Origin of the sequence: Mesorhizobium sp. CA16, assembly GCF_020165175.1 — a bacterium.
Classification (GTDB): domain Bacteria; phylum Pseudomonadota; class Alphaproteobacteria; order Rhizobiales; family Rhizobiaceae; genus Mesorhizobium.
Genome location: NZ_JAIUHP010000018.1, coordinates 55,829 through 112,482 on the forward strand (window position 1 = coordinate 55,829; position 56,654 = coordinate 112,482).

The 56,654-nt window shown below is 63.5% G+C and carries 57 protein-coding genes (2 of these 57 running past the window's edge); 40 read left to right on the forward strand and 17 right to left on the reverse strand.

Annotation, left to right across the window (positions count from 1 at the left end):
- Together LB525_RS23110 and LB525_RS23115 are read left to right on the forward strand one after the other, a co-directional pair.
- Positions 1-1,039: the 3' portion of an NAD(P)H-hydrate dehydratase gene (locus tag LB525_RS23110; RefSeq protein WP_224547660.1), read on the forward strand. The gene continues 479 nt to the left of window position 1, outside the view; 1,039 of the gene's 1,518 nt are visible here — the last part of the coding sequence; its start codon lies beyond the left edge, outside the window; it ends in the stop codon at positions 1,037-1,039.
- Positions 1,036-3,036 carry a hypothetical protein gene (locus LB525_RS23115; protein ID WP_224547504.1) on the forward strand — a complete coding sequence of 667 codons (2,001 nt, stop codon included), beginning with the start codon at positions 1,036-1,038 and terminating at the stop codon, positions 3,034-3,036. The genes LB525_RS23110 and LB525_RS23115 overlap by 4 nt, the downstream gene beginning before the upstream one ends.
- 1 nt (position 3,037) lies before the next feature.
- On the opposite strand, the gene waaF is transcribed toward LB525_RS23115, so the two are convergent.
- From waaF to LB525_RS23130, 3 genes are read right to left on the reverse strand one after another with little or no spacing between them, the layout of a single operon-like run.
- A complete protein-coding gene (gene waaF, locus LB525_RS23120) occupies positions 3,038-4,057 on the reverse strand; it encodes a lipopolysaccharide heptosyltransferase II (protein WP_224547514.1) in 1,020 nt (339 codons plus the stop codon).
- A 60-nt stretch (positions 4,058-4,117) separates the two neighbouring features.
- Entirely contained in the window at positions 4,118-5,059 is a 942-nt protein-coding gene (locus tag LB525_RS23125; RefSeq protein WP_224547516.1) for a glycosyltransferase, read from the reverse strand.
- Between the two features lie 52 nt (positions 5,060-5,111).
- Entirely contained in the window at positions 5,112-6,644 is a 1,533-nt protein-coding gene (locus LB525_RS23130) for an acyl-CoA carboxylase subunit beta (RefSeq protein WP_140542881.1), read from the reverse strand.
- A gap of 394 nt (positions 6,645-7,038) precedes the next feature.
- Here LB525_RS23130 and LB525_RS23135 point away from each other — a divergent pair, with 394 nt between their 5' ends.
- A complete protein-coding gene (locus tag LB525_RS23135) occupies positions 7,039-8,478 on the forward strand; it encodes a DEAD/DEAH box helicase (RefSeq protein WP_224547518.1) in 1,440 nt (479 codons plus the stop codon).
- Positions 8,479-8,664: 186 nt separating this feature from the next.
- On the opposite strand, the gene LB525_RS23140 is transcribed toward LB525_RS23135, so the two are convergent.
- Positions 8,665-9,654 carry an alpha/beta hydrolase gene (locus LB525_RS23140; RefSeq protein ID WP_095765483.1) on the reverse strand — a complete coding sequence of 330 codons (990 nt, stop codon included), beginning with the start codon at positions 9,652-9,654 and terminating at the stop codon, positions 8,665-8,667.
- A 69-nt stretch (positions 9,655-9,723) separates the two neighbouring features.
- Positions 9,724-10,572 (reverse strand): SDR family oxidoreductase, encoded by an 849-nt coding sequence (locus tag LB525_RS23145; protein WP_224547520.1) that lies wholly within the window; start codon positions 10,570-10,572, stop codon positions 9,724-9,726.
- A gap of 191 nt (positions 10,573-10,763) precedes the next feature.
- Here LB525_RS23145 and LB525_RS23150 point away from each other — a divergent pair, with 191 nt between their 5' ends.
- The 5 genes from LB525_RS23150 (at position 10,764) to LB525_RS23170 (ending at position 14,617) form a co-directional block, all read left to right on the forward strand.
- Entirely contained in the window at positions 10,764-11,798 is a 1,035-nt protein-coding gene (locus LB525_RS23150) for a cysteine synthase A (RefSeq protein WP_224547522.1), read from the forward strand.
- Positions 11,798-12,541, forward strand: a complete 744-nt coding sequence (locus tag LB525_RS23155; RefSeq protein WP_224547662.1) for an alanyl-tRNA editing protein — start codon at positions 11,798-11,800, stop codon at positions 12,539-12,541. Before LB525_RS23150 ends, LB525_RS23155 begins: the two co-directional genes overlap by 1 nt.
- 90 nt (positions 12,542-12,631) lie before the next feature.
- The gene (gene sseA, locus LB525_RS23160; protein WP_224547524.1) at positions 12,632-13,483 is read left to right on the forward strand and encodes a 3-mercaptopyruvate sulfurtransferase; all 852 of its coding nucleotides are present in this window, start codon (positions 12,632-12,634) and stop codon (positions 13,481-13,483) included.
- Entirely contained in the window at positions 13,483-14,046 is a 564-nt protein-coding gene (locus tag LB525_RS23165; protein WP_224547665.1) for a GNAT family N-acetyltransferase, read from the forward strand. The genes sseA and LB525_RS23165 overlap by 1 nt, the downstream gene beginning before the upstream one ends.
- 103 nt (positions 14,047-14,149) lie before the next feature.
- Positions 14,150-14,617, forward strand: coding sequence for a DUF1203 domain-containing protein (locus LB525_RS23170; RefSeq protein ID WP_140700316.1), 468 nt, complete (start codon positions 14,150-14,152; stop codon positions 14,615-14,617).
- Positions 14,618-15,048: 431 nt separating this feature from the next.
- Here LB525_RS23170 and ald read toward each other — a convergent pair whose 3' ends face one another.
- Positions 15,049-16,164: an alanine dehydrogenase gene (gene ald, locus LB525_RS23175; RefSeq protein WP_224547534.1), complete on the reverse strand. Its 1,116-nt coding sequence runs from the start codon at positions 16,162-16,164 to the stop codon at positions 15,049-15,051.
- Positions 16,165-16,370: 206 nt separating this feature from the next.
- Here ald and LB525_RS23180 point away from each other — a divergent pair, with 206 nt between their 5' ends.
- Complete coding sequence (locus LB525_RS23180; RefSeq protein ID WP_040982960.1) at positions 16,371-16,844, forward strand: Lrp/AsnC family transcriptional regulator; 474 nt, start codon at positions 16,371-16,373, stop codon at positions 16,842-16,844.
- Here LB525_RS23180 and LB525_RS23185 read toward each other — a convergent pair.
- On the reverse strand, positions 16,841-17,500 hold the full coding sequence (locus tag LB525_RS23185) for a 5-formyltetrahydrofolate cyclo-ligase (protein WP_224547536.1): 660 nt from the start codon (positions 17,498-17,500) through the stop codon (positions 16,841-16,843). The genes LB525_RS23180 and LB525_RS23185 overlap by 4 nt on opposite strands.
- Before the next feature lie 173 nt (positions 17,501-17,673).
- Here LB525_RS23185 and LB525_RS23190 point away from each other — a divergent pair, with 173 nt between their 5' ends.
- From LB525_RS23190 to LB525_RS23260, 16 genes are all read left to right on the forward strand, one after another.
- Positions 17,674-18,939 carry an NAD(P)/FAD-dependent oxidoreductase gene (locus tag LB525_RS23190; RefSeq protein ID WP_224547538.1) on the forward strand — a complete coding sequence of 422 codons (1,266 nt, stop codon included), beginning with the start codon at positions 17,674-17,676 and terminating at the stop codon, positions 18,937-18,939.
- Positions 18,940-19,150: 211 nt separating this feature from the next.
- Positions 19,151-19,279, forward strand: a complete 129-nt coding sequence (locus tag LB525_RS28600) for a hypothetical protein (RefSeq protein ID WP_263492864.1) — start codon at positions 19,151-19,153, stop codon at positions 19,277-19,279.
- Between the two features lie 102 nt (positions 19,280-19,381).
- Positions 19,382-19,672 (forward strand): Dabb family protein, encoded by a 291-nt coding sequence (locus LB525_RS23195; protein WP_224547540.1) that lies wholly within the window; start codon positions 19,382-19,384, stop codon positions 19,670-19,672.
- 69 nt (positions 19,673-19,741) lie between these two features.
- On the forward strand, positions 19,742-20,614 hold the full coding sequence (locus LB525_RS23200) for a VOC family protein (protein WP_224547542.1): 873 nt from the start codon (positions 19,742-19,744) through the stop codon (positions 20,612-20,614).
- Complete coding sequence (kdsA, locus tag LB525_RS23205) at positions 20,611-21,456, forward strand: 3-deoxy-8-phosphooctulonate synthase (protein WP_224547545.1); 846 nt, start codon at positions 20,611-20,613, stop codon at positions 21,454-21,456. The genes LB525_RS23200 and kdsA overlap by 4 nt, the downstream gene beginning before the upstream one ends.
- 136 nt (positions 21,457-21,592) lie before the next feature.
- Positions 21,593-21,958: a PRC-barrel domain-containing protein gene (locus tag LB525_RS23210; protein WP_095765629.1), complete on the forward strand. Its 366-nt coding sequence runs from the start codon at positions 21,593-21,595 to the stop codon at positions 21,956-21,958.
- Positions 21,959-22,347: 389 nt separating this feature from the next.
- Positions 22,348-23,622, forward strand: coding sequence for a phosphopyruvate hydratase (gene eno / locus LB525_RS23215; RefSeq protein ID WP_140542896.1), 1,275 nt, complete (start codon positions 22,348-22,350; stop codon positions 23,620-23,622).
- Positions 23,623-23,778: 156 nt separating this feature from the next.
- On the forward strand, positions 23,779-24,102 hold the full coding sequence (locus tag LB525_RS23220) for an FtsB family cell division protein (RefSeq protein WP_095765470.1): 324 nt from the start codon (positions 23,779-23,781) through the stop codon (positions 24,100-24,102).
- Positions 24,103-24,276: 174 nt separating this feature from the next.
- Positions 24,277-25,314 carry a pyruvate dehydrogenase (acetyl-transferring) E1 component subunit alpha gene (pdhA, locus tag LB525_RS23225; RefSeq protein WP_095765469.1) on the forward strand — a complete coding sequence of 346 codons (1,038 nt, stop codon included), beginning with the start codon at positions 24,277-24,279 and terminating at the stop codon, positions 25,312-25,314.
- A gap of 15 nt (positions 25,315-25,329) precedes the next feature.
- Positions 25,330-26,724, forward strand: coding sequence for a pyruvate dehydrogenase complex E1 component subunit beta (locus LB525_RS23230; RefSeq protein ID WP_224547547.1), 1,395 nt, complete (start codon positions 25,330-25,332; stop codon positions 26,722-26,724).
- 18 nt (positions 26,725-26,742) lie between these two features.
- Positions 26,743-28,101, forward strand: coding sequence for a pyruvate dehydrogenase complex dihydrolipoamide acetyltransferase (locus tag LB525_RS23235; protein ID WP_224547548.1), 1,359 nt, complete (start codon positions 26,743-26,745; stop codon positions 28,099-28,101).
- A 130-nt stretch (positions 28,102-28,231) separates the two neighbouring features.
- Complete coding sequence (locus tag LB525_RS23240) at positions 28,232-28,870, forward strand: SGNH/GDSL hydrolase family protein (RefSeq protein ID WP_224547550.1); 639 nt, start codon at positions 28,232-28,234, stop codon at positions 28,868-28,870.
- 27 nt (positions 28,871-28,897) lie between these two features.
- Positions 28,898-30,364 carry a dihydrolipoyl dehydrogenase gene (gene lpdA, locus LB525_RS23245; RefSeq protein ID WP_224547552.1) on the forward strand — a complete coding sequence of 489 codons (1,467 nt, stop codon included), beginning with the start codon at positions 28,898-28,900 and terminating at the stop codon, positions 30,362-30,364.
- A 156-nt stretch (positions 30,365-30,520) separates the two neighbouring features.
- Positions 30,521-30,778 carry a GlsB/YeaQ/YmgE family stress response membrane protein gene (locus tag LB525_RS23250; RefSeq protein ID WP_095765464.1) on the forward strand — a complete coding sequence of 86 codons (258 nt, stop codon included), beginning with the start codon at positions 30,521-30,523 and terminating at the stop codon, positions 30,776-30,778.
- Positions 30,779-30,905: 127 nt separating this feature from the next.
- Positions 30,906-31,871 carry a lipoyl synthase gene (gene lipA, locus LB525_RS23255; protein ID WP_224547554.1) on the forward strand — a complete coding sequence of 322 codons (966 nt, stop codon included), beginning with the start codon at positions 30,906-30,908 and terminating at the stop codon, positions 31,869-31,871.
- 6 nt (positions 31,872-31,877) lie between these two features.
- The gene (locus tag LB525_RS23260) at positions 31,878-32,333 is read left to right on the forward strand and encodes a type II toxin-antitoxin system RatA family toxin (protein WP_224530153.1); all 456 of its coding nucleotides are present in this window, start codon (positions 31,878-31,880) and stop codon (positions 32,331-32,333) included.
- Here the strand turns inward: LB525_RS23260 and LB525_RS23265 are convergent.
- Together LB525_RS23265 and LB525_RS23270 are read right to left on the reverse strand one after the other, a co-directional pair.
- Entirely contained in the window at positions 32,330-32,818 is a 489-nt protein-coding gene (locus LB525_RS23265) for a CinA family protein (protein WP_224547556.1), read from the reverse strand. The two genes, LB525_RS23260 and LB525_RS23265, sit on opposite strands and share 4 nt — an antisense overlap.
- Positions 32,815-34,044 (reverse strand): bifunctional 2-C-methyl-D-erythritol 4-phosphate cytidylyltransferase/2-C-methyl-D-erythritol 2,4-cyclodiphosphate synthase, encoded by a 1,230-nt coding sequence (locus LB525_RS23270; protein ID WP_224547558.1) that lies wholly within the window; start codon positions 34,042-34,044, stop codon positions 32,815-32,817. Before LB525_RS23270 ends, LB525_RS23265 begins: the two co-directional genes overlap by 4 nt.
- Before the next feature lie 140 nt (positions 34,045-34,184).
- On the opposite strand from LB525_RS23270, the gene dusB reads away from it, so the two are divergent.
- The 8 genes from dusB (at position 34,185) to hflX (ending at position 44,293) form a co-directional block, all read left to right on the forward strand.
- Complete coding sequence (gene dusB, locus LB525_RS23275; RefSeq protein WP_224547560.1) at positions 34,185-35,213, forward strand: tRNA dihydrouridine synthase DusB; 1,029 nt, start codon at positions 34,185-34,187, stop codon at positions 35,211-35,213.
- On the forward strand, positions 35,210-36,352 hold the full coding sequence (locus LB525_RS23280) for a two-component system sensor histidine kinase NtrB (protein WP_224547562.1): 1,143 nt from the start codon (positions 35,210-35,212) through the stop codon (positions 36,350-36,352). Before dusB ends, LB525_RS23280 begins: the two co-directional genes overlap by 4 nt.
- A complete protein-coding gene (ntrC, locus tag LB525_RS23285; RefSeq protein WP_095765457.1) occupies positions 36,349-37,809 on the forward strand; it encodes a nitrogen regulation protein NR(I) in 1,461 nt (486 codons plus the stop codon). Before LB525_RS23280 ends, ntrC begins: the two co-directional genes overlap by 4 nt.
- A 121-nt stretch (positions 37,810-37,930) precedes the next feature.
- A complete protein-coding gene (locus LB525_RS23290) occupies positions 37,931-40,222 on the forward strand; it encodes a sensor histidine kinase NtrY-like (RefSeq protein ID WP_224547563.1) in 2,292 nt (763 codons plus the stop codon).
- On the forward strand, positions 40,212-41,573 hold the full coding sequence (locus LB525_RS23295; RefSeq protein ID WP_095765455.1) for a sigma-54-dependent transcriptional regulator: 1,362 nt from the start codon (positions 40,212-40,214) through the stop codon (positions 41,571-41,573). The genes LB525_RS23290 and LB525_RS23295 overlap by 11 nt, the downstream gene beginning before the upstream one ends.
- An 81-nt stretch (positions 41,574-41,654) precedes the next feature.
- Complete coding sequence (locus tag LB525_RS23300) at positions 41,655-42,518, forward strand: D-amino-acid transaminase (protein WP_140843390.1); 864 nt, start codon at positions 41,655-41,657, stop codon at positions 42,516-42,518.
- Positions 42,519-42,661: 143 nt separating this feature from the next.
- On the forward strand, positions 42,662-42,907 hold the full coding sequence (hfq, locus tag LB525_RS23305; protein WP_006202172.1) for an RNA chaperone Hfq: 246 nt from the start codon (positions 42,662-42,664) through the stop codon (positions 42,905-42,907).
- Entirely contained in the window at positions 42,908-44,293 is a 1,386-nt protein-coding gene (gene hflX / locus LB525_RS23310) for a GTPase HflX (RefSeq protein ID WP_224547566.1), read from the forward strand.
- An 8-nt stretch (positions 44,294-44,301) separates the two neighbouring features.
- Here hflX and mazG read toward each other — a convergent pair whose 3' ends face one another.
- Positions 44,302-45,126, reverse strand: a complete 825-nt coding sequence (gene mazG / locus LB525_RS23315) for a nucleoside triphosphate pyrophosphohydrolase (RefSeq protein WP_224547568.1) — start codon at positions 45,124-45,126, stop codon at positions 44,302-44,304.
- Between the two features lie 70 nt (positions 45,127-45,196).
- Positions 45,197-46,381: an aromatic amino acid transaminase gene (locus LB525_RS23320; protein ID WP_224547579.1), complete on the reverse strand. Its 1,185-nt coding sequence runs from the start codon at positions 46,379-46,381 to the stop codon at positions 45,197-45,199.
- Between the two features lie 133 nt (positions 46,382-46,514).
- On the opposite strand from LB525_RS23320, the gene LB525_RS23325 reads away from it, so the two are divergent.
- From LB525_RS23325 to LB525_RS23345, 5 genes are all read left to right on the forward strand, one after another.
- Entirely contained in the window at positions 46,515-47,048 is a 534-nt protein-coding gene (locus tag LB525_RS23325; protein ID WP_411971043.1) for a sigma-70 family RNA polymerase sigma factor, read from the forward strand.
- A complete protein-coding gene (locus LB525_RS23330; protein ID WP_224547591.1) occupies positions 47,045-47,818 on the forward strand; it encodes an anti-sigma factor family protein in 774 nt (257 codons plus the stop codon). The genes LB525_RS23325 and LB525_RS23330 overlap by 4 nt, the downstream gene beginning before the upstream one ends.
- A gap of 36 nt (positions 47,819-47,854) precedes the next feature.
- Positions 47,855-48,571: a Bax inhibitor-1/YccA family protein gene (locus LB525_RS23335; RefSeq protein WP_224547593.1), complete on the forward strand. Its 717-nt coding sequence runs from the start codon at positions 47,855-47,857 to the stop codon at positions 48,569-48,571.
- Between the two features lie 179 nt (positions 48,572-48,750).
- Positions 48,751-49,626 (forward strand): aldose 1-epimerase family protein, encoded by an 876-nt coding sequence (locus tag LB525_RS23340; RefSeq protein ID WP_224547595.1) that lies wholly within the window; start codon positions 48,751-48,753, stop codon positions 49,624-49,626.
- Between the two features lie 3 nt (positions 49,627-49,629).
- On the forward strand, positions 49,630-50,040 hold the full coding sequence (locus LB525_RS23345; protein ID WP_224547598.1) for a hypothetical protein: 411 nt from the start codon (positions 49,630-49,632) through the stop codon (positions 50,038-50,040).
- 16 nt (positions 50,041-50,056) lie between these two features.
- On the opposite strand, the gene LB525_RS23350 is transcribed toward LB525_RS23345, so the two are convergent.
- The gene (locus LB525_RS23350) at positions 50,057-50,971 is read right to left on the reverse strand and encodes an agmatinase (protein WP_224547600.1); all 915 of its coding nucleotides are present in this window, start codon (positions 50,969-50,971) and stop codon (positions 50,057-50,059) included.
- Between the two features lie 176 nt (positions 50,972-51,147).
- Between LB525_RS23350 and LB525_RS28605 the strand changes: the two genes are divergently transcribed.
- Together LB525_RS28605 and LB525_RS23355 are read left to right on the forward strand one after the other, a co-directional pair.
- Positions 51,148-51,276, forward strand: coding sequence for a hypothetical protein (locus tag LB525_RS28605; protein WP_263492866.1), 129 nt, complete (start codon positions 51,148-51,150; stop codon positions 51,274-51,276).
- Between the two features lie 47 nt (positions 51,277-51,323).
- Positions 51,324-51,641 (forward strand): hypothetical protein, encoded by a 318-nt coding sequence (locus tag LB525_RS23355; RefSeq protein ID WP_224547602.1) that lies wholly within the window; start codon positions 51,324-51,326, stop codon positions 51,639-51,641.
- 470 nt (positions 51,642-52,111) lie between these two features.
- Here the strand turns inward: LB525_RS23355 and LB525_RS23360 are convergent, their stop codons facing one another.
- The 5 genes from LB525_RS23360 to tmk all read right to left on the reverse strand — a co-directional run.
- Entirely contained in the window at positions 52,112-52,933 is an 822-nt protein-coding gene (locus tag LB525_RS23360; RefSeq protein WP_224547604.1) for an MBL fold metallo-hydrolase, read from the reverse strand.
- A gap of 3 nt (positions 52,934-52,936) precedes the next feature.
- Positions 52,937-53,731 (reverse strand): TatD family hydrolase, encoded by a 795-nt coding sequence (locus tag LB525_RS23365; RefSeq protein ID WP_224547606.1) that lies wholly within the window; start codon positions 53,729-53,731, stop codon positions 52,937-52,939.
- The gene (metG, locus tag LB525_RS23370) at positions 53,731-55,281 is read right to left on the reverse strand and encodes a methionine--tRNA ligase (RefSeq protein ID WP_224547607.1); all 1,551 of its coding nucleotides are present in this window, start codon (positions 55,279-55,281) and stop codon (positions 53,731-53,733) included. Before metG ends, LB525_RS23365 begins: the two co-directional genes overlap by 1 nt.
- A 127-nt stretch (positions 55,282-55,408) precedes the next feature.
- Complete coding sequence (locus tag LB525_RS23375; protein ID WP_224547610.1) at positions 55,409-56,464, reverse strand: DNA polymerase III subunit delta'; 1,056 nt, start codon at positions 56,462-56,464, stop codon at positions 55,409-55,411.
- Positions 56,461-56,654, reverse strand: the 3' portion of a protein-coding gene (gene tmk / locus LB525_RS23380; RefSeq protein ID WP_140636683.1) for a dTMP kinase. 481 nt of this gene lie beyond the right edge of the window; 194 of the gene's 675 nt are visible here — the last part of the coding sequence; the start codon falls outside the window, past its right edge — the gene reads right to left on this strand; it ends in the stop codon at positions 56,461-56,463. The genes LB525_RS23375 and tmk overlap by 4 nt, the downstream gene beginning before the upstream one ends.

Here is a 56,654-nt window from a genome sequence, read left to right on the forward strand (position 1 = left end):
AAGCGGTGAAATCCTCGGTTCGGCATTTGGCGCGGCTCTCACGGTGACCTTCGCACGAAAGAAGCCTGGGCATCTGCTGCTGCCTGGCCGCGAGCGATGCGGCGAGATCGTGTTGGCCGACATCGGCATTCGTGACGAGATCATCGACGAGGTCGCGCCGCGGGCCTTTGAGAACCGCCCCGGGCTCTGGATCGCAAGCTTTCCCGCGCCCGCCGTCGACACGCACAAATACAAGCGCGGTCATGCCAGCGTCTTTTCGGGCGGACCATCGGCGACGGGCGCGGCGCGCCTGTCGGCGCTTGCGGCCGCCAGAAGCGGAGCAGGGGCCGTCACCGTGCTCTCGCCCGCCAACGCCATGCAGGTCAACGCTGCGCATCTGACCTCGATCATGCTGCGCAAGGTCGACGCGATCGAGGATGTGCATGATCTTATCGGCGATCGCCGGCCGTCCGCCTTCGTTCTCGGCCCCGGCTTCGGCATCGGTGACAAGGCGCGCGATTTCGCGCTCGCCGTGCTCGCCAAAAACCGGCAGGACGGCGGCGTTGAGGGCCTCGTGCTCGACGCCGACGGCATCACCTCTTTCCGCAATGCGGCCTCGACGCTGTTCGAGGCGGCCGCCAGACCGGGCGCGCCGGCGTTGATCATGACGCCGCATGAGGGTGAGTTCGGCAGGTTGTTTGCCGACATTGCCGGCAACAAGGCCTTGTCGAAGCTGGCCAAGGCACGCGAAGCCGCGCAGCGCGCCAACGCCGTGATCGTCTACAAGGGCGCCGACAGCGTGATCGCCTCGCCGGAGGGCCGCGCCGCGATCAACAGCAATGGCGCGCCATGGCTCGCCACCGCCGGGTCGGGCGACGTGCTGGCGGGCATCATTGCCGGGCTTCTTGCGCAAGGCATGCCGGCCTTCGAAGCGGCTTGCGCCGCGGTCTGGATCCATGCCGAAGCCGGCAGCCGCTTTGGGCCGGGTTTGATCGCAGAAGACCTGCCTCTGGCCATGGTGCCGGTTCTTCGCGAACTGGCGCAGAGCGCTGTCCTATGAAGCGGCTGGGGCTGCTTGTTGCCGTCCTGGCCGCTTTCATTGCCCAGCCGGCGCGCGCCGCCGATCATCCGGTTGCCATCATCGACGACCCACGCGTGCTCGCCGCATTAGATGCCGGGGGATATGGCTTCGCCGACCTCTTCGGCGTCGACGGCAGCGACGATCTGAAATCCCTCTATGATGAGGCACCAGCCTATCACGCCATCGTCGACACAGTGGCCGGCGATGTCGCCGCGTTGCGCACCGAGATGAAGGCCGGCGGCCGCTCTCTCTACGAAGTGACCGACGGCAATGTCGGCCGCATCATCGACATGCGCTGGCTGAAGACGAATGCGGCGCGCTTCCGCCTTGTCGGCGTCGTCAACCGGCTCGACCGACGCGATTTCGCAACGCTTGGCAACGAGACGAGCTGCGGCGAGGTGCGGTTCGTTTATCGCCTGGCCTACAGCTTCAAGAAGAACGGCAAGCAACTGGCCTCGCGCCTGCCGTTCAACTTCAGCGCCATATACCGCGTCGCTCAAGATGCCGACGGCGGCTGTGTGGGCGCTGCTGGCCGCTGGACGCCGCAGCTCGACGAAACGGTCGATGCCGGCTGGTTAACCGGCGGGCCGCTCGACAAGACCTCGCTGTCCTTCAAGCAGCTCGAGCTCAACGCGCAGGTGGTGCGCTTTCCTTCGGGCCAGGAAACCGAGTTCGGCGGGCAGGCCGCTTACCTGATGCGCATCTTCAGCATCGATGGTTCGAGGGTCGGCGAGAAGCCGCTGGAAAATACACCGGACACGGCCAGGCTTGCGCAGGATGCGGCATTGAAAGCGCGGCTTGCCGACTATGTCCGCGCCAATGCCGCTGCGGTCGATCTCGGCGTCTATGAAATCCCAGATGAATTCCTCGCCCGAAAAGTCGTCTCCTGGTCGACCTTCGGCAGCGCAAGGCAAGCCAATCATCCGTTCACGCCGCTGTTCGACCCAAAGGAGTTCGCCGGGCTCGACTATTCGAAGTTTACCTTGGCGCGCACGCCGGACGCTTTGATCGAGCGGCTCGACAACGGCGCCTGCCAGGGTTGCCATCAGGCGGGCTCGACCGCCGGCTTCCATTTCATCGGTCTCGACGACGCCACGACCTCACCGCTCAACCGTATCGAAGTCGGCATCTCGCCGCATCTCCATGCCGAAATTGCGCGCCGCGAGGCGTGGCTCAAGGCGACGGCTGAAGCTAGGGAGCCCAATCGTTTTCGTCCGCTCTCCTTCGCACCGCCCGCCGTCTGGAAGGATGCGGGCGAGCCCGCCTATGCGCCGGCCGAAACGGCAATGCCATGCCTGATGCCGGATGACGCAAGCCGCTTCGGCGGCACCTGGCAATGCGGCGCCGGCACAGTCTGCACGCCGATCGCCACCGCTTCGGGGGTGAGAACCAAACTGGCGCAATGCCTGCTGCCCAAGGAGAGCCCTGCGATGTTTTCCGGCCATCCTTGCCTGACCGGCTCGATCGAGAGTAACAGCGCCCAGCCGTTCAACGATCGCTACAAGGTCACCGGCCAATTCGCTGCTTTCGCGCCGGCGATCTCGCGCACTGCCTATACCTGCCGCCCGCCAAAGATCGGCGTTCCGGGAGGCTTCGCGTATCGCGCTTGCGATGACAAGGATCGCGCCTTCTCCGCTTTCAAGCCCGGCAAGCCGATGCCGAGCGAGATCTGCGGCCTGGTCGGCGGCAAGAAGTTCGATATCTGCGTGGCCAGCAACAATTTCGACCAGTGTCTCGGCGGCTCGGTCAACCGCGGCAACCGCCCAGCCTGCTCGGCTGACCATTTCTGCCGCGAGGATTATATGTGCCAGTCGCTGCCGCCGGACACACCGGGCGCCGCCAGGGTCAAGGGCATCGGCTTCTGCTCGCCGACCTATTTCATCTTCCAGATGCGCATCGATAATCACGCCACGCCTTGGGCGACCACGGCGCGCGCGAGCATGGGCGCGGGTTTCGGAGTGGCAGCCGAGGAATAGGTCAGGTGAATTGCGGCGCGTTTTTTCGGATCGCCGCCGCAAGCGCCTCGCGAACCCTGTCCTCGGACACCGCGCGCGTGTTCTCCACCCAACCCGGCGTCGAAATCGGCGGCTCGAGAAAAATCACCTGTTCGTTCACCGGACCGTGCATATAGGCTCGGTTCAAGCCATATATGAGCACACAAGGGCCGCCCAGCGCCCCAGCAGCGTGGGAGATGCCGCCATCGACTCCGAGAAAAATGGTCGAGGCCGCGATCTGGCACATGGCTTCTGCAATATCGGGCGTCGAGGTGAAATCGAGCGCCTCGGGCAAACAAGTCCTGATTTCCGCCGCAGCCTGCCGCTCGCGCGGCCCACCGATCAGCCAGACCGACCAGCCGCGGGCAACATGGTCGCGCGCGATCGAGACGAAGCGCTCCATCGGCCATGAGCGCTTGTTGGCAAAGTCGGATGTGTAGAGGGCGATCGCCGGCTTCGCAGGGTCGATCCCGTTGCGCCGACGCCAACCGGCAAGCTCTTCGGCGGAAACAACCAGCTGCGGAGCCGGCAATGGTCCGTCCTCGGCAGGCCTTTTGCCGAGACGCGCGATTGCGCAAACCTGGTCTGCCACCCGCGTCTTGCGCGGGCCGAATGCAAGCATCGATTTCAGCCAACCGGCGGGCAGCCGGTTGACGATGCCGAACTGGAACTCGCGCGGATAGCCGATGCGCTCCGGTATTCCGGCCAGCCATGGCACCAGGCAAGCCTTGGTGCTGCTGGTGAGCATATAGGCCGCCTGGTAATTCTCCCGGCGGATTTCGCGTGCCAGACCAGCCCGCTCTTTCAGCCCTGGCTTCCAGTGCTTCTCGGCTATCCAGGCCTTGCGAACATGCGGCATCAGCCGCGCCAGCGGCGCGGCGACCCTTGAAGTGATGATGTCGATCGGCTGCCCCGGGAATCTCTCGGCGATGATCCGGATGGCCGAGTGGCAGCGGATGAAATCACCGATCGCCGGCAGGCAGAAGATCAGGATGGGGCGCAATGCGCGATACTCTTTCGATCCGGAACGGTCAGCGCTGCTAAGAAACACCTGCGTGATGTCTCACGGAAGCGCTTCGCCATCAAGAATACGGCGGTAGAGCTCGATATAGGCTTTTGCGGCCTTTTCGATCGGGAACCGGTCTGCCGCGGATTCGCGGCATCTTTGCGCCGGCAAACCGTCGATTTCACCGAAACCGCGCGCGAACTCCTCATCCGTGTCGAAGAAACGGCCGGTATCGGCATCGACGGTTTCGGGCAGCGCGCCGCGTGCCGTGGTCAAGACCGGCGTGCCGCACAGCATGGATTCGACCGGCGCGTTGCCGAAAGGCTCCTCCCAGGAAATCGGATTCAGAAAGGCTTTGGTCTCGCCCAGCAATCGCACCTTCGGTTCACCATCGACCATGCCGTGATAGCGGAAGCGCGGCGACAGGCTCTTGAAGAACACGCCCTCGCGTCGCGTCTTGCTGCGGCCAAGCAGCTTCCAGCGCGAGCCGCCGGCGATATCGAGCTTGAAATCGTACTTTTTCGCGAGGTCCACCGCCCAATTGAGGCCCTTTCCGGCCCGCGCGATGGCCGCCATGAAGAATAGATGGTCGTTCTTCGTCGCTGCCAGGCGATAGGCATCCACCGGAAAGCCGTTGTAGACGAAGGTCTTGCGGCCGTGCAGCTCGGCATGGCGGGCGCTGATGAAGCTCCAGTTCGGCTGCGGCCTGGGGTAATCCGGCAGATGGCCGCGCTCGGTATTGAGCGTCGGGAAGGGAACTTCGACCTTCCAGGCATGGAGATGGACGATGTCGGTATCCTTGGGAACAGCCGCGCGGCACTCGTCATTGGTCACCGCGTGGCGGACCTCGCACATCGGATGCGACGATCCCGGGCCGGCGATCAATGTCACCTGATGCCCCATCTTGACAATTTCCGTGGTCAGCCATTCGACCTGCCGCTGGATGCCGCCATAGCCTTTGCACGGAATAAGGCCCTGGGCCGCAAGTGTTATTCGCATTTCGTCTCCGCGCTCATGTTAGCGGTTGTCCCTTCGGCTGGCGGGAGGTCTTTCACAAAGGAATGTTGTCGTGCTTCTTCCAGGGGTTCTGCATGTCCTTGTTGCGCAGCATGCGCAACGCCCGCGCGACGCGACGCCGGGTCGAGTGTGGCATGATCACCTCGTCGACATAGCCGCGTTCGGCGGCGACGAAAGGCGACAGGAAGCGGTCCTCGTAAGTCTTTGTATGAGCGGCGATTTTCTCCGGATCGCCGATGTCCTTGCGATAGATGATCTCGACCGCGCCCCTGGCGCCCATCACCGCGATCTGCGCCGTCGGCCAGGCATAATTCATGTCGCCGCGCAGATGCTTCGAGGCCATCACGTCATAGGCGCCGCCATAGGCCTTGCGGGTGATGACGGTGATCTTCGGCACGGTCGCCTCGGCATAGGCGAAGAGCAGTTTGGCGCCATGCTTGATTAGCCCGCCATATTCCTGCGCGGTGCCCGGCAGGAAGCCTGGCACGTCGACGAAGGTGACGATGGGAATTGAAAAACAATCGCAGAAGCGCACGAAGCGCGCGGCCTTGCGGCTGGCGTCGGAATCGAGCACGCCGGCCAGCACCATCGGCTGGTTGGCGACGAAACCGACCGTGCGGCCCTCGACGCGGCCGAAGCCGGTGACGATGTTCTTGGCGAAACTCTGCTGGATCTCGAAGAAATCGCCTTCGTCCGCGACCTTCAGGATCAACTCCTTGATGTCGTAGGGCTTGTTGGCATTGTCAGGGATCAGCCGGTCGAGCGACAGGTCGTGGTCCGTTACCGACTGGTAGCACTCGATCTCGGGAATCTCGGCAGTGTTCGACGCCGGCAGAAGATCGACCAGCCGGCGCATCTGCAGCAGCGCCTCGACGTCATTGTCATAGGCGCCATCGGCGATGGAGGATTTGGTGGTGTGCACGCTTGCGCCGCCGAGGCTTTCCGCGGTCACCGTCTCGTTGGTGACGGTCTTCACCACGTCCGGTCCGGTGACGAACATGTAGGAGGTGTCGCGCACCATGAAGATGAAATCGGTCATGGCGGGCGAGTAGACGTCACCGCCGGCGCAGGGACCCATGATCAACGAAATCTGCGGAATGACGCCGGATGCCAGCACATTGCGCTGGAATATCTCGGCATAACCGCCAAGCGCCGCTACGCCTTCCTGGATACGTGCGCCGCCGGCGTCGTAGAGGCCGATGATCGGCGCGCGATTGCGCAGAGCCATCTCCTGGACTTTGATGACCTTCTCGGCATGCGCTTCCGACAGCGAGCCGCCGAACACGGTGAAATCCTTGGCGAAGATATAGACCGGGCGCCCATTGACCGTGCCCCAGCCGGTGACGACGCCATCGCCGGCGATCTTGGTCTTCTCCATGCCGAAATCGGTCGAACGATGCTCGACATACATGTCGAACTCTTCGAACGAGCCCTCGTCGAGGAAGATCTCGATACGCTCGCGCGCAGTGAGCTTGCCCTTCTTGTGCTGCGCCTCGATGCGGTCCTTGCCGCCGCCCATGCGGGCAATCTCGCGGCGACGCTCGAGTTCCTTCAGCACGTCTTTCATCGCTAGTCCTCAAAACCAATAGGTAATTTGTGGTAATCGCGCCGGCAGGGGAGCGCAAGAACCTCTGTTTTGCTGCGCCGCAACATGACGCCCTTGCATTTCGGGACGAACTCAGCCATATGCAGCGGCATAGGCGCTTGGGCCGGGAATCATCCGGCCTTCTCGACGAATGAGACTGGTTGCGTCTGTTTTCCCTCTTTCCGGCAAAATCGGCCCTGGTCGATCGGCAAGCTGGCGAAAAAGCCCCGAGGCATGATGTCTGCGGGCACGACAGCGCAGCCGCGCGGACGATTGTTCCGCCGCCTTGTCGTTCCATGACAATTTATCCGACGGCAGGTTGCGCCCTGCCGCCATTGATGTTTGCGGCCACAAGGCCGCATGAAAGAAGAATATTTTGACCAACGAAAACACAGCGGAACTGAACGGTTTCGCAGCACTTGGGATTTCCGGCGCGCTGCTCAAGGCGACCCATGCCGCCGGCTTCACCGATCCGAAGCCGATCCAGATGCAGGCGATCCCGCCGCAGCTCGATGGGCGCGATATTTTCGGTATCGCCCAGACCGGCTCGGGCAAGACGGCGGCCTTTGCGCTGCCGATTCTCTCGAAGATCATCGGCCTTGGCACCAAGCGCCGGCCGAAGACGACGCGGGCGCTCATCCTGGCGCCGACGCGAGAGCTAGCCGTGCAGATCGAGGACACCATCAAGATCCTCGCTAAAGGCGCGCATGTCTCGACCGCGCTGGTGCTGGGCGGCGTCTCGCGCTTCAGCCAGGTGAAGAAGGTTGCGCCCGGCGTCGACATTCTGATCGCCACGCCCGGCCGCCTGACCGACCTGGTGCGTGAGGGCGACCTCATCCTTGCCGACACCAAATGGCTGGTGCTCGACGAGGGCGACCGCATGCTCGACATGGGCTTCATCAACGACGTCAAGCGTATCGCCAAGGCGACTGCGCCGGACCGCCAGACGGCACTGTTCTCGGCCACCATGCCCGATGAAATCGCGGAGCTTGCCAAGGGCTTGCTGAAGAACCCCGTCCGTATCGAAGTCTCGCCGCAAAGCACCGCTGCGGTCGAGATCGTGCAGAGCTTGGTGCTCGCCCGCACCAAGCAGAAGCGCCAGGTGCTGTCCAAGATGCTGGCCGACGAGACGATGCGTTCGGTGATCGTGTTCTCGCGCACCAAGCATGGTGCCGACCGCGTCACCAAGGACCTTGCCCGTGACGGTTTCGAGGCGGCCGTCATCCACGGCAACAAGTCGCAGAACGCGCGCCAGAAGGCGCTCAACGATTTCCGCGACGGCTCGGTGCGCATCCTGGTCGCGACCGATATCGCGGCGCGCGGCATCGACGTGCCCGGCATCAGCCATGTCGTGAATTTCGACTTGCCCGACGAAGCGGAGAGCTATGTCCATCGTATCGGCCGCACCGGCCGCAACGGCAGGGACGGTATTGCGATCACGCTGTGCGATCCTTCGGAAAACGCCAAGCTGCGGCAGGTCGAGCGCATCATCCGCATGAAGCTGCCGGTCGTCGCCGACCATCTCGGCAGCCCGGATCCGCAGCGCGACCCCAGGGAAAAGACCGAGCGTCATTTCGAACCGGCCAATGACCGCGAGCATCACGGCGCCCGTCGCGATGGCCGCCGCCCGGGCAACGGTGGCGACAACAAGCGTTTCGGCGGCAAGCCTCACGGCGAGCGCGCTCCGAAGCCGCAGGGCGAACGCCCGGCTGCGGCCAAGCCGAATGGGTCGAGCAAGCCCGACGGATTCAAGCGTTTCAAGGGCAACAACAAGCGCCGCTTCGGCGGCAAGCGTCCGGCGAACCGGGCCGCTTGAGCCTAGAGCCGGATGATTTCAGGTCGAGTCGAGCTGAAATCTGAATCCGGCTCTAAATCAAAGACATAGAGCATGATGTCGTCCGAAAACCGCTCCACACTTTTCGGCATCATGCTCTAGCAGAACCACGCGAACAGGAACGGCCGGAGCGATGCTTCGGCCGTTTTCCATTTCACTGGCCTGATTTCACTGGCCTGATTGCTGCTGCATCAACGCCTTCACCCACACCACGATACGCTGGGTGAGGAAGGCTGTGGTCTGCGGCGACAGCACATCGCCGGCGATGACGTGATTGTCCGGATCGCCGGTGTCGTCGACCGGCACCAGCTCATGCGGCGCACCCCAGCGCCCAGCTATCTCGCGCGTCCGGTCGGGCCGCACCACCTTGTCGGAATCCGAGAAGATGAACAGGGCAGGGATTTTCGCCTTCTCGACCGGCGCCTCATAGGCGAGATTGGTGAGCGCCGCCATCGGCAGCACCGACCTCATGGGATATTTGGTGGTCCAGAATTTCTCGTGCAGCGCGTTGCGGGCAGGGAAACTGCGCTCCTTGCCACCGACAAGCTCGGCGATCTGCCGGCCCCAGGGCAGTGTGAGAACCTCGGCGCCGGAGGCCTTGACGCCGAAATTCGGCGATATGAATGCGATAGCAGCGACACCGTCCGATGCATCCGGCCGGGTTGCAGCCCATGCTGCGAGCGAGCCGCCGGTCGAGGTCCCGATGACGATCACCTTGTCACCGATGGCACGGCCGATGGCCAAAGCTTCCTCATAGTCGTTGATCCAGGCATTGACGCTGCCTTGCGCCATGGCCCCGCCGTCCTGGCCGTGGCCGGTCAGGCGCGTGTAGAAGAGGTTGGCCTCCAATTCATTCGCAATGTCGTCCGGCAAGGGGCGGACCTCGCCCTTCGAGGCGGAAAAGCCATGGATATAGACGATGGCCAAGGGCGTCTTGGCATGGACCATCGGGTTCGCCCAGATGATCTCCTTGTCGAGGCCGTCGCGGATGTTGGGCACGGCAGCCTCTTCGCGCGCCAGATAGGCCTGCGGATCGTCGCCGATCGCCGACGGATTGAACCGGATTGTGGTGTCGACCGGCACGCGTGGACCGAGGAAGAAAACGGCTATCAGGACGACTGCAAGGCCAAGCACCGTCAGCACGATCCGCCGCCCCATTACAGTCTCCAAGCAATGATTCTCAACCTATGGCCGTACCCGCCGGCAGGCAATCGCCGTTTCGCCGGTTTATGCCGCCTTGTCGCGGGATGGGTTCTTGTCGCCAGGCAGCCTGCGATCGAAATGCAATGGCCGTCCCCACCAGTGGGTGGTGAGCCCGATGACGAAGCGGCCGATCGGCCGCGGCAACAGGCCGAGCACCTTCAACGGCAAGCTTATGTGGTACGGGAAGGTGACTTCGAAGCCGCCCTTCCGGATGCCGCGAGCCATGCGGCGCGACGCGCGATGCACAGGCATGAGGCCCGGCATCGGCAGCTTGTTCTTTTCAGTCAAAGGCGTGTCGATGAATCCCGGATTGATGACCTGGACCCGGATGTTCATCTTGTCGAAATCGTATTTCAGCGACTCCGCCAGGATGTTGATCGCGGCCTTGGTGCCGCCATAGGCGGCCGTCGTCGGCCAGCCGGAATAGGCGGTGACCGATCCGACCAGAACGACATGGCCGCGCCCGCGTACGCGCATATGCTCGACGACCGGCACCACCCCGTTGACGATGCCGAAATAGTTCACGGCAAAGGAGCGATGGAAATCGCGCACCACCAGATTCTCGCCGGGCGTGGCGATGTAGTTGCCGGCGTTGAAGACGGCAAGCACGATCGGCCCCATCTGTTCCTCGATCGCGGCGGCCGTGCGCGCCATGCCGTGCTCGTCGGTCACGTCGCAGGGAAAGGATCTCACATGTCCCGACATTTGCGCCGTTTCGACGATCAGCGTCTCGATCGGATCGTCCGGCAGCGACGTCACCGCCACGGCATAGCCTTGATTGGCGAGATCCTTGGCCAGTGCGCGCCCAAGCCCGCTGCTGCCGCCCGTGATCCAGGCGACACCGTCCTTCGGATTAGCCCGGTAGAGTGTCATGCGATGTCCTGCGAATGTTCGGGCTTGCTGTAGCGGCGAAGAAATCGAATGAAAAGAGCGCTTTTGCGCTTGCCGTTGAAATGATCGCAAGCATTGCAGCATCCAGAATGCGACTGGACCAGACAAAATCTTACCTTGAAACCGGGGCGTCCGGTTTTTAGGGTCTCGCCGCACACATAAAGGAATCCCGCATGCCCCGTTCTGTGATCGAAGCGATCGGCAACACGCCCCTAATCCGGCTCAACAAGGCTTCGGAAGCGACCGGCTGTGAGATCCTCGGCAAGGCCGAGTTCATGAATCCGGGGCAATCGGTAAAGGATCGGGCCGGCCTGTTCATCATCCGCGATGCCGAGCAGCGCGGCCTGCTCAAGCCCGGGGGGCTGATCGTCGAAGGCACTGCCGGCAACACCGGCATCGGTTTGACGTTGGTCGCCAAGGCGCTTGGCTACCGCACCGTCATCGTCATCCCCGATACGCAGAGCCAGGAAAAGAAGGACACGATCAAGATCCTGGGCGCGGAGCTGATCGAAGTGCCGGCGGTGCCCTACAAAAACGCCAACAATTACATAAAACTGTCCGGCCGTCTTGCCGAGCAACTGGCGCGCTCGGAGCCGAACGGCGCGATCTGGGCCAACCAGTTCGACAATGTCGCCAATCGCGACGGCCATGTCCGCACGACTGCCCAGGAGATATGGACTCAGACCGGCGGCAAGATCGATGGCTTCGTCTCGGCCGTCGGCTCCGGCGGCACGCTTGCGGGTGTCGCTCTCGGGCTCAAGGGCAAGAGCAAGGACGTCAAGATCGCGCTCGCCGACCCGCTGGGTGCCGCCCTCTACAGTTTCTACACCAGCGGTGAGCTGAAATCCGATGGCAGCTCGATCACCGAAGGTATAGGCCAGGGCCGCATCACCGCCAATCTGGAAGACTTCACGCCGGATTTCTCCTACCAGATCCCGGACGAGGAAGCGTTGCCCATCATCTTCGACCTGATCCAGGAAGAGGGGCTCTGCGTCGGCGGCTCGACCGGCATCAACATCGCCGGAGCCGTCCGGCTGGCGCGCGAGCTCGGACCAGGCCACACCATCGTGACGATCCTTGCCGACTACGGCACGCGCTACCAGGCCAAGCTCTTCAATCCGGAGTTCCTGCGCGGCAAGAACCTTCCGGTGCCAGGCTGGATGGAAGAAAAAGCCGACATTTCAGTGCCGTTCGAAAAGGTGGCATGATGGCGTACAAAACCGAGGCGCAGTTTCGCGACGACGCCTATCAGAAGACGGCGGAGGCCGAGGTCGTCGCGATCAACGATCGTGGCGGCATCCTTCTCGATCGGACAGTCTTTTATGCAACGTCCGGTGGGCAGCCGGGCGACACCGGGATATTTGAGCGCGCCGATGGCGGTCGCATCGCGATCGCCGCCACCATCACCGGCGAGACCAAGGACGAGATCGTCCATGTGCCGGCGCCGGAGCAGGCGCTGCCCGCGGTCGGCGAAAAGCTGAAACTCCTGGTCGACTGGGAGCGGCGGCACCTCCTGATGCGCATGCACTCCGCCTGTCACCTGCTGACTGTCGTTTGCCCTTTCCCAATCACCGGGGCAGCAGTCGCAGAGGACGACAGCCGCGTCGACTTCGACATTCCCGACGCCGGCTTCACCAAGGAGGATGTGACGGCGAGGCTGATGGAGCTGGTGCGCGCCGACCATCCGATCTTCACCCGGCTGATCACCGACGAGGAACTTGCCGCCAATCCCGGCCTGGTCAAATCGAAAAACGTCCGCCCACCGGTCGGCACCGGCAAGATCCGCCTGGTCTGCGTCGGCGAGGACGGCTCGATCGACAGCCAGCCATGCGGCGGAACGCATGTGAGGTCGACCGGCGAGGTCGGCGAGATTCATATCGGCAAAATCGAGAAGAAAGGCCGCGAGAACCGGCGCTTCCGCATCCGATTCGGACCGATGCCGGCGAACTGACGCTCGAAGAGATAGAGCATGATGTCGCCCGAAAACCGCTTCACACTTTTCGGCATCATGCTCTAAAGCGAGGCGGGGCAGGAGAACAAAATGGCGCAGGACAGTCCCTTCATCGTCGACGCCGATTGGCTGGAAAAGCGACTTGGCGAGCCGGGTCTCACCATCATCGACGCCTCCTGGTACCTGCCGGCGCAAAAGCGCGACGCTCGCGCCGAATACGATGCCGCCCACATTCCCGGAGCGCGCTTCCTCGACCAGGACGCAGTTTCCGATCCGGATTCGAAACTGCCACACACATTGGCATCGCCGCAGCACTTCGCCCAATATGTTGGCGCCATGGGCGTTTCGGCTGACGACACCATCGTCGTCTATGACGGGCCCGGCCTGTTCTCGGCGCCCCGCGCCTGGTGGATGTTCCGTGTGATGGGCGTCTTCCAGGTCTATATCCTGAACGGCGGCATCGATCGCTGGAAGGCCGAGGGGCGACCGGTGACGGCCGAGCCGACAAAGATCGCGCCGAGCGTCTTTTATGCCGATTTCGATGCCGGCCGTGTTGTCGGCCTTGACGAGATGCGCAGGATCGTCGGCAGCCATGAGAGCCAGATCGCCGACGCACGCTCGGCCGGCCGCTTTGCCGGAACCGATCCGGAGCCGCGTCCGGGCGTCCGTTCGGGCCATATGCCGGGTGCGCACAACGTTCCGGTCACGGCGCTTGCCGAGAATGGCGAATTGCTGCCGAAGGATCGCCTGCGCAAGGTCATCGAGGATGCCGGCATCGACCTCTCGAAGCCCGTTGTCACGTCCTGCGGCTCGGGCATCACGGCGGCGGCGATCACGCTGGCGCTCGAGACGCTCGGCCACACCGACAACCGGCTTTACGATGGATCCTGGACTGAGTGGGGCGGTCTCAGCGACACACCAGTGGTGACGGGGAAAGAATGATGGAAAACGGCGCGCTGCAGGATATCAAAGTCACGGTCACATTCCTGGAGATGCACGCGGCTCCGGCGGTTTCGCCGCCGATCCCTTACAATCGCCAGATCGCGCTGCTGAAGACGAAAGATATCCCGCTTCATTTCTACCGCTATCTGATGGATCGCGTCGGTCGCAAATGGCATTGGGTCAATGTGCTGAGGCTGAGCGACGAGGAGCTTGCCGCCGGCTTGCACCGCGAGGACCGCGACATCCGCGTGCTCTATCTCGACGGCGCTCCCGCCGGTTTCTTCGACCTGAAGCCGCATCTGCCTGACGAGGTGGAGCTCGCCTATTTCGGCATGATTGAGCATGCGCATGGTCAAGGCATCGGTCGCTGGTTCCTCGGCGCCGCGATCTCGGCCGCCTGGGCGCATGGGCCAAGGCGCGTCACCGTGCAGACCTGTACCCTCGACCATCCGGCGGCTCTGCCGCTCTACCAGAAGCTCGGCTTCACGCCGGTGGCGCAGAAGAAAGAGGTCGTGCATCCGCTGACCTTCGCCGAGCGCTCGGCCAGCGTCATGCGAGACTAGAGCAATTCCAGGACTAGTGAGAAACGGTTCCGCCAGTCAGGAATCGGGTGGGAGGCACTATCGCCAAGGCATAGCTTCCGGAGATCGACACCGGAGATCTGCCATGAGCATCCAGTTCAAAGCCTTGCCGACCGAAGCCGTGCGCGCCTTGCAGCGGGGAGGGCCCGATGCCTACGGCCGCACCCCGGAGCACCGCATCTCCGACGGCGACGGCGTGCCTTGCAGACATTGCCTCAGGAACGTCGCCGAGGGTGACGGCTATCTGATCGTTGCCTACCGCCCGTTTCCGGAACTGCAGCCCTATGCCGAAACCGGCCCAATCTTCCTGCATGCGGAGGAATGCGAGCGCGCAGCCGAAGGGGATGCGCTGCCGGAGATGCTCGAAAGCAGCGACTATATCGTCAGGGGTTACGGCAGGGACGATCGCATCGTTTATGGCAGCGGCGCCGTCACGCCGACCGGCGAGATTGCCGCCCGCGCGCGGACGCTGTTTGGGCGCGACGACATCGCCTACATCCATGTCCGCTCGGCCCGCAACAATTGCTATCAATGCCGCATCGAGCGGGCATGACCAAAAAAGAAGCCCGCCGATGGTCGGGCGGGCCGTTGGAGGGTCTGACAGAAGCTGTCGGGCCAGTGCCGTCCGGGCCGGACTTGCCCGACCCGGCAAGCAGCTCAGACCGCCAGTAACGGTCCGTCTCTAGGCAGCTTTCTCGTCGAGCGAATGTGAAGCATTTCACACAAGACCGCATAATGGCGGAAGAACGAAAAGAAGCGCATTTGCAAGGCCGTCGTATTCTCGTCGTACTACTGCGCTAAAACGCAGCGGTTGCGATGTGTCGACCGCGGATGGACCGGCGGCAGATCGCGACAGTCGAGGAAGCGGGGCTTTTTGCTCCGCTTTTTTGTTGACCGGATTTTTCGACGGAAGCGCAGTTTCCGCGCAAGAAAAAGCCCGCCGGAATGACCCGGCGGGCGACTGAAGGAAATCGTTGCGAATGATCAGGCGGCAAGGACCGCCTTCGGTTCGACCATTTCGTAGCCGAGCGCCTCAGCGACGGCGCGGTTGGTGATCTTGCCCTTATGAACATTGAGGCCGTTACGCAAATGGTGGTCGTCGACCAGCGCCTTGAGGCCCTTGTCGGCGAGCTGCAGGCCATAGTGCAGCGTCGCGTTGTTGAGCGCGTGCGCCGAAGTGACCGGCACGGCGCCAGGCATGTTTGCGACGCAATAGTGGATCACGCCGTCGACCTCATAGGTCGGATCGGCGTGTGTCGTGGCATGCGAGGTCTCGAAGCAACCGCCTTGGTCGATCGCGACGTCGACCAGCACCGAGCCCTTCTTCATGCCGGAAAGCATTTCGCGGGTGACGAGCTTGGGCGCGGCGGCGCCCGGGATCAGCACGGCGCCGATGACGACGTCGGCCGAGAAGCATTCTTCCTCCAGCGCTTCGACGGTCGAGTAGCGTGTGTGGACGCGACCGCCAAAAATGTCGTCGAGCTGGCGCAGCCGCGGGATCGAACGGTCGATAATGGTGACGTCGGCGCCGAGGCCGGCCGCCATCTTGGCCGCATGCAGGCCGACGACGCCGCCGCCGAGCACGGTGACCTTGCCGGGCAGAACGCCGGGCACACCGCCGAGCAGCACGCCGCGGCCGCCATTGGCCTTCTGCAGCGCAGTAGCGCCGGCCTGGATCGACAGGCGGCCGGCGACTTCCGACATCGGCGCGAGCAGCGGCAGGCCGCCGCGGTCGTCGGTCACGGTCTCATAGGCGATCGCGGTGACGCCCGAGCCAAGAAGACCCTTGGTCTGCTCCGGATCCGGAGCCAGATGGAGATAGGTGTAGAGGATTTGGCCGTCGCGCAGCTGGACCCATTCGTTTGGCTGCGGTTCCTTGACCTTGACGATCATGTCGGACTTGGCGAACACGTCGGCGGCCGTCTTGGCGATAGTGGCGCCGGCGGCGCGATAGGCGTTGTCGTCGGCGCCGATGCCGGTGCCAGCACCGGTCTCGACCAGCACTTCATGGCCATGCGCGACATATTCGCGGACCGAGCCCGGCGTCAGGCCGACGCGATATTCATGGTTCTTGATTTCCTTGGGGCAGCCGACACGCATTTTTCTTCTCCCTGTCCGCGCCCTTCAGGGGGCGCTCTCACTGTCGCTCGTGCATGTCACCGGGTCGAAAATGCGGAGGGTGGACACGCATTAACCGCAGTCAACCACGAATCGCTCCGTATGTGTTTGCGAATGCACTTGCGGCAACGGTCGCTCTTCGATAATCGTTGCGCAAAATGACTTAAAATTCGCAGGAACCACGAAAAATGCGGCTCGACAGGATTGATATCGCCATTCTGGAGACTTTGCAGAAGGATGGCCGGATCCCCAATGCGGCGCTCGCGGAGAAGGTAGGCCTTTCCCAATCGGCCTGTTCGCGCCGGCTCGACAATCTGGAGAAGTCCGGAACCATCCGCGGGTATCACGCGCGGCTGTCCAATTCCGCGCTCGGCCACCAGATGACGGCGATCGTGCACATATCGCTGTCGGGGCAATTCGAAAAGACGCTGTCGGATTTCGAGGCGGCGATCAAGCGCTGCCCGAACGTGCTCTCCTGCCATCTGATGTCGGGCGAATACGACTACATCCTGCGCATCGCGGCGAAGGATCTCGTCGACTATGAGCGCATCCACAAGGAATGGCTGTCAGCCATGCCGCACGTCACCAAGATCAACTCGTCCTTCGCGCTGCGCGAGATCGTCGATCGCACGGCGGTCGGGCTGCGGCCTGAGATGGCTTAAACCGCTGCGGCTTCGGTCACCACAGTAGTCATTGGGATATCGTGCGGCTGCGGGTAGATGGTCGGGATGCGCTGCAATTCGTAGCCGACGCCGATCACCAGTGGCCTGAACGGCATTGCGGCAAGCGTGCGATCGTAAAAGCCGCCGCCATAACCCAGCCGATAGTTGCCTAGGTCGATGCCGACGATCGGCGAGATCACGATGTCGGGCAGCACCGGGTCGCCCTCGGCCGGGATCGGAATGTTCCACACGCCCTTTTCCAGCCGGTCGCCCTGTTTGTAGGCGCGAAACACCAGCGGCTGCCCCTTCTCGATGACGACGGGCAGCGCGGTGCGCCCACCGCGCTCGTTGATCGAGGCCATCCAGCCACGCAGATCCGGCTCGCCGCGAAATGGCCAGTAGAGGCTTACCATCCGGCCGGCTATGTCGCCGATCAGCGCGTTGAGGCCTTCCGCGATGCGTGCCGACATCGCGGCGCGCGCATCGGCTGAAACGGCGAGGCGCCCGGTGATGAGTCGCTCACGCTCGGCCTTGCGCCATCTCCGAACATCCGTCCAGTCGGAGAGCGGTTCCCGGTATTCCGGGTCGAGTTCGTGCATGAAACAGGGCGGTGAGGCGTATTGGGCCGGGCCTTCGTCGTCGTGTTTGTCAGCCATGCTTGGCTCCTGTCGTTTTGTTTCACGCTATACTCGCACCTGTGCGACCGCATGTGCATTCACGACGCCGCACGACGACTCCCGGGCATGACCGTTGCCATGCGCAATATTGTTGCAGTGCACAAAAATACTTACATCATCGGTAGGATTGCACTTTGGCGAGGTGGAATGAAATGAGCGAAACCGAGCATCAAGTCGTTGTCGTCGGCGCCGGCTTCGGCGGCCTTGAACTCACGCGCGCGCTGTCGGGAGCTCCCGTGCGCATCACCATGATCGACAAGCGCAACCACCATCTCTTCCAACCGCTGCTTTACCAGGTGGCGACGACGTCGCTGGCGACCTCGGAAGTCGCCTGGCCGATCCGCCATCTTCTGCGCAGGCGCAAGGACGTGACAACGCTTCTCGGCAATGTCACCGGCGTCGACCGCGCCGGCAAGCGCGTGCTGCTCGAGGACGGCAGTTCGATCCCCTATGACACGCTGGTGTTCGCCACCGGCGCCCGCCACGCCTATTTCGGCCATGACGAATGGGAGCCGTTCGCGCCGGGTCTGAAGACGCTTGAGGATGCCACGACGATCCGGCGCCGTATCCTGCTCGCTTTCGAGCAGGCCGAGCGCGAAACCGATCCGGCCAAGCGCCAGGCGCTGCTGACTCTGGCCATCGTCGGCGGCGGGCCGACCGGTGTCGAGCTCGCCGGTACCATTGTCGAGCTCGCGCATGACACGTTGCGCGGCGAGTTCCGCAACATCGACCCAAGCCAGGCGCGCGTCGTGCTGATCGAAGCCGGCGACCGGATCCTGGCCAATTTCGCGCCGCAGCTTTCCGACTATGCCCGCAAGGCGCTGGAACGGCTGGGCGTCACCGTCGAGCTCGGGCGTCCGGTCACGCACCTCGATGCCGAAGGTGTCGTCTTCGGCGACACGCGCTTGCCGGCAAGGACGATCATCTGGGCGGCTGGCGTTGCCGCTTCGCCGGCGGCCGAATGGCTGGGAGCGCCGGCCGACCGGGCGGGCAGGGTAGTCGTCGAACCCGACCTCACCGTGCCGGGCAGTCCCGACATTTTCGTCATCGGCGACACCGCGCATGTGCTGCGGCCGGATGGGAAGCCGGTGCCGGGTGTGGCGCCCTCCGCCAAGCAGGAGGGCAAGCATGTTGCCGCGACGATCAAGGCGCGGCTCGCAGGCGACACGGCGATGCGTCCTTTCCAATACCGTCATGACGGCGATCTGGCGACGATCGGCAAGCGCGCCGCGGCAATCGATTTCGGCTGGATCAAGCTCACCGGCTGGCTCGCCTGGTGGCTCTGGGGCATAGCGCACATCTATTTCCTGATCGATTTCCGCAACCGCCTGGCGGTCTCGCTTAGCTGGCTATGGATATACTTTACGGGCCAGCGCAGCGCGCGCCTGATCACGCAAGGCGACGACGACAAAAGCTGATTCCCAGGCCGCCGCCTGCGGGCAGCGGAGATGCTTGATGGCCGATCGCGGTTTCATTCCGTCGCCTCAAGAGGGTGGCTTCGCACTCTGCGGCTAGGCCCTCTTGCGCAGGCGCCGTTGGCCGAAAGCGCCAGGCAAAAAGCGGTTAACTGGAACGACTGCCGTCGCTCCCCCCTCTGGTTCAGGCCGTCCGCATGGGATAGTTTTAGCCATGCGTTATGTGATCGTCATCGCCTCCATCACCTTCTTCCTGTTCTGGGACGGACTCTACAATCGCGGCTACTACCTCGATGTGACCGTGCGGGAAGTCTCGCGCATCGTGCGCTATGTTACCGGGTAAGGTCTCGCCGGTTTCGCATCGCGGGCGCGACATCGTTGCCGGTTGACGCCTGGGCATTGCTCCCACAAAAACGCCGCTGAAGCGAAGACCAGGGAGGCTGGCTTGATCCGGCACATCGTTTTCTTCAGCGTGCGGCGCAAGGAAGATGTCGAGGCTGTGCGCTCGGGCCTGCTGGCGCTCGGCAAGATTCCGCACTCGAAGCATTTCGAGGTGACGCTCAATACCAAGGTCGATCAGTTCTCCAATGCGATCGATGTCGTCGTCTATGCCGAGTTCGAGGACGAGGCGGCGCTTGCCGCTTACAAGGCGCATCCGATTTATGCGGATACGACCAGCAAAGTGAAGCCGCTGCGCGAACTGCGCTATTCTGCGGATGTAGTGGCCGCTGCCTGAGCGGCAAAGCCGCGGCCGACCGTTCGGTGCACTTGAACAGCCGGCCGGAATGGGGCACACCGCGCCGGCATGATCGAAAGCTCCGCCCATCCGCTTGACCATCTCGTGCTGCCGACACCGAGCCTCGATGCCGTCCGGTCGCGTCTGACCTCGCTCGGCTTTGTCGTCGCCCCCACAGGCATCCACCCGTTCGGCACTGAGAATGCCTGCGTCTTTTTCGCCGACGGCACCTATCTCGAGCCGCTGGCGGTGGGAAATGAACAGGCGGCAAGACAAGCGATTGCGGCCGGCAATGTTTTCATTACGCGCGACCGCCTTTATCGCGAGCGGCTGAGCGAGGAAGGTTTTTCCGCCGTCGTGCTTGGAACCGGCAATGCCGATGCCGACCATTTGCGTTTTGTCGAAGCCGGTCTGTCAGCCGGCGATACGCTGCGTTTCTCGCGCGCGTTCACAGATGCGAACGGAAAGAGCGACACGGCATCCTTCAAGCTGGCCTTTGCGGTCGGCAAGGGAGCGACGGACGCCTTCCTCTTCGCCTGCGAGCGCGTGAACCCGCCGAAGATCGATCGCACGGCGCTGCAGGCCCATGCCAATGGCGTGACCGGCATCGTCGAGGTGATCGCCGTGAGCGATGCGCCGCCCTCGCAGATCGGACTGATCGCGATCGCCGCAGGCGCGAAGGCGGACGGTAACGGGGTGCGGCTGCCAAATGCGGTCCTGAGCATCGTCACGCCCGAAAGCTACGCGCAGCGCTTCGGTCTAGCGGCCGAAGCCTCACCGCATTTACGGTTTGAGGCGGTTGTTTTCTCGATCCGCGACAAAGCTACAGTGGCGCACGCGCTTGCGGCCGGGGCCATCGATCACGACATGAGCGGCACTGACATCGTCGTTGCGCCGGCGCCCGGACAGGGCGCCGCCTTCATTTTCCGGGAGATCCCATGAGCAAGCCCTTGGCGCCCAATTCATCGGTAACCGTCGGCAAGGTCGTCTTCGCCAACAATGCGCCGCTGTCGCTAATCGCCGGCCCGTGCCAGCTTGAATCGCGCCAGCACGCTTTCGACATGGCCGGCGCGCTGAAGGAACTGACGGAACGTCTGGGAATCGGCCTCGTCTACAAGACCAGCTACGACAAGGCCAACCGCACCTCGCTGTCGGCGACCCGCGGCGCGGGACTCGATGCGGCGATGCCGATCTTCGACGATCTGCGCAAGGAGTTTGGCCTTCCTGTGCTGACTGACGTCCACAATGAGGAGCAATGCGCGATCGTAACACCCCATGTCGATGTCCTGCAGATCCCCGCCTTCCTGTCGCGCCAGACTGACATGCTGGTCGCCGCCGCCAGGACCGGCAAGGTCATCAACGTGAAGAAGGGGCAGTTCCTCGCGCCCTGGGACATGAAGAACGTCGTCGCCAAGATCACCGGCTCCGGCAACCCGAATGTGCTCACCACCGAGCGCGGCGTCTCGTTCGGCTACAACACGCTGGTCTCGGACATGCGCGCTCTGCCGGTCATGGCCGAGATCGGGGCCCCGGTGATCTTCGATGCCACCCATTCCGTGCAGCAGCCGGGCGGGCAGGGCGGTTCCTCTGGCGGCGAACGGCGCTTTGTCGCGACGCTCGCGCGCGCGGCCGTTGCCGTCGGTGTCGCCGGCGTCTTCATAGAAACCCATCAGGATCCGGACAATTCGACGTCTTCGGATGGCCCCAACATGGTGCCTCTCAAGGATATGCCGGCGTTGCTGGAAAAGCTGATGGCCTTTGATCGGATCGCCAAGGGCCACTGATTCCAGCGGCGGACCTCGATCCTGCGTCGGCTTGTGGTGAGCAGGGGCTGCCTCACCGACAGCCGAGCAAATCGTCGGGAACCTTAGCGCGCTCCTCTCATTGTCGGTGCAGGCATTCAACGAGAGGAGCACCATCATGACCACTCCGTCCGGGCATACCGAAGCCATTGCCGCCTCGCGCGTCATCGGCACGTCGGTCTATAACACCGAAGGTAAGAGCATCGGCAGCATCGAGGACGTGATGCTCGACAAGATGTCGAATGGCATCATGTTCGCCGTGATCGGCTTCGGCGGCTTTCTCGGCATGGGCGAGAAATACCACGCCGTTCCGTGGGCGACGCTCGACTATGACGAGGACAGAGGCGGCTACGTCGTGCCGTTCACCAAGGAACAGCTTCAGGCGGCGCCCGCCTATTCGATCGACGAGCTGACCGGCGCCGACGGCGAAGCCGCCCGCGATGCTTCATTCCAGTATTACCATGTGAAGCCCTATTGGCATTGATCGCAGATCGGCAAGCTGAGAATCGAAAGGCCCCCGACACAAAGCCGGGAGCCTTTGACGTTTAGCTACTCCGCCGCGTTGCGAGTCGATAGCTCCACCGAGCTCTGCTGGGGTTTCTGATCGTCGCATGACGTCAGGAACGCTGCCGCGATCAGGAACAAACTCACGATACCGCTCAACTGGGACATGGCGAAACTCCTCCTGTTTCGCCCCGCGCGAACGCGACCATAGATGAGATGGTCACACAGCGCGCATGACTTATGATGACAGAAAATTGCGCTTCGTGAATCACGCCCGCGGCAATAAATGCGGGGCCCGCCGATTGCCTTTTGCTCTGCTTTGGCTAAGAGGGGCGCGACGCTTCAATCGATCAATCGGGGACATCGCAAATGACCGCCATCATCGACATTGTCGGGCGTGAAATCCTGGACAGCCGTGGCAATCCGACCGTCGAGGTCGACGTGGTGCTGGAGGACGGCTCCATGGGCCGCGCCGCTGTGCCGTCGGGTGCATCGACCGGCGCGCATGAGGCGGTCGAAGTCCGGGACGGCGGGCCGCGCTATCTCGGCAAGGGCGTGCAGCGCGCCGTCGAAGCGGTGAACGGCGAGCTGTTCGAGGCGATCGGCGGCATGGAGGCCGAGAACCAGATCCATATCGACCAGACGATGATCGAGCTCGACGGCACGCCGAACAAGAGCCGCCTCGGCGCCAACGCCATCCTGGGCGTATCGCTGGCGGTCGCCAAGGCCGCGGCGGAGGCCGCCGGCCTGCCGCTCTACCGCTATGTCGGCGGCACCAAGGCGCACATCCTGCCGGTGCCGATGATGAACATCATCAACGGCGGCGCGCACGCCGACAACCCGATCGATTTCCAGGAATTCATGATCCTGCCGATCGGCGCGCCGACGCTGCGCGACGGCGTGCGCTGGGGCTCGGAGATTTTCCACACGCTGCGCAAGAAGCTCAAGGATGCCGGCCACAACACCAATGTCGGCGACGAGGGCGGCTTCGCTCCCAACCTGAAGAGCGCGCCTTCGGCGCTCGATTTCATCATGGAATCGATCGAGAAGGCAGGCTTCAAGCCGGGCGAGGATGTCGCGCTCGGCCTCGATTGCGCGGCGACCGAGTTCTTCAAGGACGGCAATTACGTCTATGAGGGCGAGAAGAAGACCCGCGATCCGAAGGCGCAGGCCAAGTACCTTGCCAAGCTCGCTGCCGATTATCCGATCATCACCATCGAGGACGGCCTTGCCGAGGACGATTGGGAAGGCTGGAAGATCCTGACCGATCTGATCGGCAAGAAGACCCAGCTCGTCGGCGACGACCTCTTCGTCACCAACACGGCGCGGCTGCGCGACGGTATCCGCATGGGCGTCGCCAATTCGATCCTGGTCAAGGTCAACCAGATCGGCTCGCTGACCGAGACGCTTGACGCCGTCGAGACCGCGCACAAGGCCGGCTACACCGCCGTCATGTCGCATCGCTCGGGCGAGACCGAGGATTCGACCATCGCCGACCTCGCCGTCGCCACCAATTGCGGGCAGATCAAGACCGGCTCCCTGTCGCGTTCGGACCGCATGGCCAAATACAACCAGCTCATCCGCATCGAGGAAGAGCTCGGCAAGCAAGCGCGCTACGCAGGCAAGTCGGTGGTCAAGGGCTGATCCAGCCTGTTCGGACAGTCTGGAAAGGGCGGGTCATTCCCGCCCTTTTTCGTTCCGGCGATCCTCGATAAGGGTCGTCCGTAACCGTCCATTAAGCACAATCGGGCGAAATACGATTCATGGCCGCTTGCGTTCGCGGCCGCGAGGGTTCGGGTCATGTGGACACGTCAGCACAAGCAGAGAAACACCGGCAGGCTGATCATCCCCTCGCTTTGCGTGCTCTTCCTGGCCTATTTCGGCTTCCACGCCTATCACGGCGAATTCGGCATCTATTCCAAATATCGGCTGCAGGCCCGTGCGGTTGAATTGCAGGCCCAGCTTGACGCCGTGAAGGCGCGCCGGATCGACTTCGAGCGTCGTGTCCAGCTGATGCATGAGGGTACGCTGGAGAAGGATATGCTTGACGAGCAGGCCCGAAAGGCGCTCAATCTGTCCCATCCGGACGAAATCACCATTATGCTGCCTACCTCGACGAAATAACCGAATTTCGGTTAATCGCCTTTATTTTCAATGATTCTAACCGCTTAGATGCATGCCAGCCATGCGTTTTTCAGCATGGCGCAATGCATCCTTGCATGTTAGCTTTCCGCAATCGGTGGGGAGACGATCGATCTCCCTGAATGTCCGCGAAGAGACGCCAACAGGGAGTGACGCATGGCCACCGCCGCCAAAAAAGCGCCCGCAAAATCCAGATCCGACAAACAGCCCAATCTGTCAGCGCCCAAACCGGCGGATTTCACCAAGGAAGAAGAGCTTTCCGCCTACCGTCACATGCTTTTGATCCGCCGCTTCGAGGAGAAGGCGGGCCAGCTCTACGGCATGGGCTTCATTGGCGGCTTCTGCCACCTCTATATCGGCCAGGAGGCCGTCGTCACCGGCATGAAGATGGCGCTGGTCGAAGGCGACCAGATGATCACCGCCTATCGCGACCATGGCCACATGCTGGCGATGGAACTGTCGCCGCGCGGCGTCATGGCCGAGCTCACCGGTCGCCGTGGTGGCCTGTCGAAGGGCAAGGGCGGCTCGATGCACATGTTCTCCAAGGAGAAGCATTTCTATGGCGGCCACGGCATTGTCGGCGCGCAGGTGTCGCTCGGCACCGGTCTCGCCTTCGCCAACCGCTACCGCGACAACAAGAATGTCTCGCTGACCTATTTCGGCGATGGCGCCGCCAACCAGGGCCAGGTCTATGAAAGCTTCAACATGGCCTCGCTGTGGAAGCTGCCGGTGATCTACATTATCGAGAACAACCGCTACGCCATGGGCACGTCCGTGTCGCGTTCGTCGGCCGAGACCGACTTCTCGCATCGCGGCGCTTCCTTCAAGATTCCCGGCATCCAGGTCGACGGCATGGACGTCCGCGCCGTGAAGTCGGCGGCCGATCTCGCGACCGAATGGTGCCGTGCCGGCAACGGTCCGCTCATCCTCGAGATGCAGACCTACCGCTATCGAGGCCATTCGATGTCCGACCCGGCAAAATACCGCTCCAAGGAGGAAGTGCAGAAGATGCGCTCCGAGCATGACCCGATCGAGCAGGTCCGGGTGCGGCTGCTCGACAAGAAGTGGGCAAGCGAGGACGAGCTCAAGGCCATCGACAAGGAAGTCCGCGACATCGTCGCCGACGCCGCCGAATTCGCCCAGAACGACGCCGAGCCGGATCCGTCCGAGCTCTGGACCGACATCGTACTCTAAGGAGAGGGCAAGGACATGCCGATCGAAATTCTCATGCCCGCGCTGTCGCCGACGATGGAAGAGGGCAATCTTTCCAAATGGCTGAAGAACGAAGGCGACAAGGTCGTCGCCGGTGACGTGATCGCCGAGATCGAGACCGACAAGGCGACGATGGAGGTCGAAGCTGTCGACGAAGGCACGCTGGCCAAGATCGTGGTTCCCGCCGGCAGCGAAGGCGTCAAGGTCAACGCGGTCATCGCCGTGCTTGCCGTCGACGGCGAGGACGTCGACAAGGCCGGCGAAGGCATCGGCGAAGAAGAGCCCGCCAAGGCTGAAAAAGCCGCGCCGGCCCCGGCGCAAGCTTCGGCCAAAAGCGAGGCGTCCGCCGCTGTCGCCGCCGCGCCGAAGGCGGAGATCGCCGCCGATCCGGATATTCCAGCCGGCACCGAGATGGTTTCCACCACGGTGCGCGAAGCGCTCCGTGACGCCATGGCCGAGGAGATGCGCCGCGACGGCGATGTCTTCGTCATGGGCGAGGAGGTCGCCGAGTACCAAGGCGCCTACAAGATCACGCAGGGCCTGCTGCAGGAATTCGGGCCGAGGCGCGTCGTCGACACGCCGATCACCGAGCATGGCTTTGCCGGCGTCGGCGTCGGCGCCGCAATGGCGGGGCTGAAGCCGATCGTCGAGTTCATGACCTTCAACTTCGCCATGCAGGCGATCGACCAGATCATCAACTCGGCCGCCAAGACGCTCTATATGTCCGGCGGCCAGATGGGCGCGCCGATCGTCTTCCGCGGCCCCAACGGTGCGGCGGCCCGCGTCGCCGCCCAGCATTCGCAGTGCTATGCCGCCTGGTACAGCCATATTCCCGGCCTGAAGGTGGTGATGCCCTATACGGCTGCCGACGCCAAGGGCCTCCTCAAAGCCGCGATCCGCGATCCGAACCCGGTCATCTTTCTGGAGAACGAGATCCTCTACGGCCATTCCTTCGACGTGCCGAAGTTCGACGACTTCGTGCTGCCGATCGGCAAGGCGCGTGTCCACAAGCAGGGCAAGGACGTCACCCTGGTCTCCTTCGGCATCGGCATGACCTATGCTCTCAAGGCGGAAGCCGAGTTGCGCGGCATGGGCATCGACGCCGAGATCATCGATCTCAGAACCATCCGGCCGCTCGACTTCGACACGATCATCGCTTCGGTGAAGAAGACCAACCGTCTCGTGGTGGTGGAAGAAGGTTTTCCGCAGAACTCGGTCGGCGACCACATCGCCAACCAGGTCTCGCAGCGCGCCTTCGATTTCCTCGATGCGCCGGTCATTACCATTGCCGGCAAGGACGTGCCCATGCCTTACGCGGCGAACCTCGAGAAGCTGGCGCTGCCCAACGTCGGCGAAGTCGTCGAGGCCGTCAAAGCCGTTACCTATCGCTGAGCCGGTCGGGAGGACATCATGCCAATCAACATCACCATGCCGGCGCTCTCCCCGACCATGGAAGAGGGCAATTTGTCAAAATGGTTGGTCAAGGAAGGCGATAAGGTTTCGCCGGGTGACGTGATCGCCGAGATCGAGACCGACAAGGCGACGATGGAGGTCGAAGCCGTCGATGAAGGCACAGTCGCCAAGCTGGTGGTTCCGGCCGGCACCGAAGGCGTCAAGGTCAACGCGCTGATCGCCATCCTGGCCGGTGAAGGCGAGGATGCCGCGGCCGCTGCCAAGAGCGGCGGCGGCGCCGCGCCCAAGGCCGAAGCGCCGAAAGCGGATGCCCCGAAGGCCGAGCCGCCCAAGGAAGCTGCCAAGCCGGCAGCAGCCGCAGCGGCGCCCCCGCCGGCGAAGGCCGAGCCTGCTCCCGTCCCCAACGGCCACGCCGCCGGCGATCGGGTCTTTGCATCGCCGCTGGCCCGCCGCATCGCCAAGGACGCCGGCGTCGACGTGACGGCGCTGACCGGTTCCGGCCCGCATGGCCGCGTTGTGAAGGTCGATGTCGAGGCGGCGATCGCTTCCGGCGGCGCTCCGGCTTCGAAGGCGCCCGCCGGCACTCCGGCCGCGGCGCCCAAACCGATGTCGGACGACCAGGTGCTGAAGCTGTTCGCCGAAGGCTCCTACGAGCTCGTGCCGCACGACAATATGCGCAAGACCATCGCGCGTCGCCTGGTCGAGGCGAAGTCCACCATCCCGCATTTCTATTTGACGCTGGACTGCGAGCTCGACGCGCTGCTTGCGCTGCGCACGCAGCTCAATGCCGCAGCCCCGATGAAGAAGACCGAGAAGGGCGAGGTTCCGGCCTACAAGCTCTCGGTCAACGACATGGTCATCAAGGCCATGGCGATGGCGCTGATGGCGGTGCCGGATGCCAACGCCTCCTGGACCGAGAACGCCATGGTCAAGCACAAGCACGCCGATGTCGGCGTTGCCGTCTCGATCCCCGGCGGGCTGATCACGCCGATCATCCGGCATGCAGACGAAAAGACGCTGTCGGTCATCTCCAACGAGATGAAGGACCTGGCAAGCCGCGCCAGGAGCCGCAAGCTGAAGCCGGAAGAATATCAGGGCGGCACGACGGCGGTGTCCAATCTCGGCATGTTCGGCGTCAAGGACTTTGCCGCCGTCATCAACCCGCCGCATGCGACGATCCTGGCGGTCGGCGCCGGCGAGGAACGGGCGGTGGTCAAGAAGGGCGAGATCAGAATAGCCACCGTGATGTCGGTGACCTTGTCGACCGATCACCGCGCCGTCGACGGCGCGCTCGGCGCCGAGCTGCTCGGCGCCTTCAAGCGCTTGATCGAAAACCCGATGGGCATGCTGGTGTAAGAAGGGAAAAGGCGGTGCGGAAATTCTTCACCAGCCTTTTCACCCTGATTATTTTCAATCCCGACGGCGAGCTCTTCGCACGCCGGCGGCAGGCGCTCGCAGCCAGCTTTCGGCAAGGTGGGGCAATCGCATGAAGACAATTCTCTGTTATGGCGACTCGCTGACCTGGGGCTATGACGCCGCCAATCTCGGCCGCCATGCGCTCGAGGACCGCTGGCCGAGTGTGCTTGGGGCTGAACTCGGCAACGATGTCGAAGTCATCGCCGAAGGCCTCAACGGCCGCACCACCGCCTTCGACGACCATCTGGCCGGCGCCGATCGCAATGGCGCCCGCATTCTGCCGACGATCCTGACCAGCCATGCGCCGCTCGATCTCGTTATCGTCATGCTCGGCTCCAACGACATGAAGCCTTGGATTCACGGCAATCCGGTCGCAGCCAAGCAAGGCGTGCAGCGGCTGATCGATATCGTGCGCGGCCATGACTATCCGTTCGAATGGCCGGCGCCGCAGATCCTCATTGTCGCGCCGCCTGTCGTGACGCGCACCGACAATGCCGAATTCAAGGAAATGTTCGCCGGCGGTGACGACGCCTCCAGGCGACTTGCGGCCCAATATTCGGCGCTGGCCGACGAGGCCGGCTGCGGCTTCTTCGACGCCGGCACGGTCGCAACCACCACGCCGCTCGACGGCGTCCATCTCGATGCCGAGAACACGCGAAACATCGGCAAGGCTCTGGCGCCGCTCGTGCGCGTCATGCTCTCGCTCTAACCCTCAGAAAGATCAGGGAGAAAACCCGTGGCTGAATCCTACGACGTCATCATCATCGGCTCAGGCCCGGGCGGCTATGTCACGGCGGTGCGTTCCGCCCAGCTCGGCTTCAAGACGGCGATCGTCGAGCGCGAGCATCTTGGCGGCATCTGCCTGAATTGGGGCTGCATTCCGACCAAGGCGCTGCTGCGCTCGGCCGAGATCATGCATTATTCGGATCATCTGAAGGATTACGGGCTGAAGCTTGAAGGCGGTAAAATTATCCCCGACACCGCTGCCGTGGTCGACCGCTCGCGAAAAGTCTCGCTCAGGCTGAACACCGGCGTCGGCTTCCTGATGAAAAAGAACAAGGTCGACGTCATCTGGGGCGAGGCGAAGCTTTCCAAAGCCCCAGCCGGTGACAAACCGGGCGAGGTCGTCGTTTCGAAGACGGCGAAGAAGGCGATGGAGCCGCAGCCGCCGGTGCCGAAAGGCGTCAAGGGCGAGGGCACCTACACGGCCAAGCACATCATCCTGGCGACGGGTGCCAGGCCGCGCGCGCTGCCCGGCATCGAGCCGGACGGCAAGCTGATCTGGACCTATTTCGAGGCCATGGTGCCAAAGGAAATGCCGAAATCGCTGCTGGTGATGGGCTCGGGCGCCATCGGCATCGAATTCGCCTCCTTCTACCGCACCATGGGCGCCGATGTGACGGTGGTCGAGCTGCTGCCGGCGGTGATGCCGGTCGAGGACGCCGAAGTCTCGAAATTCGCGCAGAAACAGTTCGAGAAGCAGGGCATGAAGATCCTCCTCGAAGCCAAGGTGACCAAGGTCGAAAAGGGCGCCAATTCGGTCACCGCGTATGTCGAGATGAAGGACGGCAAGGTCGAGAAGATCACCGCCGACCGCATGATCTCGGCCGTCGGCGTGCAGGGCAATATCGAGAATCTCGGCCTGGAAGCACTTGGCGTGAAGACGGACCGCGGCTGCGTGGCCGTCGACGGCTACGGCAAGACCAATGTGCCCGGCATCTACGCGATCGGCGACGTCGCCGGCCCGCCCATGCTCGCCCACAAGGCTGAGCATGAAGGCGTCGTCTGCGTCGAGAAGATAGCCAATTTCCCGGGCGTCCACCCCATCGACAAGCTGAAGATCCCCGGCTGCACCTATTGCAGCCCGCAGGTCGCTTCCGTCGGCCTGACCGAAGCGAAGGCCAAGGCGGACGGCAAGGACATCCGCGTCGGCCGCTTCCCGTTCAGCGCCAACGGCAAGGCCATCGCGCTCGGCGAGGACCAGGGCTTCGTCAAAACCATCTTCGACAAGAAGACCGGCCAGTTGCTCGGCGCGCACATGGTCGGCGCCGAGGTGACCGAGCTCATCCAAGGTTTTGTCGTGGCGATGAACCTAGAGACGACCGAGGAAGAGCTGATGCATACGATCTTCCCGCATCCGACACTGTCGGAGATGATGAAGGAGAGCGTGCTCGACGCCTATGGCCGCGTTTTGAACGCCTGATGAGCCACCAATCGGTGATAAGTCATCAATCGGTGATCGATGGCCAATCCGTGCTAACGTGGTCGGGTGAGACTCACACGCGGCAGCCGGAGAAAGCTGACGGCAAGGCGGTTCGTATCCGGATGCATTTTCACCTGATCGAGGAGGAATTGGCACATGCATATGAATGGCGTCGGCTGGATCGCAGCCATCATCGTCGGCGGCCTGGCGGGCTGGCTGGCCGAGATGGTCATGAAGAGCAACACCGGTATCTTCATGAACATCATCATGGGGATCGTCGGCGCGATAGTGCTGAACGCGATCCTGCAGGCTCTCAACATCCAGTCGTTCGGCGTCGGCTGGGTCGCCTATCTGATCACCGGCTTCATCGGCGCCTGCCTGCTGATCTTCGTCGGACGGCTCGTGCGTCGCTGACCGAAGCCAACGTTATGCGAAAATGGCCGTGGCGGCATGCGCTGCCGCGGCCTTTTTCTTTGTCTCGAAAAGTCCTAGATGACGCAAGACAGGCGGCTGGCGAAATCGCGGCCGCGAAGGGTTTGAGATGGTCACAGTCGTAGACACGATCGCCAACCGGCCGCGCCCGCGGCATCCCGAGAAGGCGCACCGGCCCGACCAGGAGGTGCTGCGCAAGCCCGACTGGATCCGCGTCAAGGCGCCGGTTTCCAAGGGCTATGCCGAAACGCGCGAGATCGTGAAGTCGCACAAGCTGGTGACGGTGTGCGAGGAGGCCGGTTGCCCGAATATCGGCGAATGCTGGGACAAGAAGCACGCCACCTTCATGATCATGGGCGAGATCTGCACGCGCGCCTGCGCCTTCTGCAATGTCGCGACTGGCATCCCGACCGCGCTCGATCCGGATGAGCCGGCGCGCGTGGCGCACGCCGTCAAGCAGATGGGATTGAGCCATGTCGTCATCACCTCCGTCGACCGCGACGATCTTGACGACGGCGGCGCGCAGCATTTCGCCGAAGTCATCCGCGCCATCCGCAAGGCAACGCCTTCGACGACGATCGAGATCCTGACGCCCGACTTCTTGCGCAAGGACGGCGCGCTGGAGATCGTCGTTGCGGCCAAGCCCGATGTCTTCAACCACAATCTCGAAACCGTGCCGTCGAATTACCTGACGGTTCGCCCCGGCGCGCGTTATTTCCATTCGATCCGGCTTTTGCAGCGGGTCAAGGAACTCGACCCCTCGATCTTCACCAAATCCGGCATCATGGTCGGCCTCGGCGAGGCGCGGAACGAGGTGCTGCAGTTGATGGACGATCTGCGTTCGGCCAATGTCGACTTCATGACCATCGGCCAGTATCTGCAGCCTTCCAAGAAGCACCATCCGGTGATCCGCTTTATCCCGCCGGACGAGTTCAAGTCCTATGAGACGATCGGCAAGACGAAGGGTTTTCTCCTCATGGCGTCGAGCCCGCTGACCCGCTCCTCGCACCATGCCGGCGAGGATTTCGCCAGGCTCCGCGCGGCGCGCGAGGCGCAGCTCGCGAAGGCCAGCTGACCTTCAATGCCGAAATTCGAGGCGACACGCCGCGTCGCGCATACGCCCGACGAGATGTTCGCGCTGGTGGCGGACATCGAGGCTTACCCGCAATTCCTGCCGCTCTGCGAATCCCTCACCGTGCGCTCGCGCAAGGAGCGTGACGGCCGCACCATCCTGGTTGCCGACATGAGCATCGGCTACAAGGCGATCCGCGAGACCTTTACGACCCAGGTGCTGCTGAAGCCCGACGAGAAAGCGATCGACGTCAAATACATAGACGGCCCGTTCAAATATCTCAGCAATATCTGGCGCTTCGATCCCGCGGCCAGCGGCTGCGAGGTGCATTTCTTCATCGACTACGAATTCAAGAGCCGCATACTCGGCGCCGTGATGGGCACGATGTTCGACCGTGCCTTCCGCATGTTCTCGGAAGCCTTCGAGAAACGGGCAAACGTGATTTACGGTCCAAAGCCCGCCTAACGTTCGCCGAGCGCGCGCAAGCCGAGTTGCAGCGCATGCCGCACCGTCTCGTGCCGGATGAATTCGCGGCCCTTGTGGCCGAACAACTGCCGCTCAGCGATAACCGGTTGTCCTGCAAGCGCTATCCCGAACCAGACAAGACCGACCGGCTTGTCGGCCGAGCCGCCGCTGGGGCCGGCAATGCCGGTGACGGCGAGCGACAGGCTCGCTTGCGAATGCGCCAGCGCGCCTGCGGCCATCTCCAGCACCGTCTCGCGCGACACCGCTCCATGCGCGTCGAGCGTGGCGGCGGAGATGCCGAGCATCTCCATCTTTGCTTCGTTGGAATAAGTGACGAAGCCGCGATCGACCACGGCGGAAGACCCGGCGATATCGGTGAGCGCCGCGATGATCAGGCCGCCGGTGCAGCTTTCGGCCGTCGCCAACATGATGCCGCGCTGCTGGCAGGCCTGGAGCAGGGCATTTGCGAGTTCGGCGTTGCTCATGCCGGCACCTCGCCCGGATAGACGACACTGGCGGTGGCGATCGCGGCGATACCTTCGCCGCGCCCGACAAAGCCGAGCTTCTCGTTGGTTGTCGCCTTGATCGAAATGCGCTCGGGCGCGATGCCGAGCATGGCTGCGAGCGCTTGCGTCATTGCCGCGCGATGCGGCCCGACGCGCGGCGCCTCGCAGATCAGCGTGATGTCGGCATTGGCGATACGGCCGCCGCGCTCGCGCACCAGCTTCGCCGCGTGCTCGACGAAGATCTTCGAGGCAGCACCCTTCCATTGCGGGTCTGATGGCGGGAAATGCGTGCCGATATCGCCGGCGCCGCAGGTGGCGAGCAGCGCGTCCGTCAGCGCGTGAAGCGCGACATCGGCGTCCGAATGGCCGGAGAGTTTGCGATCATATGGAATAGCGACGCCGCAGAGCGTTACATGGTCGCCGGGCTCGAACGCGTGCACGTCATAGCCGTTGCCGGTGCGAATATCCGGGAAGCGCTGCTGCGCGCTCGAAAGCCGCTGGTCGGCCAATGCGATGTCCCTTGCCCAGGTGAGTTTGACGTTGTCCGGCGATCCGGGAACGATCTTGACCGGTATCTGTGCCCATTCAGCGATCGCCGCGTCGTCGGTGAATTCCGTCTTGCCCAGATGATGCGCCTTCTCATGCGCCGCGAGCAGCGGCCAGAACGGAAAGCCCTGCGGCGTCTGCGCGGCATGAAGGCCGGCTCTCGACACCGTCTCGTCGATCATGCCGGCGGCCGATTCCCGCTTCAGCGTGTCGGCGACAGGCAGCGCCGGCAACGCGCCTTGGCGCTCGCCGATGGCTTCGATGGTGCGGTCGATCAGCCCGGCGTCGACGAAGGGTCGCACGGCGTCATGCACCAGCACTTTTGCCGGTGCCTGGTCCCTCAGCGCCAGGAGGCCGAGCCGCACGGACGCCTGGCGCGAAGGGCCGCCGATAACGGCGACAAGACGATTGCCATGCGCTTCGGCCGCGCGTTGGAAGAGTTCGGCGTCGTCGGCATGGATGGCGACGACCACGGGACCGATCATCGGATGGGAGAGGAAGGTATCCAACGTATGCGCGATGACGGCACGGCCGCCGATGCGCTGATATTGCTTCGGACCGTCCGCCTGTCCGGCGCGCGCGCCACGGCCGGCGGCAACGATCACCACCCCGATCCCGCCATTCAGGCCTGTCGCTTGCTTTTCACTTGCCTCGCTCATTCCGATCGGTCCTAGTCGGGGTGATGGCCGAAGGCCAGCTTTTTCCAAAATGCGCCTTAATGTGACGTCATTGCGCGTTGCACAATGCCACACTTCTGGCTAGAGAATGTGCAACGATCGAACATGCTTGGTTTTTGTGCATGGCTGAACTGACCACATTGGCATCGCCTCTTGATGTCGGCGGCGTGAAAATCCGTAATCGGGTTTTCCTGGCGCCGATGTCGGGCATCACCGACGAGCCGTTCCGGCAGCGCGCGTACGGGCATGGCGCGGGATTGGTCGTTTCGGAAATGGTGGCGAGCGGCGAACTGGCCAAGGGCAGGGCAGGTTGCGACCTTCGCATCCGTCATTCCGGCCTGCCGGTGCATATGGTGCAGCTTGCCGGCCGCGAGGCGGTGCACATGGCCGAGGGCGCGCGAATCGCGGCGGGCGAGAGCGCCGACATCATCGATATCAATATGGGCTGCCCGGCGAAGAAGGTGACCGGCGGCTATGCCGGCTCGGCGCTGATGCGCGACCTCGACCATGCGCTGTCGCTGATCGAGGCGGTGGTCGGCGCCGTTTCGGTGCCGGTGACGGTCAAGATGCGGCTCGGCTGGGACGAAAGCGCGCTCAACGCGCCGATGCTGGCGCGGCGCGCCGAACAGGCCGGCGTCAGCATGGTGACCGTGCATGGCCGCACGCGCTGCCAATTCTATCAAGGCAAGGCCGACTGGCGCGCCATCGCCCGCGTCAAGCAAGCCGTCTCGATCCCGGTCGTGGCCAATGGCGATGTCGGCTCGCCGGAAGAGGCGGCGACAATCCTCGAACAGTCCGGCGCCGACGCGGTGATGATCGGTCGCGCGCATTACGGCGCGCCGTGGATTGCAGGAAGCATCGCCTCAATTGCCGGTGGTGTATCTGCGCCCGGCATTCCGCACGCGCCGCAGGCGCTCGCCGACTATGTCGTGTCGCATTACGAGGACATGCTCTCGCTCTACGGCGCCGAAAGCGGCCTGCGTCAGGCGCGCAAGCATCTCGGCTGGTATCTCGACCGTCACGCTTCCGATGTCTCAGCCGAGCAGCGCAAAGCCATTCTCACGTCCTTCAAGCCGGGTGAAGTCGTGGCCGAATTGTGCCGTGTCTTCGCCGATGGCGCGCAACCGACCAGCCTGCGGAGCGCGGCATGAAGGCGGACGTGCCACAGCAGCCCGATATGGCGGATGCCGCCAACATCGTGCTCAACACCATCCGCCGCCCGGTGATCATGGTCGATCCGGACGGCTTCATCACATTCGCCAACGCCGATGCCGAGGACTTCTTTCGCTCCAGCGCGAATATGCTCGCCCGCAACACGCTGTCCAAGCTGGTGCCCTTTGGGAGTCCGTTGCTGACGCTGGTCGACCAAGTGCGCGAACGCCGCGCGCCGGTCAACGAATACCGCGTCGACGTCTCGTCGCCGCGCCTCGGCATCGAAAAGATGGTCGATCTCTATGTCGCGCCGGTGCCGGAATTTCCGGGCTCGGTCGTCGTCATGTTCCAGGAACGGTCGATGGCCGACAAGATCGACCGCCAGATGACGCATCGCGGCGCGGCGCGCTCCGTCACCGGCCTTGCCGCGATGCTGGCGCATGAGATCAAGAACCCGCTCTCCGGCATTCGCGGCGCCGCCCAGTTGCTCGAGCTTTCCGCCTCCGACGAAGATCGCGCGCTGACCCGCCTGATCACCGACGAGACCGACCGCATCGTCTCGCTGGTCGACCGCATGGAAGTGTTCTCCGATGAGCGGCCGATCGAGCGCTATCCGGTCAACATCCACGTCGTGCTCGACCATGTGAAGGCGATTGCCAAGAACGGTTTTGCAAGACGGATCAAGATCTTGGAGGAATATGATCCATCATTGCCTCCGGTCTTCGCCAACCGCGATCAGCTGATCCAGGTCTTTCTCAATCTGGTCAAGAACGCTGCCGAGGCGATCGGCGCCGACCCGCAGGGCGAGATCGTGCTGTCGACGGCCTTCCGCCCAGGCATCCGCGTCTCGGTGCCCGGAACGCAGGACCGAGTGTCGTTGCCGCTGGAATTCTGCGTGCATGACAACGGTCCCGGCGTTTCCGAGGACATCCTGCCGATCCTGTTCGATCCGTTCATCACCACCAAGCCGAACGGCTCCGGACTTGGCCTTGCGCTGGTCGCCAAGATCGTCGGCGAGCATGGCGGGATCATCGAATGCGATTCGACGCCGCGCGGGACGACGTTTCGCATCCTGCTTCCAGCCTGGAAGGAGGCCGCACCAAGCACCGGCGATGAAGCTGAAGGAGACCGCACATGACCGCTCGCGGCAATATTCTCGTCGCCGATGACGATGCGGCCATCCGCACCGTGCTCAACCAGGCGCTGTCACGCGTCGGCCACGAGGTGCGCGTGACCTCCAATGCCTCGACGCTGTGGCGTTGGGTTGCGGCGGGCGAGGGCGATCTCGTCATCACCGACGTGGTGATGCCCGACGAAAACGCCTTCGACATGCTGCCGCGCATCAAGAAGGCGCGGCCCGAGCTGCCGGTCATCGTCATGAGCGCCCAGAACACGTTCATGACCGCCATCCGCGCCTCCGAGACCGGCGCCTACGAATATCTGCCGAAGCCGTTCGACCTGACGGAGCTGCTCAACATCGTCAGCCGGGCGCTGGCCGAGCCGAAGCGGCCGAAGCTCGATGGCCGCGCAGAAGACCAGCCGGAGACGATGCCGCTGGTCGGCCGATCCGCCGCCATGCAGGACATCTACCGCATGCTGGCGCGCATGATGCAGACCGACCTCACGGTCATGATCAGCGGCGAGTCCGGCACCGGCAAGGAGCTGGTGGCGCGCGCGCTGCACGAATATGGCCGCCGTCGCGGCGGCCCGTTCGTGGCCATCAACATGGCGGCGATCCCGCGCGACCTGATCGAATCGGAATTGTTCGGCCACGAGAAGGGCGCCTTCACCGGAGCACAGAACCGCTCCAGCGGCCGGTTCGAACAGGCCGAGGGCGGCACGCTGTTCCTCGACGAGATCGGCGACATGCCGATGGAAGCGCAGACCCGGCTGCTGCGCGTGCTGCAGCAGGGCGAATACACCACTGTCGGCGGCCGCACGCCGATCAAGACCGACGTCCGTATCGTCGCGGCCACAAACAAGGACCTGCGCACGCTCATCAACCAGGGCCTGTTCCGCGAGGACCTGTTCTATCGTCTCAACGTCGTGCCGCTCAGGCTGCCGGCGCTGCGCGAGCGTTCCGAGGACATTCCCGACCTGGTGCGGCATTTCTTCAAGCAGGGCGCCAGCGAGGGCCTGCAGACCAAGCGCATATCCTCCGGCGGCATCGAGCTTATGAAACGCTATCCCTGGCCGGGCAATGTGCGCGAGCTTGAAAACCTGGTGCGCCGGCTGGCCGCCCTCTACTCGCAGGACGAGATTTCATCGGAAATCATAGAATCGGAGCTGAAAACCGGCGAAAGGCCGGTCGTGCCGGACGGCGGCGCGCTCATCCCCGACGATCTGTCGATCGGCCAGGCTGTCGAGCATTTCCTGCAGCGCTACTTCGCCTCCTTCGCCGGCGAATTGCCGCCGGCCGGGCTCTACCAGCGCATTCTTGCCGAGGTCGAGTATCCGCTGGTGCTGGCTTCGATGACGGCGACGCGCGGCAACCAGATCAAGGCGGCGGAGCTTTTGGGGCTCAACCGCAACACGCTGCGCAAGAAGATCCGCGAGCTCGGCGTCAACGTCTACAAATCAGCCAGGCAGCCGTAACGTCACCTCGTCCCGTCGGTGAATTTTGTCTGGGAAAGATTATCTTCCCGGCCACACTTGTTGCATAATCGCCACAATGCGTTGCATACATCCGACGCGATGACCGACTCCGTACCGCGACATGGCAGCTGAGGCTCCGACCCTGACCCAACCGCTTTTCAACCAGACCGGCACGCGTGACGGGCGACGGTTGCTGGCGTTGCCCGGCGTGGTCGCCATTGCCGGCGCGGTGATCACGGCGGCCATATCGTTTGCGATCCTGGTCGGCGCAACGCCGATCGCGCCGACCGCTGACGCGACCTGGGCCCTGATCGCGGCCAATGCCGTCTTTGTGCTGTTCCTCATCGCCTTGATCGCGCGCGAGGTGCGACGCATCGTGCTGGCGCGGCGCCACGGCAGGGCTGCCTCGCGGCTGCATGTGCGCATCGTCGCCATGTTCGCTCTGGTCGCCGCCATCCCGGCCATCATGGTGGCGATCATCGCCTCGATCACGCTCGACATCGGTCTCGACCGCTGGTTCGAAATCCGCACCAAGACGATCGTCAACTCGTCGCTGTCGATCGCCGACGCCTATGTGCAGGAGAACGCGCGTAACCTGCAGGGCACGACATTGTCGATGGCATACGATCTCGATGCCTCGCGCACGCTTTACGGTCTCGACAAGGGCGGTTTCCTCGATCTGTTGAACAAGGAGGCCGTCGGGCGCGGCCTGGCGCATGCGGCCCTTATCAAGCCGGACGGCTCGTTCGTCATGAACGCCAAGACCGACGCCGACTTCCCCATGCCCGAGCCGCCCTCGGGCGCTGTCGACACCGCGGCCGAGGGCAAGCCGGTGCTGATAGAACCGCGCACCCGCAACATCATGGGCGCCATTATCAAGCTGCGCGAGATCGAAGGGCTTTACCTCTACACGATCCGGCTGGTTGATCCCGACGTGATCAAGGCGCGCCAGATCGTCAGGGGCAACACCGACGAATACCGCAACCTGGAAGACAATCGCCGGACCTCGCAGGTCGCCTTCGCGTTGCCTTATCTGTCGCTCACGCTGATCATCACGCTCTCGGCGATCTGGACTGGCATCGCGGTCGCCGACCGGATCGTGCGGCCGATCCGCCAGCTGATCGGCGCCGCCGACGAGGTGGCGACCGGCAATCTCGACGTTGCCGTTCCAGTGCGCCAGTCCGATGGCGACGTCGCCTCGCTCGGCGAGACCTTCAACAACATGATCCTGGAGCTCAAGTCGCAACGCAACGAGCTGCTCTCGGCCAAGGATCTGATCGATGAGCGCCGGCGTTTCTCCGAGGCGGTGCTTGCCGGCGTCACTGCCGGCGTCATCGGCGTCGACCCCTACGGCATCATCACCATCGTCAATCGCTCGGCCGAGACCATGCTGACGATTTCGGCGAATGCGACGCTCGGCCAGAACCTTTCGACAGTCCTGCCGCTTGTCGGTCGCGTGTTCGAGATCGGGCGGCAGTCCGGCAAGCCGGTCTATCGCGAGCAGGTGACCTTCTTCCGCACCGGTCTGGAGCGCACCTTCAATGTCCAGGTAACGGTCGAATCCGGCGACGACGGCGAAGAAGAGAAATCCTATGTGGTGACGGTCGACGACATCACCGATCTCGTCCAGGCGCAGCGTTCGTCGGCCTGGGCCGATGTGGCGCGGCGCATCGCGCATGAGATCAAGAACCCGCTGACGCCGATCCAGCTTTCGGCCGAGCGCATCAGGCGCCGCTACGGCAAGGTCATCACCGAGGATCGCGAGGTGTTCGACCAGTGCACCGACACCATCATCCGCCAGGTCGAGGACATCGGCCGCATGGTCGACGAATTCTCGGCCTTCGCCCGCATGCCGAAGCCGGAGATGAAGGCGATCGACCTTCGTGAGTCGTTGCGCGAGGCGTCTTTCCTGGTCGAGGTCAGCCGCTCGGACATTGCCTTCCAGCGCGATTTCGGCAGTGAGCCGTTGAAAGGCACTTTCGACAGCCGCCTGATGGCTCAGGCCTTCGGCAACGTCATCAAGAACGCGGCCGAGGCGATCGACGGACTTGATGCGCAGGACCGTTCGGGCGGCACAATCCGGATTCAGGCTGGACGGCAAGATGGCGCCATACGAATCGACGTTATCGATAACGGCAAGGGGCTGCCGCGCGAGAATCGTCAAAGGCTTCTCGAGCCCTATATGACGACGCGCGAGAAGGGCACCGGGCTTGGCCTCGCTATCGTCAAAAAGATCGTGGAGGACCATGGCGGCCGTCTCGAATTGCACGACGCGCCAGCGGATTTTCATGGCGGCCGGGGCGCGATGATCTCGATCATCCTGCCCCCGGCCACGATCGTAGCCGCGCCGCCACGCGGTGAAGGTCGAAGCGAACACGAACGAGAAACTGAAAAGGTCGGTAATGGCGTCTGACATTCTCATCGTCGATGACGAGGAAGACATCCGCGAACTTGTCGCCGGTATATTGAGCGACGAGGGTCACGAAACCCGCACGGCCCATGATGCCGACAGCGCGCTTGCGGCGATTGCCGATCGCGCGCCGCGGCTGATTTTCCTCGATATCTGGCTGCAGGGCTCGCGCCTCGATGGCCTGGCGCTGCTCGACGAGATCAAGACCATGCATCCGAACATGCCGGTGGTCATGATCTCCGGCCACGGCAACATCGAAACGGCGGTGTCGGCCATCCGGCGCGGCGCGTATGATTTCATCGAGAAGCCGTTCAAGGCCGATCGCCTCATCCTGATCGCCGAGCGCGCCCTGGAAACGTCCAAGCTGCGACGCGAGGTCTCCGACCTCAAGCAGCGCAGCGGCGAGACTTTCGACCTGATCGGCATGTCGTCGGCGATGAGCCAGCTGCGGCAGACCATCGAGCGCGTCGCGCCGACCAACAGCCGCGTCATGATCATCGGCCCCTCCGGCTCAGGCAAGGAACTGACGGCGCGGGCCATCCACACGCTGTCGTCGCGCAAGTCCGGTCCGTTCGTCACGCTGAGCGCGGCCACCATCACGCCCGAGCGCATGGAGATCGAGCTGTTCGGTACCGAATCGAACGGCACCGAGCGCAAGGTCGGCGCGCTGGAAGAGGCGCATCGCGGCATCCTCTACATCGACGAAGTCGCCGATATGCCGCGCGAAACGCAAAACAAGATCCTGCGCGTGCTGGTCGAGCAGCAATTCGAGCGGGTAGGCGGCACCAAGCGCGTCAAGGTCGATGTCCGCATCATTTCCTCGACCTCGCAGAACCTCGAAGCAATGATTGCCGACGGCCGCTTCCGCGAGGATCTTTACCATCGCCTGGCGGTGGTTCCGGTCATAGTGCCGGGGCTCGCTGAGCGGCGCGAGGACATTCCCTACCTCGTCGACAACTTCATGAAGCAGATTGCGCGCCAGGCCGGCATAAGGCCGCGCCGCATCGGCGACGATGCGCTGGCCGTGCTGCAGGCGCACAACTGGCCGGGCAACGTTCGCCAATTGCGCAACAATGTCGAGCGGCTGATGATCCTGGCGCGTGGCGAAGACGCCGATGCGCCGATCACCGCCGACCTTCTGCCGTCCGAGATCGGCGACGTCATGCCGCGTACGCCCAACCAGTCGGACCAGCACATCATGGCGCTGCCGCTGCGCGAGGCCCGCGAGCAATTCGAGAAGGACTACCTGATCGCCCAGATCAACCGCTTCGGCGGCAATATCTCGAAGACCGCCGAGTTCATCGGCATGGAACGATCGGCACTCCACCGCAAGCTGAAGTCGCTAGGTGTGTAGCGATCCCTTGGCCCACGCGATTGTTCATTACGGCAGGGGCGGAATCGCCTAAGAAAGCCGGATATTTTCCTGAGGATGCCCATGCCGCGCATTGCCTATGTCAACGGCCGCTATGTCGTCCATGCTCAAGCCAGCGTCCATATCGAGGATCGCGGCTACCAATTCGCGGACGGCGTCTATGAGGTTTGCGAGGTGGCGCGCGGCCATATCGTCGACATGCCGCGCCATCTTGCCAGGCTCAAGCGCTCGCTGAAGGAACTGTCCATCGCCTGGCCAGTCTCGGAAAGCGTCTTGCCGATGCTGCTGCGCGAGGTGGTCAATCGCAACGGCGTGGTCGACGGCCTTGTCTATGTGCAGGTGACGCGCGGCGTCGCCAGCCGCGAGTTCGTGTTTCCGCCCGCGGGCACAAGGCCTTCCCTGGTCATAACCGCCAGGAAAGCCGATCCGGCCGCGAGCGCGAAGCGGGTGGAGACCGGCATCAAGGTCATCACCGTCCCGGAGAATCGCTGGGACCGCGTCGACATCAAGAGCACCGGCCTCTTGCCCAATGTGCTCGCCAAGCAGAAGGCCAAGGAAGCCGGCGCCCAGGAAGCGTGGTTCGTCGACACCGACGGCAACGTCAAGGAAGGCGGCTCGTCCAACGCCTGGATCGTCACCCGGGACGGCGTCCTTGTGACCCGGCCGGCCGAGCATGGCATCCTGCGCGGCATCACTCGTACGACGCTTTTCGATGTCGCCGCCAAGCTTGGCCTCAAGATCGAGGAACGCGGGTTTTCGGTCGCCGAAGCCAAGGCGGCAAGGGAAGCATTCATCAGTTCGGCGACCACAATCGCCATGCCGGTCGTCGAAATCGACGGGGCGCCGATCGCAAATGGCCATCCCGGTTCGATGACACTTTCGTTGCGGCAGGCCTTTTTTCACGTTGCGGAAAAAAGTCCAGCCTGATAACCGCACAACTGGAAGTAACCTCAACTATCTCATTCTGCTTGCCATTGTGTCGGCAAGAGGGGGTTTGCGCGCTTGACAGGTGCCTCGTAATTTGGCGCATTGGCCCGTAAACCGAAGGGGATCGGCGAAAGACAAGAAAAATGGCGGAACGATCGCAAAACCTTCAGGACCTGTTCCTGAATTCAGTTCGCAAGAGCAAAAATCCACTTACCATCTTCCTCATCAACGGTGTGAAGCTGACTGGCGTCGTCACTTCGTTCGACAATTTTTGTGTGTTGTTGCGGCGCGACGGGCACTCCCAGCTCGTCTACAAGCACGCTATTTCCACGATCATGCCGAGCCAGCCGGTTCAGATGTTCGATGGCGAGGAAAGCCAGGGCGCCTGATTGGCACGTGATAAGGACGCGGACCGCAGCGTTCGCGGAAAACAAGGACATCAACTCGGGCCGGAATCCAAGGATCCGACCCGCGCAGTGGTCATTGTGCCGGTGCTTACCCGCCAGCCGCGCGACGATGAGTCGAGCCGTCCGCGCCTGAGCCGTTCGGCGGATGCACGCCACGACGAAGCGGTCGGACTTGCCAGCGCCATCGACCTCAACCCGGTTCACACCGCGGTGGTGACGGTTGCCGATCCGCGGCCGGCCACGCTGCTCGGCAGCGGCAAGGTTGCTGAATTTGCTGAAATCGTGAAGGAGCGCAAGGCGGAGCTGGTCATCGTCGACCATCCGCTGACGCCGGTGCAGCAGCGCAATCTCGAAAAGGAACTGAACGCCAAGGTCCTCGATCGCACCGGGCTCATCCTCGAGATCTTCGGCGAGCGGGCGCGCACCAAGGAAGGCACGCTGCAGGTCGAGCTTGCGCATCTTAACTACCAGAAGGGTCGTCTGGTGCGAAGCTGGACCCACCTCGAGCGGCAGCGCGGCGGCGCCGGCTTCCTCGGCGGTCCGGGCGAAACCCAGATCGAATCCGACAGGCGCATCCTGCAGGACAAGATCACCAAGCTGAAGCACGAGTTGGAGACGGTTCGGCGCACGCGCGACCTGCACCGCGCCAAGCGCAAGAAGGTGCCGTTCCCGGTAGTGGCGATCGTCGGCTACACCAATGCCGGCAAGTCGACGCTGTTCAACCGGCTGACCGGGGCAGGGGTGCTGGCCGAGGACATGCTGTTCGCAACGCTCGATCCGACGCTGCGGCGCGTGCGGCTGCCGCACGGCACACCGGTTATCCTGTCGGACACGGTGGGTTTTATTTCCGACCTGCCGACGCATCTGGTGGCGGCCTTCCGGGCAACGCTGGAAGAAGTCGTCGAGGCGGATCTGGTGCTGCATCTGCGCGACATCTCCGATCCGGACACCGCCGCCCAGGCCGAGGACGTCGAACGCATCCTCGGCGATCTCGGCGTCGACGCTGCCGATGCGAACCGCGTGATCGAGGTCTGGAACAAGGTCGACCTGCTCGACGAAGGCAATCGCGAGCGACTGCTTGCCGAGAGCGCCAGCGGCAAGGCGCCGCCGATCTCTATATCGGCCGTCACCGGCGAAGGAATCGACGCGCTGAAAGCGCTCATCGAGACGCGCGTGTCGGGCGAGCTGGAAAGGATGACGGTGACGTTGAGCCCCGCCCAGCTTGGCCAGGTCGACTGGCTCTACCGCAACGGCGACGTCATTTCGCGCACCGACAATGAAGACGGCAGTGTCACGCTCTCGCTGACAGCCACGCACAGCGCCAGGCAAGAGATAGAGAACCGCCTGCATCGCAAGAGCGGCAGCTAACCGGCTGTTTATTTGGTGCTTTTGGCCTGCTGCCAGAGCGCTTCCATCTCGTCGAGCGTTGCCTTCTCCAGCGACTTGCCCGAGGCCTCCAGAGCCTGCTCGACATAGTGGAATCGCGAACGGAACTTTTCGTTGGTGCCGCTGAGCGCGGCTTCGGAATCGAGCTTGAGGTGGCGGCCGAGATTGACGATAGCAAACAGCATGTCGCCGAACTCGTCCTTGATAGGTGCGGCGTCACCGGTGGCGAGCGCCTGGCGCAATTCGGCGATCTCTTCCTCTATCTTGTCGAGGATGGGAGCTGCCTCGCTCCAGTCGAAGCCGACGCGTGCCGCCTTTTCCTGCAGTTTCAGGGCACGCGTCAGGGCAGGGAGCGCTACCGGCACGCTGTCGAGATAGCCCTTGCCGTGATCCTCCGGGTCGAGACCACGGGCGATGCGGGCATCGCGCTTCTCGGCTTTTTCAACCGCCTTGATCTTCTCCCACATGCCCTTGGCCATGCCGGCGCTGCGCGCCTTCTCGTCGCCGAAGACGTGCGGATGGCGGCGGATCATCTTGGTGGTGATGGCCTCGACGACATCGCCGAAAGCGAACTCGCCGATCTCCTCAGCCATCTGCGCGTGATAGACGACCTGCAGCAGCAGGTCGCCCAGTTCCTCGCGCAGATCGTCGAGATCGCCGCGCGCGATCGCATCGGCCACTTCATAGGCTTCCTCGATCGTGTAGGGCGCGATGGTAGCGAAATTCTGCTCGATATCCCAAGGGCAGCCGGTCTTCGGCGCCCGCAGCGCCGCCATGATCTCGATCAGCCGGGAAATGTCCTTGGAGGGCTTCATGATTTGAGCCTATCCCGCGGCCAGCGTCCGACCAATCCTGGCCGGACACCGAAACGAGTTGTCCACAGCCTCAGTCGAGCACCGAGACGATCGCCTTGGCGAGATCGTCCATGCCGTTCTCCGGCAGGCCGGCCACGTTGATGCGGCTGTCGCCGACCATATAGACGGCGTGCTCGGCACGCAGGCGTTCGACCTGCGCCTCGGTCAACCCAAGCCTCGAAAACATGCCACGATGGCTGGCGACGAAATCGAAGCGGTCGGAATTGGACTGCCGGCGCAACGCCTCGGCAAAAGCGACGCGCAGCCTGAGCATGCGCAGCCGCATCTCCTCGAGCTCCGTCTCCCAGCCCTTCCTCAGGGCGGCGTCTTCGAGCACCATGCGCACCGCCGCCGCGCCGTGATCCGGCGGCATCGAATACAGCGCGCGCGCCGCCGCCAGCATCTGGCTCATCGCCACATCTGCCTGCGCGCCGTCCTTGGCCATGATCATCGCCGCGCCCACGCGGTCGCGATAGACGGCGAAATTCTTCGAGCAGCTCGAGGCGACGACCATTTCCGGCACCTTGCCGGCCAGCAGCCGCAGACCGGCGGCGTCGGCATCGAGGCCTTCGCCAAAGCCCTGATAGGCGATGTCGACGAAAGGCAGCAAGCCGCGATCCAAAAGCACATCGGCGACCTTGGCCCATTGCGCGATATCGAGGTTGGCGCCGGTCGGGTTGTGACAGCAGCCATGCAGGAGCACGACATCGCCGCTGTTGGCAACTTTCAGCGCCGCCAGCATCTCGTCGAAGCGGACAGCGCCCGATGCGGCATCGAAATAGGGATAGTCGCGAACCTGCAGACCAGCGGCGCGCATCACCGGCAGATGGTTCGGCCAGGTCGGATCGGACAGCCAAACCGTCGCGCCGGGGCGCGTGCGCTGCACGAGCTCGGCCACCAGCCTGAGCGCGCCCGATCCGCCCGGCGCCTGTGCCGCGCGGATGCGCGAATGGTCGGACTTCTCGCCAAAGGCGAGCTTGATCATGGCGGCGTTGAAGCCGGTGTCGCCGGCAAGGCCGAGATAGGTTTTGGTGTCCTGGCTCGCCAGCAGCCGCTTCTCGGCCTCGCGCACCGCGCGCATCACCGGCGTCTTGCCGTCGATATCCTTGTAGACGCCGACGCCGAGGTCGACTTTGCCGGGCCGTGGGTCGTTGCGATAAAGGCCGATCAAGGCAAGGATCTTGTCGGCGGGCGCGGGCTGCAGGGTCTCGAACATCGAAAAGGACTCCAATGGCGGCGGAGTGATACGCAAATCGATCCCGCCGCGCCAGCGGTTTCCGCTATGGCGGCAACACGAAAAGAAATGCCGGGCAGGGGATTAAAACCCCTACATGCTCCGTAAACAGGGCATGAAACGGTCGATGGCACGCTTCGATATCGTCGGGCAGTTGGGTTCGGTGCGGCGCTATGCCCGCTCGCTGACGCGCGACAGCACTGAGGCCGAGGATCTCGTCCATGACGCGCTGGTGCGCGCCTATGAGCGGCGCGCGACCTTCCGGTCAAGCGGCAATCTGCGCGCCTGGCTGCTGGCGATCGTGCACAACGTCTTCATCGACCGCATGCGCTCGCGCCGCTCCGAGGCGGCGCGCATCGAACAGGCCGGCCTTGTCGCCGACCAGAGCGTGCCGGCGTCGCAGGACCATTCGGTTCGCCTGTCGCAGGTCCGGGAAGCGTTTCTTTCGCTGCCGGAGGAACAGCGCTCCGCGCTGCACCTCGTCGCCATCGAAGGGCTTTCCTATCAGCAGGCCGCCGAAGTCATCGGCGTGCCGCTCGGAACGCTGATGTCACGCATCGGCCGCGCGCGTGCCGCGCTGCGCGAGATGGAAGAGGGCGCGGCGCCAAAAGCCAGGCCTCATCTCAGGATCGTGGGAGACGATCAATGACCGCTACTGTCGACCCCGTGACCGATGCCGATCTCGACGCCTATGTCGACGATCAGCTGGATGTCGCCCGCCGCATCGAGGTCGAGGCGCACCTCGCCGCGCGCCCGGAAGTGGCGGCGCGCGTGATGTCCGATCTGAGGACGCGCGACGAACTGCGCGTCGCGCTTGCCGGCCCTGTCGGCAGGGCGCGTCCGGCCACGACAGAAGCGGCGCGCCGGCTGGAAAGAGGCCTTGCCAGGGGACGCATGCTTGCCGTGCTGCAGCGGGCGGCGGCAGCGGCCGTCCTGGTCGCGGCAGGCTGGCTTGCCAACGGCGCCTTCGGGCCGATCGCCGTGACCAAGGTGGTCGCCTCGACGCAGCCGCCGGCCTATGTCGAGGATGCGGTCCGGGCGCACAGGACGACCTTGGTGCGCGAGACGATGCCGTCGCAGCAGGAGGCGCCGGGCTACGATCCCGACGAGATTCGCGCCGCCACCGCGATCGTCATGCCGTCGCTGCCTGACGACTGGAAGATTCGCGACGTCCAGGTCTATCCCTCGCAATTCGGGCCGAGCGTCGAGGTAGCGGTCGACACCAAGGACCTCGGTCTTGTCTCGTTGTTCGCCATCAGGCCGGGCAGGTTCGATGTGGTGAAGCCGACGATCGCGCCCTCCGACGACATCTCAACCGCGTATTTCCAGATCGGCGAGGTCGCCTATGCGGTGGTCGGACGCGGCGACGCCGGAAGCCTCGACCGTGCCGCCGAGAAACTCGCCAGAACTCTCTACTGAAAACAAACCCTCTACCGAGAACCAAGGAGAAACCGAATGAACAGCCCCAATCTGGGATACCGAATGGGCACCGGCGTCCAGGCCGGAGCCGTCTATGACGAGGGCCTGCGCAAGCACATGCTGCGCGTCTACAATTATATGGGCCTCGGTCTCGTCGTTACCGGCCTCGTCGCCTTCTTCGTGGCCTCGACGCCGGCGCTTTATGTACCGATCTTCTCCAGCCCGCTGAAATGGGTGGTGATGCTGGCGCCGCTCGCCTTCGTCATGCTGTTCTCGTTCAGGATGCAGACCATGTCGGCCGCGAGCGCGCAGGCGATGTTCTGGGCCTTCTGCGCGGTCATGGGCCTGTCGCTCGCCTCGGTGTTCCTGGTCTTCACGTCGACCAGCATCGCGCGCACCTTCTTCATCGCCGCCACGATGTTCGGCGCCACCAGCCTTTACGGCTACACGACCAGCCGCGACCTGACGCAGTTCTCGTCCTTCCTGATCATGGGCCTGATAGGCGTGGTGATCGCCAGCCTGGTCAACCTGTTCCTCGGCTCGACCGCGCTGCAATTCGCCATCTCGGTGATCGGCATCGCCGTGTTCATCGGCCTGACCGCCTGGGACACGCAGACGATCAAGGAGCAATATGCCGAGAATTTCGATGCGGAATCGCAGCAGAAGCTTGCCGTCTTCGGCGCCTTCTCGCTCTATCTGAACTTCATCAACATCTTCCAGCTGCTGCTGAATTTCACCGGCGAGCGCGAATAGGCCGGACCGCAGCAGGCAACACTGCTGACCTCGCCACGGCCGGAGGGAAACCTCCGGCCACTTTTTTGTCGACTGCGCACCAAGCGTTGACGACCAAGGGGCGATCTGCCTGCCGCGCTTGAGTTCACGCGCGGCCTTTTGCTAGCCTGCCGGCCAAACCTGCCAGCCGCGAGGACGCAATGGACCAGCTGATGTTTCACGCTGACGGCATTTCGGCGACCATCGTCGGGCAGGGGGCCGAACTGGTCTCGCTGCGCGATGGTGAAGGCACCGAGCTTCTGTGGCAGGCAGGCCCCGCCTGGCGTCGTCATTCGCCCGTGCTGTTCCCAATCGTCGGCCGGCTCAAAGGCGATCAGCTGCGGCATCGCGGCCAAACCTATCCGATGACGCAGCACGGCTTTGCCCGCGACCGGCGCTTTGCCTGGGCGGAGCAGGGGCCGGCCTCCTGCACATTGGTCCTGACGGACGACGCCGAGACGCGAACGCACTATCCCTTCGCCTTTCGTCTCGCCATCAGCTACGAGCTGAAACCACGGCAACTCGGCGTGACCTTGGAGATCGCCAATACCGGCGACGAGCCTCTGCCGGCCTCGATCGGCGCGCATCCGGCGTTCAACTGGCCGCTGTTGCCGGAACTGCCGAAGGAAGCCTATCGGGTGACCTTCGCCGAAAATGAGCCGGCGCCGGTCCGCCGTCTGAAAGATGGCCTGTTATTGCCGGCGCCGCAGCCGACGCCCATCGAGGGCAGGACGCTGCCGCTATCCGAAAGGCTGTTCGACGACGACGCCGTCATCCTCGACAAGCCGGTGAGCGAGAGCGTGCGCTACGCCGCCGGCCGCGGGCCGGCGATCGAGATGTCGTGGCAGGGATTCAATGAGCTGGGCATCTGGTCCAAGCCTGGCGGCGCGCCCTTCCTGTGCATCGAGCCCTGGCACGGCATCGCCAGTCCCATCGATTTCGATGGCGAGTTCGGCGACAAGCCGGGCCTGATGCTGATCGAGCCGGCCGGCCGGCGCGTGCTGAGTTACCGGATCGGCCTCAGCCGGGAACCGTAGGGCATGGCATACGCCATCAAGACCCAGATCCAGGACCCGGCGGCGGAGAGATTCGTGTTCGCCGCGCAGAAAACCATGTATGGCGGCAAGCGCATCGCCGAGGGCGACGTCATCTACCTGTTCGCCAGCGAGAACGAAGGCGGGCGAGGGCTTGTCGCGCGCGGCGTCGTGACATCCTCCGAGGCCACCCCCGGGCGTCCGGATCTCGAACGGCAGACGCCGCGCGTCACCGTTGCCGTCCGCCGCACCGCCCTGGCGACGAGACATTTGGGTCGCAATGAGCTCAAGCGCTTCAAGGATTGGCAGGACGGCCGGCCCGAGACCGAGCTCAATTTCAAATTCTACCGCCAGGCGACCAACAAGATCGTCGGCATCTCGGACGTGACGGCGGCGTTTCTGAACTGCTTTTTCTAGACCATCCGATCGGATCTCAGCCGGTCTGCCGGACAATGGCGCCGATCGCGTTGACAACAAGACGCGACGCGGTGATGGCCGACAGACCGTCAATGTCGGCGGGAGGATAGAGCTCGACAAGGTCGAATCCCGCAATCCTCGCCCGCTTGCCGAGGCCTGCGATCAGGTCGATCGCCTGCGTGTAGCTGAGGCCGCCAGGCGTGCGCGCGGCCACGCCCGGCATGATCGATGGATCGAGGCTGTCGCAGTCAAGGGTGACGACGACGCGCGCGCCTTCCGGAATATGCCGCAAAGCGGCTTCGACGCCCTGGGCGTGAACCTCGCGAGCCGTGACGAAGCGGCTGCCGTAGCGCCGCGCCGCTTCAATTTCGCCGATGCGTGCGCTGCCGACACTGCGCAGGCCGACCTGCACCATGCCGGCGACATGCGCCATCTCGCTCGCCCGCCGCATCGGGCTCGAATAGCCGTAGCGTTCGCCATGCACCTCGTCGCGCCAATCGATATGGGCGTCGATCTGCAGGATCCAGATTGGCCCGTGATCGGCAAAGCCGGCGAGGAAGGGAATGACGACGGAATCGTCGCCGCCAAGCAGGATCGGCACCGCCGGCAGTACCAGCACCTCGCGCGTCTTCGCCTCGATACGGGCCCGGTTGCCGGCATTGTCATGCATGGTGGTCAAGACATCGCCGGCATCGACGCAGCAGACCGGTCCGCCATCGAACAGCGGACCGCCGAGGTCGAAATCCCAGCGATCGAAGAGCGGTGCATCGTCCTGGCTCGCGGCGCGGATGGCATCGGCGGCCAAGGCCTGGCCGCTGCTGTCCTGGCCCGGATAAGTGGTCCCGTGACCGGCTCCAAAAATCACGGCGCGGGGCACGCGGCCGTCGGCGAGGCGATCGGGAAAGCCGAGAAAGCAAGGCGAGGCAGTCATTTTCTGGACGCTTTCATTGTTGCGGCGCCGGGCTATGGCAGCTTGGGGCAGGGTAATTGCTTCGGCCTGGAGCCTTGCGACAATTCGCATCTCAGGCAACAAATGGGTTACCGTGATGGAGAGTATTATATTCTCGGTGGCTCTGTTGGTTACCGCCTTTTCGCCTGCGGTAGCCAATGAGAAACTACACGTCTGCCGAAACTTTCAACACCGATCGCCAGAGCAACATCATGGTCAGCTGCGCGCTCGACGCGACCGCCCGGCAGGCGCTGAACCTCGATGATGAGCTGTCGGATCTCAACTGAGACGCTGAGCGGGACATCTCGATGACGATATCAACCCCGGAGGTATAGTGCCAAAGCTCTCATGGCGGGCAGGGCTCATTTTCGGCCTGTGCGCGACGCCTGTCGCCCTGCTGCTGGCACTCTTCTCCGCCGGAGCCGGGCATGGCCACTGGGTCTTGGCGCGCGCGCTCTATCCGATACCGATGCTGGTGACGCTGTTGACGGACAAAACCGTCACCAGCCTGTCCGTGGGGCTGGCTTTGGTACAGTTTCCGGCCTATGGCGCATTCGTTGCCCCGGGCGGCGGCGTCCGATGGCCGGCGGTCGTCGTAGCCCACGCTGTTGCGATGGCGGCTGCCTTCAGCGGCATTCTCGACTATTTCTAGGGCGTAACGGCAACTTGACCGGCATGCGTTTTTACCGCCACGTTAGAGCGCTGATCATGCGGCATTGCTAAACACGGTCTTCAGCACCAAGGGACAAACCGCATTGAGGCCTTCGACCATAATAGGCTGGATGATAATATTCATTATCGTCTTTCTCGTCATCGTGGGACACCTTGCCTCCAACTACTTACTATCCACCTACTAGCACCACGGGACAAAACCGGCGTGAGAATGCACAACAGCTCCGCAAGGGTTGGCAAGCAGGGGCTGCGTGACATCGCGCTTTCCGGCATCCCATGGCCATGCCAAAAGTCGCATAAGATAGATTATGGAACTGAGGCGTGGCGGGCACGTCCAGGAATTGCTGCGGCTTTCGCTGCCGGCAACAAACGCCGCAGCAGCGCTTCGACTTCGAGATCGCAGCGGAAGCTTTCGACGGACGAACTGCGGCGCCGACTGAACAGCTGTCGCTACCGCTCTGATTCGTAAGGAATTTCGATCGCCATGCCGTCATAGGCCGGCACGACATGCTCCGGCGTCTCGGCCATTACGGCGGCATAGTCGAGCGGCACATGCATATGGGTCAGCACGGCGTTCCTCGGCGCCAGCTTTTCGATCCACTCCAGTGCCTGGCCGAGCGACAGATGGCTGGGATGGGTGTTGTACTGCAGCGCATCGATGACCAGCGTGTCGAGGCCGCGCAAACGCTCAACGGTGGCGTCCGGGAAGCCGCTGATATCAGGGCAATAGGCAAGCCCGCCGATGCGGAAGCCGAGCGAGATGATGTCGCCATGGAACTGCGGCAGCGGCTCGAGGGTGAGGGGACCCCCCTCGCCTTCGATCACGACCGGCCTGGCGTGATCGATGATGTGAGCCTTGACGATCGGCGGATAGGAACTGCCTGGCGGCGTCTCGAAGCAATAGCCGAACGCCTGGCGCAGCCGCAGCATGGTCGGCTCGTCGGCATGGATGTCGATGCGATGGCGTTGCTCGAGCACATAGCCGCGCAGATCGTCGATGCCGTGGATGTGGTCGGCATGCGGATGCGTGTAGACGACCGCATCGATGCGCTTGACGGAGGCCAGCAGCATCTGCTCGCGGAAATCCGGCCCGGTATCGATGACGACCGTGGTGCGCGCGCCGTTGGCGGCAATCCGCTCGACCAGCGCGGCCGTGCGCATGCGCCGGTTCTTCGGGTTCTTGGGGTCGCAATTGCCCCAATCTCCGGTGATGCGCGGCGTGCCGGGCGATGAGCCGCAGCCAAGAACGGTAAAGCGCAGCCGGTCGCTCATGTCTCAGCCCGCAGCCGTTTCGGGACGCGGCATCTTGGTGAACAGCCTGAAGAAGTTCCCGGTGGTGATATCGGCGATCTCGGCCTCGCTGACGCCGATGGTCTCGGCGAGCACCTTGGCCGTGTTCGCCACATAGGCCGGTTCGTTGCGTTTGCCGCGATGTGGGACCGGCGCAAGGTAGGGCGCGTCGGTTTCGACCAGCAGCCGGTCGCGCGGGACGTCGGCGGCGATGGCGCGCAGTTCGGCGGAGTTCTTGAAGGTTAGGATGCCGGAGAAGGAGACATAGCCGCCCAGCGCCACGCCGACTTCAGCCAGCCTGCGTCCCGACGAAAAACAATGCAGGATGAAGGGGAAGGCGCCCTTCCCTGTTTCGTCCTCGAGGATCTCCGCCATGTCATCGTCGGCATCGCGCGCATGGATGACCAGCGGCAGGCCCGTCCGGCGCGCGGCCGCGATGTGGGTGCGAAAGCCTTGCGCCTGCGCATCGCGCGGCGCCTTGTCATAGTAATAATCGAGCCCGGCCTCGCCGATCGCCACCACCTTGGGATGGCCGGAAAGCCGCACCAGCTCGTCAGTGGTGACGTCCAGCTCTTCCGCCGCATTGTGCGGATGTGTGCCGACAGAGCAATAGACCTCATTGAAAGATTCAGCGATTTCAATAATTTGCTGAAAACGCTTCACGCGCGTCGAGATCGTCACCATGCGGCCGATCCCGGCGGCGAGAGCGCGGGCGACGACAGCCGTCCGCTCCTCGGCGAAGTCCGGGAAGTCGAGATGGCAATGGCTGTCGACCAGCATCAGCTATTGCCATCCTGCTCGACATAGCGCGGAAATACGCCCTCCGGCGCCGGCAAGGCAGTGCCTGGCTCCAGCGCGTGGTTGGCATGGACGTGCTCGAAAGCGCGGCTGTCAGCAGGCACTGCCAACAGGTCGAGCAGCTTGGCGGCCGATCCGGGAATGAAGGGCTGGCAAAGCAGCGTCACCCGGCGCACCAGCTCGGCCGTCGTCCACAGCACGGTTTCCATGCGCTCCGGATTGGTCTTGCGCAGCGCCCACGGCTCCTGAGAGGCGAAATAGCGGTCGGCTTCGGCAACAACGCCGAAGATCGCCGCCAGCGCCAGATGGATGCCCTGCTCCGCCATCGCCCGACGAGAAACGGCCAGCGCTTCGACCGCCTGGTCGAGGATCGCCGTGTCGGCCTCGGTAAGGTCACCGCGCGCCGGCACCTTGCCGCCGCAGTTCTTGGCAATCATCGACAGCGAGCGCTGCGCCAGATTGCCGAGGCCGTTGGCAAGATCGGCATTGGTGCGGTTGACGATCGCCTCATGGCTGTAATTGCCGTCCTGGCCGAACGGCACCTCGCGCAGGAAGAAATAGCGCACCTGGTCGACACCGTAGTGCTCGACCATGGTGAACGGGTCGATGACGTTGCCGACCGACTTCGACATCTTCTCGCCCCGGTTGAACAGGAAGCCATGGCCGAAGACGCGCTTCGGCAACGGGATTCCCGCCGACATCAGGAAGGCCGGCCAATAGACGGCGTGGAAGCGCACGATGTCCTTGCCGATGATGTGCGCATCGGCAGGCCAAAACCGCCATTTCTCATCGTTTTCATTGGGATAGCCGACGCCGGTGATGTAATTGGTCAAGGCGTCGACCCATACATACATCACGTGCTTTTCGTCGCCCGGCACCGGCACGCCCCAGTCGAAAGTGGTGCGCGAGACCGACAGATCCTTCAACCCCGATTTGACGAAGCTCATCACTTCGTTGCGGCGCTCGGCCGGACCGATGAAATCGGGCTGGCTCTCGTAAAGCGCGATCAGCCTGTCCTGGTAGGCCGACAGCCGGAAGAAATAGCTTTCTTCCTCGACCCATTCCACCGGCGTTCCCTGCGGCCCGTAGCGGACATTGTCGGGGCGAACCTCGGTCTCCTCCTCGCCGTAATAGGCCTCGTCGCGCACCGAATACCAACCGGCATAGCCGCCCTTGTAGATGTCGCCATTGGCGGCCATCGCCTTCCAGATCGCTTGCGAGGACGCGTAATGCCGCTCCTCGGTGGTGCGGATGAAATCGTCGTTGGAAGCGTTGAGCGCGGTGGCCATGCGCCTGAACTCGGCCGAGTTGCGGTCGGCGAGCTCGCGCGCCGTGATGTCTTCCTTGCGGGCCGTCTGCAGCATCTTGATGCCGTGTTCGTCGGTGCCGGTCAGGAAGAAGACTTGCCTGCCGTCGAGGCGCTGGAAGCGGGCAAGCGCGTCGGTGGCAATCAGCTCATAGGCATGGCCGATATGCGGCTTGCCGTTCGGGTAGGAGATCGCGGTCGTGATGTAGAATGTGTCGCGTGACATGAATGAACCGTCATGAATGTCTGAATGTGAGTTGTGGCGGTGGATATCGCATCGGGACGTCGATTGCCATCCCGAGGCCAATGCATGCCGCCCAAAACTGGGCCAACGGCATGCATCGAACGAGCCGTCACATTCGCATCGCAGAATTCAGGCGGTCGATCATCGTCAGGGCGTGCTGCTTCTTGTCGAGGTTGTAGGTCTCAGCTTCAGATATCGTGTTCAGCGCCTCGTGCCAAGCCTCGGACAGGGTTTTGGCCCGGGCGAGATCGCCGGCCAGCGCCGCTTCGCTGGCGGCGGCCGAAAGCAGGTCGAGCGCGCGGCGGTTGAAGATGTCGAACTGGATTGCCTGGTCGCGTCCCGCCACGGCCTCGGCAAGGCGATGGGCGCCGGCAATATCGGGCCTCCTGGCCGCCACCAGCGTGTCGAGCGCGCCTGCGATCTCCAGCCCGCCATATTGGGTGAGCAGGATCGCGTTGCGGGCGCTGCCCCCTGCCCGCTCGGCCAGCGCTGCGCGCGCGCCCGGATCCTCCGGCGGCGGCGGCTCGACATTTTCCAGCACCGCCATCAGCTCCTCGGCGGCCAAAGGCGCCAGCCGCACCATCTGGCAGCGCGAGCGGATCGTCGGCAACAGGCTGCCCGGCGCATGCACCACCAGAATGAACAGGGTGCGCGCCGGCGGCTCTTCGAGATTCTTGAGCAAGGCATTGGCAGCGTTGGTGTTCATGTCGTCGGCCGGATCGACGATGACGACCCGGTAGCTGCCGTCATGCGAGGTCATCGACAGGAAGCGGCTGACCTTGCGGATCTCGTCGACGGTCAGCACCGTCTTGAAGCTCTTGGTCTTTTCGTTGGCCGGACGGGTGAGATGCAGCACCGAAGGATGCGCGCCGGTGGCAATCTGGCGAAACAGCGAGGAGGCCGGATCGGGAACGGCAAGTGTGTCGGGCGCCGTCTTGAAATCCGGATATCTCAGAAGATGGTGCGCCATGTGGAACGCCAGCGTCGCCTTGCCGATGCCCTGCGGCCCGGCGAAAATCAGCGCATGCGGCAGCTTGCCGGCGCGGTAGGCGCTGGCAAGCATCCCTGCCGCCGACGCGTGGCCGATCAGCCGCGGCGTTTCGGCAGGCTCGGGCACGCCGTCCAGCGTGTCGTGTTGTTCGGGGGCGATACGTTCGAAGATCATGCCGGCGCCGTCTCAATCCTTTGCGCCGGCATCCGCTCTTCCAGCGCCGCGAAGACGGCGGCGGTGACGACATTCTCCACCGTATCGGGATCGGCGGAAGCGTCGATGACGATGCAGCGCTCCGGCTCCGCCGCGGCGATGGCCAGGAAAGCCTCGCGCCGCCGCCGGTGGATGGCCAGGGTCTCCTTCT

Coding starts and splice junctions, on each gene's coding strand:
- LB525_RS23115 (WP_224547504.1), top strand. CDS start 1,036: ATGAAGCGGCTGGGGCTGCTTGTTGCCGTCCTGGCCGCTTTCATTGCC.
- LB525_RS23125 (WP_224547516.1), bottom strand. CDS start 5,059: ATGCGAATAACACTTGCGGCCCAGGGCCTTATTCCGTGCAAAGGCTAT.
- LB525_RS23130 (WP_140542881.1), bottom strand. CDS start 6,644: ATGAAAGACGTGCTGAAGGAACTCGAGCGTCGCCGCGAGATTGCCCGC.
- LB525_RS23140 (WP_095765483.1), bottom strand. CDS start 9,654: ATGGGGCGGCGGATCGTGCTGACGGTGCTTGGCCTTGCAGTCGTCCTG.
- LB525_RS23145 (WP_224547520.1), bottom strand. CDS start 10,572: ATGACACTCTACCGGGCTAATCCGAAGGACGGTGTCGCCTGGATCACG.
- LB525_RS23150 (WP_224547522.1), top strand. CDS start 10,764: ATGCCCCGTTCTGTGATCGAAGCGATCGGCAACACGCCCCTAATCCGG.
- LB525_RS23155 (WP_224547662.1), top strand. CDS start 11,798: ATGGCGTACAAAACCGAGGCGCAGTTTCGCGACGACGCCTATCAGAAG.
- sseA (WP_224547524.1), top strand. CDS start 12,632: ATGGCGCAGGACAGTCCCTTCATCGTCGACGCCGATTGGCTGGAAAAG.
- LB525_RS23165 (WP_224547665.1), top strand. CDS start 13,483: ATGGAAAACGGCGCGCTGCAGGATATCAAAGTCACGGTCACATTCCTG.
- LB525_RS23170 (WP_140700316.1), top strand. CDS start 14,150: ATGAGCATCCAGTTCAAAGCCTTGCCGACCGAAGCCGTGCGCGCCTTG.
- ald (WP_224547534.1), bottom strand. CDS start 16,164: ATGCGTGTCGGCTGCCCCAAGGAAATCAAGAACCATGAATATCGCGTC.
- LB525_RS23180 (WP_040982960.1), top strand. CDS start 16,371: ATGCGGCTCGACAGGATTGATATCGCCATTCTGGAGACTTTGCAGAAG.
- LB525_RS23185 (WP_224547536.1), bottom strand. CDS start 17,500: ATGGCTGACAAACACGACGACGAAGGCCCGGCCCAATACGCCTCACCG.
- LB525_RS23190 (WP_224547538.1), top strand. CDS start 17,674: ATGAGCGAAACCGAGCATCAAGTCGTTGTCGTCGGCGCCGGCTTCGGC.
- LB525_RS28600 (WP_263492864.1), top strand. CDS start 19,151: ATGCGTTATGTGATCGTCATCGCCTCCATCACCTTCTTCCTGTTCTGG.
- LB525_RS23200 (WP_224547542.1), top strand. CDS start 19,742: ATGATCGAAAGCTCCGCCCATCCGCTTGACCATCTCGTGCTGCCGACA.
- kdsA (WP_224547545.1), top strand. CDS start 20,611: ATGAGCAAGCCCTTGGCGCCCAATTCATCGGTAACCGTCGGCAAGGTC.
- LB525_RS23210 (WP_095765629.1), top strand. CDS start 21,593: ATGACCACTCCGTCCGGGCATACCGAAGCCATTGCCGCCTCGCGCGTC.
- eno (WP_140542896.1), top strand. CDS start 22,348: ATGACCGCCATCATCGACATTGTCGGGCGTGAAATCCTGGACAGCCGT.
- LB525_RS23220 (WP_095765470.1), top strand. CDS start 23,779: ATGTGGACACGTCAGCACAAGCAGAGAAACACCGGCAGGCTGATCATC.
- pdhA (WP_095765469.1), top strand. CDS start 24,277: ATGGCCACCGCCGCCAAAAAAGCGCCCGCAAAATCCAGATCCGACAAA.
- LB525_RS23230 (WP_224547547.1), top strand. CDS start 25,330: ATGCCGATCGAAATTCTCATGCCCGCGCTGTCGCCGACGATGGAAGAG.
- LB525_RS23235 (WP_224547548.1), top strand. CDS start 26,743: ATGCCAATCAACATCACCATGCCGGCGCTCTCCCCGACCATGGAAGAG.
- LB525_RS23240 (WP_224547550.1), top strand. CDS start 28,232: ATGAAGACAATTCTCTGTTATGGCGACTCGCTGACCTGGGGCTATGAC.
- LB525_RS23250 (WP_095765464.1), top strand. CDS start 30,521: ATGCATATGAATGGCGTCGGCTGGATCGCAGCCATCATCGTCGGCGGC.
- lipA (WP_224547554.1), top strand. CDS start 30,906: ATGGTCACAGTCGTAGACACGATCGCCAACCGGCCGCGCCCGCGGCAT.
- LB525_RS23260 (WP_224530153.1), top strand. CDS start 31,878: ATGCCGAAATTCGAGGCGACACGCCGCGTCGCGCATACGCCCGACGAG.
- LB525_RS23265 (WP_224547556.1), bottom strand. CDS start 32,818: ATGAGCAACGCCGAACTCGCAAATGCCCTGCTCCAGGCCTGCCAGCAG.
- LB525_RS23270 (WP_224547558.1), bottom strand. CDS start 34,044: ATGAGCGAGGCAAGTGAAAAGCAAGCGACAGGCCTGAATGGCGGGATC.
- dusB (WP_224547560.1), top strand. CDS start 34,185: ATGGCTGAACTGACCACATTGGCATCGCCTCTTGATGTCGGCGGCGTG.
- LB525_RS23280 (WP_224547562.1), top strand. CDS start 35,210: ATGAAGGCGGACGTGCCACAGCAGCCCGATATGGCGGATGCCGCCAAC.
- ntrC (WP_095765457.1), top strand. CDS start 36,349: ATGACCGCTCGCGGCAATATTCTCGTCGCCGATGACGATGCGGCCATC.
- LB525_RS23290 (WP_224547563.1), top strand. CDS start 37,931: ATGGCAGCTGAGGCTCCGACCCTGACCCAACCGCTTTTCAACCAGACC.
- LB525_RS23295 (WP_095765455.1), top strand. CDS start 40,212: ATGGCGTCTGACATTCTCATCGTCGATGACGAGGAAGACATCCGCGAA.
- LB525_RS23300 (WP_140843390.1), top strand. CDS start 41,655: ATGCCGCGCATTGCCTATGTCAACGGCCGCTATGTCGTCCATGCTCAA.
- hfq (WP_006202172.1), top strand. CDS start 42,662: ATGGCGGAACGATCGCAAAACCTTCAGGACCTGTTCCTGAATTCAGTT.
- mazG (WP_224547568.1), bottom strand. CDS start 45,126: ATGAAGCCCTCCAAGGACATTTCCCGGCTGATCGAGATCATGGCGGCG.
- LB525_RS23320 (WP_224547579.1), bottom strand. CDS start 46,381: ATGTTCGAGACCCTGCAGCCCGCGCCCGCCGACAAGATCCTTGCCTTG.
- LB525_RS23325 (WP_411971043.1), top strand. CDS start 46,515: ATGAAACGGTCGATGGCACGCTTCGATATCGTCGGGCAGTTGGGTTCG.
- LB525_RS23330 (WP_224547591.1), top strand. CDS start 47,045: ATGACCGCTACTGTCGACCCCGTGACCGATGCCGATCTCGACGCCTAT.
- LB525_RS23335 (WP_224547593.1), top strand. CDS start 47,855: ATGAACAGCCCCAATCTGGGATACCGAATGGGCACCGGCGTCCAGGCC.
- LB525_RS23340 (WP_224547595.1), top strand. CDS start 48,751: ATGGACCAGCTGATGTTTCACGCTGACGGCATTTCGGCGACCATCGTC.
- LB525_RS23345 (WP_224547598.1), top strand. CDS start 49,630: ATGGCATACGCCATCAAGACCCAGATCCAGGACCCGGCGGCGGAGAGA.
- LB525_RS23350 (WP_224547600.1), bottom strand. CDS start 50,971: ATGACTGCCTCGCCTTGCTTTCTCGGCTTTCCCGATCGCCTCGCCGAC.
- LB525_RS28605 (WP_263492866.1), top strand. CDS start 51,148: ATGAGAAACTACACGTCTGCCGAAACTTTCAACACCGATCGCCAGAGC.
- LB525_RS23360 (WP_224547604.1), bottom strand. CDS start 52,933: ATGAGCGACCGGCTGCGCTTTACCGTTCTTGGCTGCGGCTCATCGCCC.
- LB525_RS23365 (WP_224547606.1), bottom strand. CDS start 53,731: ATGCTGGTCGACAGCCATTGCCATCTCGACTTCCCGGACTTCGCCGAG.
- metG (WP_224547607.1), bottom strand. CDS start 55,281: ATGTCACGCGACACATTCTACATCACGACCGCGATCTCCTACCCGAAC.
- LB525_RS23375 (WP_224547610.1), bottom strand. CDS start 56,464: ATGATCTTCGAACGTATCGCCCCCGAACAACACGACACGCTGGACGGC.